General features: G+C 73.2%; 56 protein-coding genes (1 of these 56 only partly in view). 21 read left to right on the top strand and 35 right to left on the bottom strand.

Annotated elements, in window-relative coordinates:
* Positions 1-188: the final stretch of an alpha/beta hydrolase gene (locus tag FHX44_RS11795; protein ID WP_147255754.1), read on the top strand. The gene continues 523 nt to the left of window position 1, outside the view; the window shows 188 of its 711 coding nt (coding positions 524-711); the start codon falls outside the window, past its left edge; its stop codon occupies positions 186-188.
* A 6-nt stretch (positions 189-194) separates the two neighbouring features.
* Here the strand turns inward: FHX44_RS11795 and FHX44_RS11790 are convergent, their stop codons facing one another.
* Together FHX44_RS11790 and FHX44_RS11785 are read right to left on the bottom strand one after the other, a co-directional pair.
* Positions 195-698 (bottom strand): OsmC family protein, encoded by a 504-nt coding sequence (locus FHX44_RS11790; protein ID WP_212612429.1) that lies wholly within the window; start codon positions 696-698, stop codon positions 195-197.
* Complete coding sequence (locus tag FHX44_RS11785) at positions 673-915, bottom strand: hypothetical protein (RefSeq protein ID WP_147255752.1); 243 nt, start codon at positions 913-915, stop codon at positions 673-675. The genes FHX44_RS11790 and FHX44_RS11785 overlap by 26 nt, the downstream gene beginning before the upstream one ends.
* A 142-nt stretch (positions 916-1,057) precedes the next feature.
* Here FHX44_RS11785 and FHX44_RS11780 point away from each other — a divergent pair, with 142 nt between their 5' ends.
* Entirely contained in the window at positions 1,058-1,456 is a 399-nt protein-coding gene (locus FHX44_RS11780; RefSeq protein WP_147255750.1) for a hypothetical protein, read from the top strand.
* A 96-nt stretch (positions 1,457-1,552) separates the two neighbouring features.
* Complete coding sequence (locus FHX44_RS11775) at positions 1,553-2,365, top strand: Bax inhibitor-1/YccA family protein (protein ID WP_147255747.1); 813 nt, start codon at positions 1,553-1,555, stop codon at positions 2,363-2,365.
* A 62-nt stretch (positions 2,366-2,427) separates the two neighbouring features.
* On the opposite strand, the gene FHX44_RS11770 is transcribed toward FHX44_RS11775, so the two are convergent.
* Both FHX44_RS11770 and FHX44_RS11765 read right to left on the bottom strand, forming a co-directional pair.
* Positions 2,428-3,048, bottom strand: coding sequence for an antibiotic biosynthesis monooxygenase (locus FHX44_RS11770; RefSeq protein ID WP_212612428.1), 621 nt, complete (start codon positions 3,046-3,048; stop codon positions 2,428-2,430).
* Positions 3,049-3,146: 98 nt separating this feature from the next.
* The gene (locus tag FHX44_RS11765; RefSeq protein ID WP_147255743.1) at positions 3,147-4,367 is read right to left on the bottom strand and encodes an acetyl-CoA C-acetyltransferase; all 1,221 of its coding nucleotides are present in this window, start codon (positions 4,365-4,367) and stop codon (positions 3,147-3,149) included.
* 110 nt (positions 4,368-4,477) lie between these two features.
* Here FHX44_RS11765 and FHX44_RS11760 point away from each other — a divergent pair, with 110 nt between their 5' ends.
* The 3 genes from FHX44_RS11760 (at position 4,478) to FHX44_RS11750 (ending at position 6,717) form a co-directional block, all read left to right on the top strand.
* Positions 4,478-4,933 (top strand): pyridoxamine 5'-phosphate oxidase family protein, encoded by a 456-nt coding sequence (locus FHX44_RS11760; RefSeq protein ID WP_147255741.1) that lies wholly within the window; start codon positions 4,478-4,480, stop codon positions 4,931-4,933.
* Between the two features lie 81 nt (positions 4,934-5,014).
* Positions 5,015-5,374: a YciI family protein gene (locus FHX44_RS11755; protein WP_246170321.1), complete on the top strand. Its 360-nt coding sequence runs from the start codon at positions 5,015-5,017 to the stop codon at positions 5,372-5,374.
* Between the two features lie 80 nt (positions 5,375-5,454).
* Positions 5,455-6,717, top strand: a complete 1,263-nt coding sequence (locus tag FHX44_RS11750) for an RNA polymerase sigma factor (protein ID WP_147255739.1) — start codon at positions 5,455-5,457, stop codon at positions 6,715-6,717.
* 176 nt (positions 6,718-6,893) lie between these two features.
* On the opposite strand, the gene shbA is transcribed toward FHX44_RS11750, so the two are convergent.
* Positions 6,894-7,523 carry an RNA polymerase sigma factor ShbA gene (shbA, locus tag FHX44_RS11745; protein WP_281287886.1) on the bottom strand — a complete coding sequence of 210 codons (630 nt, stop codon included), beginning with the start codon at positions 7,521-7,523 and terminating at the stop codon, positions 6,894-6,896.
* Between the two features lie 264 nt (positions 7,524-7,787).
* Between shbA and FHX44_RS11740 the strand changes: the two genes are divergently transcribed.
* Positions 7,788-9,152, top strand: a complete 1,365-nt coding sequence (locus FHX44_RS11740; protein WP_147255737.1) for a cystathionine beta-synthase — start codon at positions 7,788-7,790, stop codon at positions 9,150-9,152.
* A 1-nt stretch (position 9,153) separates the two neighbouring features.
* Here the strand turns inward: FHX44_RS11740 and FHX44_RS11735 are convergent, their stop codons facing one another.
* The 3 genes from FHX44_RS11735 to FHX44_RS11725 all read right to left on the bottom strand — a co-directional run bounded on the left by FHX44_RS11735 (position 9,154) and on the right by FHX44_RS11725 (position 12,622).
* Positions 9,154-9,804 carry a response regulator gene (locus FHX44_RS11735; RefSeq protein ID WP_212612427.1) on the bottom strand — a complete coding sequence of 217 codons (651 nt, stop codon included), beginning with the start codon at positions 9,802-9,804 and terminating at the stop codon, positions 9,154-9,156.
* Positions 9,801-11,777: an ATP-binding protein gene (locus FHX44_RS11730; RefSeq protein ID WP_147255735.1), complete on the bottom strand. Its 1,977-nt coding sequence runs from the start codon at positions 11,775-11,777 to the stop codon at positions 9,801-9,803. Before FHX44_RS11730 ends, FHX44_RS11735 begins: the two co-directional genes overlap by 4 nt.
* Before the next feature lie 140 nt (positions 11,778-11,917).
* A complete protein-coding gene (locus tag FHX44_RS11725; protein WP_147255733.1) occupies positions 11,918-12,622 on the bottom strand; it encodes a hypothetical protein in 705 nt (234 codons plus the stop codon).
* Positions 12,623-12,802: 180 nt separating this feature from the next.
* Between FHX44_RS11725 and FHX44_RS11720 the strand changes: the two genes are divergently transcribed.
* The gene (locus FHX44_RS11720) at positions 12,803-13,948 is read left to right on the top strand and encodes a cystathionine gamma-synthase (protein ID WP_147255731.1); all 1,146 of its coding nucleotides are present in this window, start codon (positions 12,803-12,805) and stop codon (positions 13,946-13,948) included.
* Between the two features lie 127 nt (positions 13,949-14,075).
* Here FHX44_RS11720 and FHX44_RS11715 read toward each other — a convergent pair whose 3' ends face one another.
* Positions 14,076-14,306, bottom strand: coding sequence for a hypothetical protein (locus FHX44_RS11715; protein ID WP_147255729.1), 231 nt, complete (start codon positions 14,304-14,306; stop codon positions 14,076-14,078).
* 121 nt (positions 14,307-14,427) lie between these two features.
* Between FHX44_RS11715 and ilvA the strand changes: the two genes are divergently transcribed.
* Positions 14,428-15,663 carry a threonine ammonia-lyase gene (gene ilvA, locus FHX44_RS11710; RefSeq protein WP_246170320.1) on the top strand — a complete coding sequence of 412 codons (1,236 nt, stop codon included), beginning with the start codon at positions 14,428-14,430 and terminating at the stop codon, positions 15,661-15,663.
* A 52-nt stretch (positions 15,664-15,715) separates the two neighbouring features.
* On the opposite strand, the gene greA is transcribed toward ilvA, so the two are convergent.
* Entirely contained in the window at positions 15,716-16,210 is a 495-nt protein-coding gene (greA, locus tag FHX44_RS11705) for a transcription elongation factor GreA (RefSeq protein WP_147255727.1), read from the bottom strand.
* A gap of 526 nt (positions 16,211-16,736) precedes the next feature.
* Here greA and mca point away from each other — a divergent pair.
* The 3 genes from mca to FHX44_RS11690 all read left to right on the top strand — a co-directional run bounded on the left by mca (position 16,737) and on the right by FHX44_RS11690 (position 20,093).
* Positions 16,737-17,651, top strand: a complete 915-nt coding sequence (mca, locus tag FHX44_RS11700) for a mycothiol conjugate amidase Mca (RefSeq protein ID WP_147255724.1) — start codon at positions 16,737-16,739, stop codon at positions 17,649-17,651.
* A gap of 121 nt (positions 17,652-17,772) precedes the next feature.
* A complete protein-coding gene (locus FHX44_RS11695) occupies positions 17,773-18,054 on the top strand; it encodes a hypothetical protein (RefSeq protein ID WP_147255722.1) in 282 nt (93 codons plus the stop codon).
* A 20-nt stretch (positions 18,055-18,074) separates the two neighbouring features.
* Entirely contained in the window at positions 18,075-20,093 is a 2,019-nt protein-coding gene (locus FHX44_RS11690; protein ID WP_147255720.1) for a thioredoxin domain-containing protein, read from the top strand.
* A 401-nt stretch (positions 20,094-20,494) separates the two neighbouring features.
* On the opposite strand, the gene FHX44_RS11685 is transcribed toward FHX44_RS11690, so the two are convergent.
* Entirely contained in the window at positions 20,495-21,403 is a 909-nt protein-coding gene (locus tag FHX44_RS11685) for a LysR family transcriptional regulator (protein WP_147255718.1), read from the bottom strand.
* Positions 21,404-21,486: 83 nt separating this feature from the next.
* Between FHX44_RS11685 and FHX44_RS11680 the strand changes: the two genes are divergently transcribed.
* The gene (locus tag FHX44_RS11680; RefSeq protein ID WP_147255716.1) at positions 21,487-22,314 is read left to right on the top strand and encodes an SDR family NAD(P)-dependent oxidoreductase; all 828 of its coding nucleotides are present in this window, start codon (positions 21,487-21,489) and stop codon (positions 22,312-22,314) included.
* A gap of 126 nt (positions 22,315-22,440) precedes the next feature.
* Here the strand turns inward: FHX44_RS11680 and trxB are convergent, their stop codons facing one another.
* From trxB to FHX44_RS11665, 3 genes are read right to left on the bottom strand one after another with little or no spacing between them, the layout of a single operon-like run.
* Complete coding sequence (gene trxB / locus FHX44_RS11675) at positions 22,441-23,397, bottom strand: thioredoxin-disulfide reductase (RefSeq protein ID WP_147255713.1); 957 nt, start codon at positions 23,395-23,397, stop codon at positions 22,441-22,443.
* An 11-nt stretch (positions 23,398-23,408) separates the two neighbouring features.
* Positions 23,409-24,197: a DUF1684 domain-containing protein gene (locus tag FHX44_RS11670; RefSeq protein WP_147255711.1), complete on the bottom strand. Its 789-nt coding sequence runs from the start codon at positions 24,195-24,197 to the stop codon at positions 23,409-23,411.
* A gap of 57 nt (positions 24,198-24,254) precedes the next feature.
* Entirely contained in the window at positions 24,255-25,661 is a 1,407-nt protein-coding gene (locus FHX44_RS11665; RefSeq protein ID WP_170308878.1) for an MFS transporter, read from the bottom strand.
* Between the two features lie 218 nt (positions 25,662-25,879).
* Here FHX44_RS11665 and FHX44_RS11660 point away from each other — a divergent pair, with 218 nt between their 5' ends.
* Positions 25,880-26,482, top strand: coding sequence for a hypothetical protein (locus tag FHX44_RS11660; RefSeq protein ID WP_147261096.1), 603 nt, complete (start codon positions 25,880-25,882; stop codon positions 26,480-26,482).
* A gap of 33 nt (positions 26,483-26,515) precedes the next feature.
* Here the strand turns inward: FHX44_RS11660 and FHX44_RS11655 are convergent, their stop codons facing one another.
* Positions 26,516-26,950 carry a PPOX class F420-dependent oxidoreductase gene (locus FHX44_RS11655; RefSeq protein WP_147255707.1) on the bottom strand — a complete coding sequence of 145 codons (435 nt, stop codon included), beginning with the start codon at positions 26,948-26,950 and terminating at the stop codon, positions 26,516-26,518.
* A 41-nt stretch (positions 26,951-26,991) separates the two neighbouring features.
* Positions 26,992-27,615 carry a PAQR family membrane homeostasis protein TrhA gene (gene trhA, locus FHX44_RS11650; RefSeq protein ID WP_147261094.1) on the bottom strand — a complete coding sequence of 208 codons (624 nt, stop codon included), beginning with the start codon at positions 27,613-27,615 and terminating at the stop codon, positions 26,992-26,994.
* Positions 27,616-27,775: 160 nt separating this feature from the next.
* On the opposite strand from trhA, the gene FHX44_RS11645 reads away from it, so the two are divergent.
* Positions 27,776-28,546 (top strand): isoprenyl transferase, encoded by a 771-nt coding sequence (locus FHX44_RS11645; RefSeq protein ID WP_170308877.1) that lies wholly within the window; start codon positions 27,776-27,778, stop codon positions 28,544-28,546.
* An 84-nt stretch (positions 28,547-28,630) separates the two neighbouring features.
* On the opposite strand, the gene FHX44_RS11640 is transcribed toward FHX44_RS11645, so the two are convergent.
* The gene (locus FHX44_RS11640; protein WP_147255705.1) at positions 28,631-29,053 is read right to left on the bottom strand and encodes a hypothetical protein; all 423 of its coding nucleotides are present in this window, start codon (positions 29,051-29,053) and stop codon (positions 28,631-28,633) included.
* 840 nt (positions 29,054-29,893) lie between these two features.
* Between FHX44_RS11640 and phoH2 the strand changes: the two genes are divergently transcribed.
* Positions 29,894-31,231: an RNA 5'-3' helicase PhoH2 gene (phoH2, locus tag FHX44_RS11635; RefSeq protein ID WP_212612426.1), complete on the top strand. Its 1,338-nt coding sequence runs from the start codon at positions 29,894-29,896 to the stop codon at positions 31,229-31,231.
* A gap of 97 nt (positions 31,232-31,328) precedes the next feature.
* Here phoH2 and FHX44_RS11630 read toward each other — a convergent pair whose 3' ends face one another.
* Complete coding sequence (locus FHX44_RS11630) at positions 31,329-32,252, bottom strand: TIGR03620 family F420-dependent LLM class oxidoreductase (protein ID WP_147255703.1); 924 nt, start codon at positions 32,250-32,252, stop codon at positions 31,329-31,331.
* 81 nt (positions 32,253-32,333) lie between these two features.
* Here FHX44_RS11630 and FHX44_RS11625 point away from each other — a divergent pair, with 81 nt between their 5' ends.
* Positions 32,334-32,891: a TetR/AcrR family transcriptional regulator gene (locus tag FHX44_RS11625; protein ID WP_170308876.1), complete on the top strand. Its 558-nt coding sequence runs from the start codon at positions 32,334-32,336 to the stop codon at positions 32,889-32,891.
* 54 nt (positions 32,892-32,945) lie between these two features.
* Here the strand turns inward: FHX44_RS11625 and FHX44_RS11620 are convergent, their stop codons facing one another.
* The 5 genes from FHX44_RS11620 to FHX44_RS11600 form a co-directional block, all read right to left on the bottom strand.
* Positions 32,946-33,725 (bottom strand): DUF899 domain-containing protein, encoded by a 780-nt coding sequence (locus FHX44_RS11620; protein ID WP_147255699.1) that lies wholly within the window; start codon positions 33,723-33,725, stop codon positions 32,946-32,948.
* A 127-nt stretch (positions 33,726-33,852) separates the two neighbouring features.
* Positions 33,853-35,292, bottom strand: a complete 1,440-nt coding sequence (locus FHX44_RS11615; RefSeq protein WP_147255697.1) for a GuaB1 family IMP dehydrogenase-related protein — start codon at positions 35,290-35,292, stop codon at positions 33,853-33,855.
* 138 nt (positions 35,293-35,430) lie between these two features.
* Positions 35,431-36,981 carry an ATP-dependent DNA ligase gene (locus FHX44_RS11610; protein ID WP_147255695.1) on the bottom strand — a complete coding sequence of 517 codons (1,551 nt, stop codon included), beginning with the start codon at positions 36,979-36,981 and terminating at the stop codon, positions 35,431-35,433.
* Between the two features lie 136 nt (positions 36,982-37,117).
* Positions 37,118-38,290 (bottom strand): EAL domain-containing protein, encoded by a 1,173-nt coding sequence (locus FHX44_RS11605; RefSeq protein ID WP_147255693.1) that lies wholly within the window; start codon positions 38,288-38,290, stop codon positions 37,118-37,120.
* 126 nt (positions 38,291-38,416) lie between these two features.
* Positions 38,417-39,820: a class II fumarate hydratase gene (locus FHX44_RS11600; RefSeq protein ID WP_147255690.1), complete on the bottom strand. Its 1,404-nt coding sequence runs from the start codon at positions 39,818-39,820 to the stop codon at positions 38,417-38,419.
* Between the two features lie 352 nt (positions 39,821-40,172).
* On the opposite strand from FHX44_RS11600, the gene FHX44_RS11595 reads away from it, so the two are divergent.
* A complete protein-coding gene (locus FHX44_RS11595) occupies positions 40,173-40,943 on the top strand; it encodes a helix-turn-helix transcriptional regulator (protein WP_147255688.1) in 771 nt (256 codons plus the stop codon).
* A gap of 14 nt (positions 40,944-40,957) precedes the next feature.
* Here the strand turns inward: FHX44_RS11595 and glpX are convergent, their stop codons facing one another.
* A complete protein-coding gene (glpX, locus tag FHX44_RS11590; RefSeq protein ID WP_147255686.1) occupies positions 40,958-42,034 on the bottom strand; it encodes a class II fructose-bisphosphatase in 1,077 nt (358 codons plus the stop codon).
* Between the two features lie 183 nt (positions 42,035-42,217).
* On the opposite strand from glpX, the gene FHX44_RS11585 reads away from it, so the two are divergent.
* Positions 42,218-42,814: a DUF4245 domain-containing protein gene (locus FHX44_RS11585; RefSeq protein WP_147255684.1), complete on the top strand. Its 597-nt coding sequence runs from the start codon at positions 42,218-42,220 to the stop codon at positions 42,812-42,814.
* A gap of 17 nt (positions 42,815-42,831) precedes the next feature.
* On the opposite strand, the gene FHX44_RS11580 is transcribed toward FHX44_RS11585, so the two are convergent.
* From FHX44_RS11580 to FHX44_RS11565, 4 genes are all read right to left on the bottom strand, one after another.
* A complete protein-coding gene (locus FHX44_RS11580) occupies positions 42,832-43,836 on the bottom strand; it encodes an FAD-dependent oxidoreductase (RefSeq protein ID WP_147255682.1) in 1,005 nt (334 codons plus the stop codon).
* Position 43,837: 1 nt separating this feature from the next.
* On the bottom strand, positions 43,838-44,257 hold the full coding sequence (locus tag FHX44_RS11575) for a hypothetical protein (RefSeq protein WP_147255680.1): 420 nt from the start codon (positions 44,255-44,257) through the stop codon (positions 43,838-43,840).
* Between the two features lie 33 nt (positions 44,258-44,290).
* Positions 44,291-44,992, bottom strand: a complete 702-nt coding sequence (locus FHX44_RS11570; RefSeq protein WP_246170319.1) for a hypothetical protein — start codon at positions 44,990-44,992, stop codon at positions 44,291-44,293.
* A 70-nt stretch (positions 44,993-45,062) separates the two neighbouring features.
* Positions 45,063-45,965, bottom strand: a complete 903-nt coding sequence (locus FHX44_RS11565) for a TetR/AcrR family transcriptional regulator C-terminal domain-containing protein (RefSeq protein WP_147255678.1) — start codon at positions 45,963-45,965, stop codon at positions 45,063-45,065.
* A 192-nt stretch (positions 45,966-46,157) separates the two neighbouring features.
* Between FHX44_RS11565 and FHX44_RS11560 the strand changes: the two genes are divergently transcribed.
* Positions 46,158-47,381: an FAD-dependent monooxygenase gene (locus FHX44_RS11560; RefSeq protein WP_147255676.1), complete on the top strand. Its 1,224-nt coding sequence runs from the start codon at positions 46,158-46,160 to the stop codon at positions 47,379-47,381.
* Between the two features lie 109 nt (positions 47,382-47,490).
* Here FHX44_RS11560 and FHX44_RS11555 read toward each other — a convergent pair whose 3' ends face one another.
* From FHX44_RS11555 to FHX44_RS11545, 3 genes are read right to left on the bottom strand one after another with little or no spacing between them, the layout of a single operon-like run.
* Entirely contained in the window at positions 47,491-47,709 is a 219-nt protein-coding gene (locus tag FHX44_RS11555; RefSeq protein ID WP_147255674.1) for an exodeoxyribonuclease VII small subunit, read from the bottom strand.
* Complete coding sequence (gene xseA / locus FHX44_RS11550; protein WP_147255673.1) at positions 47,706-48,986, bottom strand: exodeoxyribonuclease VII large subunit; 1,281 nt, start codon at positions 48,984-48,986, stop codon at positions 47,706-47,708. The genes FHX44_RS11555 and xseA overlap by 4 nt, the downstream gene beginning before the upstream one ends.
* A complete protein-coding gene (locus FHX44_RS11545; protein WP_147255671.1) occupies positions 48,983-49,570 on the bottom strand; it encodes a lipid droplet-associated protein in 588 nt (195 codons plus the stop codon). Before FHX44_RS11545 ends, xseA begins: the two co-directional genes overlap by 4 nt.
* A 111-nt stretch (positions 49,571-49,681) precedes the next feature.
* On the opposite strand from FHX44_RS11545, the gene FHX44_RS11540 reads away from it, so the two are divergent.
* A complete protein-coding gene (locus FHX44_RS11540; RefSeq protein ID WP_147255669.1) occupies positions 49,682-50,638 on the top strand; it encodes a 4-hydroxy-3-methylbut-2-enyl diphosphate reductase in 957 nt (318 codons plus the stop codon).
* Positions 50,639-50,647: 9 nt separating this feature from the next.
* Here the strand turns inward: FHX44_RS11540 and FHX44_RS11535 are convergent, their stop codons facing one another.
* The 4 genes from FHX44_RS11535 to FHX44_RS11520 form a co-directional block, all read right to left on the bottom strand.
* Positions 50,648-51,328, bottom strand: a complete 681-nt coding sequence (locus tag FHX44_RS11535; protein ID WP_147255667.1) for a DUF6542 domain-containing protein — start codon at positions 51,326-51,328, stop codon at positions 50,648-50,650.
* Positions 51,325-52,863 carry a DNA recombination protein RmuC gene (locus FHX44_RS11530; RefSeq protein ID WP_147255665.1) on the bottom strand — a complete coding sequence of 513 codons (1,539 nt, stop codon included), beginning with the start codon at positions 52,861-52,863 and terminating at the stop codon, positions 51,325-51,327. The genes FHX44_RS11535 and FHX44_RS11530 overlap by 4 nt, the downstream gene beginning before the upstream one ends.
* Positions 52,864-53,040: 177 nt before the next feature.
* Positions 53,041-53,544, bottom strand: coding sequence for a methylated-DNA--[protein]-cysteine S-methyltransferase (locus tag FHX44_RS11525; RefSeq protein WP_147255663.1), 504 nt, complete (start codon positions 53,542-53,544; stop codon positions 53,041-53,043).
* Positions 53,541-55,037 (bottom strand): AlkA N-terminal domain-containing protein, encoded by a 1,497-nt coding sequence (locus FHX44_RS11520; RefSeq protein ID WP_147255661.1) that lies wholly within the window; start codon positions 55,035-55,037, stop codon positions 53,541-53,543. Before FHX44_RS11520 ends, FHX44_RS11525 begins: the two co-directional genes overlap by 4 nt.
* Between the last annotated feature and the right edge of the window lie 21 nt (positions 55,038-55,058).

The raw sequence follows: 55,058 nt of genomic DNA, 5'->3' as shown, positions 1-55,058 counted from the left end.
GCACGTACGTCGTGTGCGAGCGGGATGCCGCAATCCCCGTCGTGGCGCAGGAGATCATGGCCGACCGCGCGGACCGGGTGCTGCGGATGCCCACCTCGCACTCGCCGTTCCTGTCCCGTCCCGCCCAGCTCGCCGGGATCCTCAGGGCCGAGCTCGTGGGGGCGGGCCGCGTCGCGGCGATCCGCTGAGGCGCGTCAGCCCGCCTCGACGAAGGCGATCAGCGGTTCGATGCGCACCGGGGTGGCGAGGCTGTTGGCGATGAAGCATTCGCGGTGCGCCACTTCGACGAGGTGGCGCACGCGCTCCTCGGTCGGGCCCTCGACGAGTGTGATCCTCGGCCGCAGCACGATCTCGGAGATCCGGATGGGACGCGATGCCTCGGGCATCAGGGCGGTGGCGTCGTCGCGGTAGTCGCGGACGTCGAGCCGGGCCCGCGCGGCGACCGCGAGGAACGACAGCAGCTGACAGGACGCCGCGGCGAGCACGACGAGCTGCTCGGGGTTGAGCCGCGTGGGATCGCCGAGGAACGCCGGGTCGGACGAGAGCGCGAGCTCCGGCTCGGCGGGCGGTGCGCTGCCGCGGTGCGCCCGGTCGTAGGCCGGGTAACCGCCTGCGGTGGAGCCGGACCACGAGCACAGTGCCCGGTAGGTGTGGACGGGCTGCTCCGACATGTCAGCGGGCCGGGGCGCCGGCGTCACGGATGCTCGCGGGGTCGCCTGCCCGGCGCGGTGCCAGCGGGCCGCGTGAGCGTCCCCGCAGCCAGCCCCGGCCATTCTGCAGCACCTTGCTGATCGAGTTAGGGCCCCGGCGGGACTCGATCACGTCGCCGATCCGGCCGAGCAACCAGCCGAGCACCGGGGCTCCGATCGCGAGGATCAACCACCACCGCAACCGCGCGGACAGGAACGCCCACATCGAAGGCCACCTCCAGCAGATTCCCTGCGCCCGACCGTATGCGCCGTGGTCGGACCGTGCACGTGCGAACGACGTTGTGTTCCCCCGTACGACCGGCGGAAACAGCTCCCGGGACGCCTTCGGCGAGGGCTACCATCCCTCGATGGCGGGCGACCGTCCGGTCCTGCTCGGGCTGCTGCTCTACGTCCTCGTCGCGGCCACGCCCTCCGTCCTGTTCTGGGCGGCGCTGCGGCTGCTCCCCGCTGCCGTCACGGCGTGGGCCGAGTGTCGCAGGCGCAAGGACGCACCCGCGGGGCCCGCGCTCGAGTGCGTCGTCGCGAACCTGCGCAGGCTGCGTCGCGAGGTGTGCTGCGGCTGCTACCGCACCCAGGTGCGGCGCATGGCGGTGGAGGCCGCCTACGACGACACGTTGCTGGAGTGCTGCCGGCTCGTCGAGGTCGACGCCCCGCTCGCCTCGGCGGACGCCCACGAGCGGCCGTTCGCGCGGCTCCTCACCGAGGCGGCTCTGGAAAACGCCGGGATCGCGTTGGACCCTCCGTGACCGAATCGCAGTAAAGTCATCTTTACCGAACAGGGAACGCCACAGGCTGTTTCCTCGTTGGACTGGACGCATGACCCGCTTCCGAGGAGGACCCAGGTGCGCACCAGCAGCAACCCGGCGTTCCGCAACCTGCCGACGGGGCAGGGTGGGTACGCCACATTCGACCGCCAGGGCGGCGCGACGGGCGGCGCCGCCGCCTACGCCGACGCCCAGGCCTCGCAGGTCGAGTACGGGCGGGCCGGGGTCGGCGAGCGCCCGCTCACGATGGACGACGTCGTCACGAAGACGGCAATCACCGGCGGTGTCGCGCTCGCAACGGGTGTGCTCACCGCGCTCAGCGGGATGTACTGGCTCGTGCTCCCGGCGTTCATCGTCGGGTTCGTCGTCTCGCTGATCGTCATCTTCAAGCAGAGCACCAACCCCGGCCTCGTGCTCACGTACTCGGCCGCCATGGGTGTCGCACTGGGCGGGATCACCGGCGTCTTCGAGAGCATCCCGAACTTCGAGGGCATCGGCTTCCAGGCCGTCGTCGGCACGGCGGGCGTGTTCGTCGGGATGCTGGTCGTCTACAAGACCGGCGCCGTGCGGGTCACACCGAGGTTCACCAAGTGGCTGATCGGCGCGATGTTCGGCGTCGTCATCCTGATGGTCGTCAACCTGGTGGCCAGCTTCTTCACCACCGGCGGCCTCGGGCTGCGCGACGGCTCGCCGCTAGCGATCCTGTTCAGCATCGTCTGCATCGGGGTGGCCTCGTTCAGCCTGCTGCTCGACTTCGACATGGCCGACCGGGCCGTCCGCGACGGTGCCCCGGCGAGGTTCAGCTGGTACATCGCCTTCGGCCTGATGACCACGCTGGTCTGGCTGTACATCGAGATCCTGCGGCTGCTGAGCTACCTGCGCCAGGAATGATCTGCTCCTGAACGAACGAGCGGCGCCCGTTCCCCCTGCGGGGCGGGCGCCGCTTCGTGTTCTCAGGCCATCTCGGGCACGCGCAGGTGGGCGAGCGCGAGCTCGAACTCGCCGACCTCCACGATCTCGACCCCGGCTTCCCGGGCGCCGCGCTCCCGCAGCTCGTCGGCCTTGGCGCGGCCACGGTCCATCGCCTCACGGCTGTCGAAGGTCACCGACGACACGGCGTAGCCCTCACGGCGGTCCACCATGAGGCTCGCGCTGCAGAAACCCTCGAACTCCTGCGTGGCGGGCAGGACGCCCATCTTGTAGACGTCGATGCCGCGGTCGACCTGGTCGGGCGCCATCCGCACCCAGGTGGCGCGGACGCAGGCGCCCGGGGCGGAGGTGTGGTCGCGGTGCATGACCGCGATCTCCCACTCGTCGACCTGGGGCCGGCCGCCGAGCACCTCGGACGCGCGTTCGCGCATCGGGCGCACCTCCTCGGCCGTGGCGTCCATCGCCTCCTTCGACTGCCACGCCGTGGTGACGATGCAGCGCCCCGTCAGGCGATCGACGAGCATGGACATCCCGACGCAGCCGTCCATGTCCAGCACCACCGGCATGATCTCGTCGCGGATGAGCGCGATGCCCGACTCGAGCGACTCCGGATGTGCGCGGACCGTGGTGGAGCGTGCGTACACGACCCACCACCCCCTTCGGGGTCGGGGCAGCGCCCCGGCGGCGCCGCCGGCGCCCCACACCATCCTCCCGCCGCAGGGGCCGGGCAAGACCGCAGGTGTCAGCTCAGCCGTTCGAGGACCATCGCCATCCCCTGGCCGCCGCCGACGCACATCGTCTCCAGGCCGATGGTCTTGTCGTGGGTGCGCAGGCCGTTGAGCAGGGTGGTGGTGATGCGGGCACCGGTCATCCCGAACGGGTGGCCGAGCGCGATGGCGCCCCCGTTGACGTTCAGCTTCTCCTGGTCGATTCCGAGGTCGCGGGCCGAGGGCAGGACCTGGGCCGCGAACGCCTCGTTGATCTCGACGAGGTCGATGTCGTCGATCGTCATGCCGGCGCGCGCGAGCGCTTGCTTCGAGGCCTCGACCGGCCCGAGGCCCATGATCTCGGGGGAGAGTGCGGAGACCCCGGTGGACACCACGCGGGCGAGCGGGGTGATGCCCAGCTCGGCGGCCTTGGTGTCGGACATGATCACCAGGGCGGCTGCGCCGTCGTTGAGCGGGCAGCAGTTACCCGCGGTGACGCGGCCGTCGGGCCGGAACACCGGCTTGAGCTGGGCGACGGCCTCGAAGGTGACGCCGGCGCGCGGCCCGTCGTCCTTCTCGACCACGGTGCCGTCGGGCAGCGTGACCGGGCTGATCTCGCGGGCGAAGAACCCGTTCGCGATGGACTTCTCGGCGAGGTTCTGCGACCTGACGCCGAAGTGGTCCATGTCCTCGCGGGTGACGCCCTTGAGCCGGGCGAGGTTCTCCGCGGTCTGGCCCATGGCGATGTAGATGTCGGGCAGGTGCTCGTCCTCGCGCGGGTCGTTCCACGAGTCGGCGCCGTTCTCGGCGATGTGCCGGGTGCGGTCCTCGGCGTCGGCGAAGACGGGGTTGTGGGTGTCGGGATGCGAGTCGGAGGAGCCCTTCACGAAGCGCGACACCGTCTCCACACCCGCGGAGATGAACACGTCGCCCTCGCCTGCCCTGATGGCGTGCATGGCCATGCGCGTGGTCTGCAGCGAGGAGGAGCAGTAGCGGGTGATCGTGGTGCCGGGCAGCGTGTCGTGGCCGAGCAGCACGGCCACCACGCGCGCCATGTTGAAGCCCTGCTCGCCACCGGGCAGGCCGCAGCCGAGCATGAGGTCGTCGATGTCGGCCGGGTCGAGCTGGGGGACCTGGGCCAGCGCGGCGCGCACCATCTGCGCGGTCAGGTCGTCGGGGCGGATCGTGGTGAGCGATCCCTTGTGTGCACGGCCGATCGGGGACCGGGCCGCCGCGACGATCACGGCTTCGGGCATCGTCGTTCCTCCTCGCACGGTGACTACGCGGAGCGTACGCGCCGGTAACCGGCTGCGGGACGGGTCGAACCTGACAGTCGCTGGCAGCTTTGTGCGGCATCCTCGTCGGCATGACCGCCTGGAAGGACGTCGAGGAAGCCGTGCCCGAGTTCGCCGAGCGGGTGCGGAAGATCTTCGACGCGCACAAGCACAAGACGATCGCCACGCTCCGGGCCAACGGCGCGCCCCGCATATCGGGGATCGAGGCGGAGTTCGCCGACGGGGAGCTGACCTTCGGCTCGATGACCGGCGCCCGCAAGGGCGCCGACCTGCACCGCGATCCGCGGTTCGCGTTGCACAGCCCGTCGGTGGACCCGCCGGAGGGCAACCCGGCCGGCTGGGCGGGTGACGCGAAGATCGCCGGGCGCGCCGTACCCGCCGGTGCCGTGGAGGGCGACGCCGAGGGCGAGCTGTTCCGCGCCGACATCGAGGAGGTCGTCCTCACCGGGCTGAACGCGGAGGCGACGATGCTGGTGATCGAGACCTGGACACCGGGCAAGGGGCTGTGGCGCGTCGAGCGGAAGTAGGGGCTGTCGATTCCGGGCCCGCCCGATCGTCGTCATGCTGGTGGCAGTCCAGCCATCACGCGAGGGACGAGGAGCCGAGAAGTGAAGTACATGTTGCTGATCTACGGTTCGCAGGACGTGGCGCCGCAGACGCCGGAGGCCGTCCAGAAGGTGATGGACGAGTACTGGGCCTACGAGAAGGCCGTGGCCGACGCGGGTGTGCGGATCGCGAGCGACGCGCTGCAGGGCGTCGAGACCGCCACCACGGTCGAGGTGCGCGACGACGGCGAGCGGGTGGTGACCGACGGCCCGTTCGCCGAGACGCGCGAGATCCTGGGCGGCTACTACCTGCTCGACGTCCCGGATCTCGACGCCGCGCTCGACTGGGCAGCCCGCTGCCCGGGCGCGCAGCACGGGAGCCGGATCGAGGTGCGGCCGGTGATGGAGTTCGAGCAGCCGTGAGTGAGAATGTGTTCGAGAAGCGCGGAGCGGGCCGCCCAGGTCAGCCGGGCCCTGCTGGGTCACCGGCGTTTGCGGCCAACATGCGTGCTTCTCAAACACATTCCGAGGGAGCGGCCGGCTCCGTGGAGGCCGTGTTCCGGGAGGAACGGGGCCGGCTGCTCGCCACGCTCGTCGGCCAGTTCGGCGACCTCGACCTCGCCGAGGAGGTCGCGTCGGACGCGGTCGCGGCCGCGCTCGAGCGCTGGCCGGTGGACGGCGTTCCCGGCAGGCCGGGCGCCTGGCTGCTCACCACGGCGCGGCGCAAGGCGGTGGACCGGCTGCGTCGCGACAAGGCCTACGCGGCGCGGATCGCGGTGCTGCAGGCCGAGGCGGACCGCAGTGGCTCGGCCGCGGCGCCGGCCGAGGACGAGGACGTGCCCGACGAGCGGCTGCGCTTGTTCTTCACCTGCTGCCACCCGGCGCTCCCGCTGGACGCGCAGGTGGCGCTCACGTTGCGCTGCCTCGCCGGGCTCTCGACCCCGGAGGTCGCGCGCGCGTTCCTGGTGCCGGCGGCCACGATGGCGCAGCGGATCGTGCGGGCCAAGCGCAAGATCAAGGGCGCGCGGATCCCGTTCCGGGTGCCGGAGGCCGACGAGCTGCCCGTGCGGATGCCGGGTGTGCTCCGCGTCATCTATGCGATCTTCACCGAGGGCTATGCCGCCAGCGCGGGGCCCGAGCTGGTGCGAGGGGACCTCGCCGATGAGGCGATCCGGCTGGCGCGGATCCTGCACCGGCTGCTCCCGCGAGAGCGGGAGGTGGCCGGGCTGCTGGCGCTGATGCTGCTCGTCGACGCCCGGCGGCAGGCGCGCACCGGCCCGGACGGGCAGCTGGTGCTGCTCGACGAGCAGGACCGCTCGCGATGGAACCGCGCGTTCATCGAGGAGGGACGGGGCCTCGTGGTGACGGCGCTGCAGGGCGGTCCGCCGGGCCCGTACGCGCTGCAGGCGGCGATCGCCGCGGTGCACGACGAGGCGGCCGACGTCACCACAACCGACTGGCCGCAGGTCGTGGCGCTCTACGACGTGCTCGCGGACGTCGCGCCGTCCCCGGTGGTGGCGCTGAACCGGGCCGTCGCCGTGGCGATGCGGGACGGGCCTGCGGCGGGGTTGGTGCTCCTGGACGCGCTCTCCGCCGACGAGCGGTTGCGCGGCTACCACCTGCTGCCCGCCGCCCAGGCCGACCTGCTGCGGCGGCTCGGCTGCCGTGATGAGGCTGCCGCGGCGTACCAGCAGGCACTGGCACTCGTGGGCAACGCCCCGGAACGGGCGTACCTGGCGCGCCGCCTCGAGGAGGTGACGGGCTAGCGTCCCGAACCGAAAGTCCACCACACAACTCGACGGCGCAGCTCCCCGCTGAGCACACCGGCGAACCGCCCGAGTACGCCCGGTACCCCGGTACGAGGCCGGCCCGCCGGCGCATTCAGCGGAAACCTGGATCCGCCGATTTTCGCACCGGACTTCCGGCTCGGGACACCAGGCCGTCAGGCGGTGCGCCGCTCCACCAGTTCCCGCAGCTTCGCCAGGGCCCGGTGCTGGGTGACCCGCACGGCGCCGGACGTCGAACCGACCGCCGTGGCGGTCTCCACCGCGGTCATCCCGAGCGCCACGCGCAGCACCAGGATCTCCCGGTGGTGCTCGGGGAGCTGGTCGAGCAGCGCGCGCAGCTCGGCCACGACGCCGCCGTGCAGGGCGGCCTGCTCGGGGCCGTGATCGAGGTCCGGCTCCTCCGGGACGAACTCGGTGGCCACCGACCGGTCCCGCCCCGCCGCCCGGTAGGCGTCCACCACCTTGTTGCTGGCGATCCCGTAGACGAACGCCATCACGCGCTTCTCGGGACGCCACCGACCCAGGGCCCCGACCACGGCGACCAGCGTGTCCTGGGCGATGTCCTCCGCCGACTGCGAACCGAGCATCCCGATGCCGATGCGGGCGCGGCAGTACTGCACGACCATCGGGCGGATCCGGGTGAGCAGGTGCTCGAGCGCCCGCTGGTCGCCGCCGGAGGCGAGCCCGGCGAGGTTGTTCAGCTCGGCGTCGCGACGGGCCGACCGGGCAAGGTCGGCCCGGTCGGCTTCCTCGGCACCGATCACCTCGTCCCCGGTGGCTGACACCGGCGCCCCTCCTGCAGCTCGCGGAACGGTTGGATCGGGTGCGCGACGGGCGGGCCGCGCCGGATCTGCGGATGTCTCCTTTGTCCGGTCGACACGCCCTCGACCGGGTTAGGCTCCGACGGCGAACAGTAGTCCGTACGCGGCCGTTCGCGCTGCCGTTCGGCGGCCGGACACGGCGTCCGGAGGGGATCGAGCGCATCAGCCCGCGTCGCGGGGCGTCGGTGGGCCGCTCACCGATTCGGCGCGGGGTGCGACGATTGGCCCATGCGTTACGTCGAGCACGTCGCCGATCTGGTCGGGAACACCCCTCTCGTCCGGCTCGGCGCGGTGGCCGAGGGCATCGCGGCACCCGTGCTGGCCAAGGTCGAGTACTTCAACCCGGGCGGCAGCGTGAAGGACCGCATCGCGCTGCGGATGGTCGAGGCGGCCGAGGCGTCCGGGGAGCTGCGGCCCGGCGGCACGATCGTCGAACCGACCTCGGGCAACACCGGGGTGGGGCTGGCCATGATCGCGCAGCGCAAGGGCTACAAGTGCGTCTTCGTCTGCCCGGACAAGGTGAGCGAGGACAAGCGAAACGTGCTGCGCGCCTACGGCGCCGACGTCGTCGTCTGCCCGACGGCCGTGGACCCGGACCACCCCGACTCCTACTACAAGGTCTCCGACCGGCTCGTCGGCGAGATCGACGGCGCGTGGAAGCCCAACCAGTACGCCAACGAGCACAACCCGGAGTCGCACTACCTCGGCACCGGCCCGGAGCTGTGGGAGCAGACCGACGGCCGCATCACGCACTTCGTGGCGGGCATCGGTACCGGCGGCACCATCAGCGGCACCGGCCGCTACCTCAAGGAGGTGTCCGGCGGGCGCGTCCAGGTGATCGGTGCCGACCCGGAGGGATCGGTGTACAGCGGCGGCACCGGGCGGCCGTACCTGGTGGAGGGCGTGGGCGAGGACTTCTGGCCCAGCACCTATGACAAGGGCATCTGCGACCGGATCGTGGCCGTCTCCGACGCCGACTCGTTCGAGATGACGCGCCGCCTCGCGCGCGAGGAGGCCCTGCTGGTGGGCGGATCGTGCGGGATGGCGACGGTCGCGGCGTTGCGGGTGGCGCGCGAGTTGCCCGCCGACGCGGTGGTCGTCGTCCTGCTGCCCGACGGCGGCCGTGGCTACCTGGGCAAGGTCTTCAACGACAAGTGGATGGCGAGCTACGGCTTCCTCCCGCCCACCGAGGGCGCGACCGTCGGCGACGTGCTGCGGCGCAAGGACGGCACGATCCCCGACCTCGTGCACGTCCACCCGAACGAGACCGTGGCCGACGCCGTGCAGTACCTGCGGGAGTTCCACGTCTCGCAGATGCCGGTGGTGCGGGCCGAGCCGCCGGTGATGGCCGCCGAGGTGGCCGGGGCCGTGGTGGAGCGGGACCTGCTCGATGCGCTCTTCACCGGCCGGGCGCAGCTGTCGGACCGGCTGGAGAAGCACATGTCGGCGCCGTTGCCGACGATCGGGGCCGGTGAGGCCCTCGACACGGCGATGAGCGCGTTCGCCGACGCGGATGCGGCACTCGTACTGGTGGACGGCAAGCCGGCGGGTGTCGTCACCCGGTCGGACGTGCTGGCGTTCCTCGGGAGCTGAGTCAGCGACCGCCACCGAGGCCTGCCTCCCGCGCACGCACGATCGCCTGGGAGCGGTCGGCCACCCGCAGCTTGGCGAGGATGGCCGACAGGTGGTTGCGCACGGTCTTGTCCGAGAGCGAGAGCCGCCGGGCCACGGCGAGGTTGTCGAGGCCGCGCGCCACGAGGTCGAGCACCTCGCGCTCCCGCTCGGTGAGCTCGGGGAACGGGGTGGCGGCACTGCGCGCACCGGTGACGAAACCGAGCATGCGCTCCGCGACGCCGGCTGCCACGTGCAGCTCGCCGTGCGCGACCGCGCGCACCGCGCGCTCCACCTCGGTGGGCGACGCGCTCTTGAGCAGGTAGCCGCGGGCGCCCGCGCGCATCGCGGCGAACACCGAGTCGTCGTCCTCGAGCATCGTGACCACGAGGACGCGCAGCTGCGGGCGCTCGCGCAGCACCGCGCGGGTGGCGTCGATGCCGGACGTGCCGGCCAGGTCCAGATCCATGATCACGACGTCGGCGGGCGTCCGGCGGGCGAGCTCCACGGCCTCCGGCGCGTCGGCGGCCTCGCCCGCCACAACGAAACCGGGGATCGACGCCAGCAGCGCGCGCATGCCGAGCCGGAACGTCGGGTGGTCGTCCACCACGAGGATGCGCACGGGCTCTGTCACCCGGCACCCCCGAGCACCGCGGCCTCCCGGTGAGCAGGCACCGTCACCTCCACCACCGTTCCGCCCTCGGGTCCGGGTCCGATCCGCGCCACGCCGCCCAGGTCGGCGGCCCGCTCGCGGACGGCGCGCAGCCCGACGCCCGGACGGCCATCCGGGTCGATGCCCACGCCGTCATCGGTCACCTGCAGGCGCACGCCGTCGCCCGCCTGCTCGAGCCGGACCACGCAGCGCGCGGCCCGGGCGTGGCGGTGGGCGTTCGTGACCGCCTCGGCGGCCACGCTGTAGAGGCCCACCGCCGCCGGCGCGGGCAGCGCCGCCGCGGCGGCCGGGTCCACCTCCGCGCGTACCGCGAGGTCGGCCGAGTCGAACCGCGCCGCCATGTCCTCCAGCGCGCTGGCGAGACCGCGCTCCTCCAGCAGCGGCGGCAGGAAGGCCCGCGCCAGGCTGCGCACGTTCTGCACCCCGCGCTCCACCTCGCCGGCCAGTCCGTCGAGCAGCCGGCCCGCGGTGTCCGCGTCGCCCGCCGCGAGCAGGTTCCGGGCGCCCTGCAGGCCCAGCGTCACCCCGGTCAGCACCGGGCCGAGGTGGTCGTGCACCTCGCGGCGCAGGAGCCGGCGCTCCTCGGCGCGGGCGGCGAGCGTACGCGCGCGGGCGGCCTCCAGCTCCGCGGTGAGCAGCGCCAGCCGCACGACGGCGGCGACGACGCCGGCCAGCGGCTGCAGGTCCCGCTCGGTGCGCGCGTCGAGGCGCTCGCCGGGCGCGCCCCAGACCGCCAGCTCGCCGACGTGCTCCCCGGCCGCCGCCAGCCCGACGGTGAGCGGTGGGCCCCCCACCGCGCCCACCGCCGCCAGCTGCCTGCCGTCGTCGAGCCGCACCTCGGCGCCCTCCCCGCGCAGCGCCTCGACCACCGGCTCCAGCACGCTGTGCACCAGCTCCGCGGGCGCCGCGGCGCTGCCCAGCCGCAGCCCGATCCGCTCGGCGCCGGCGCCGGGCGCCGCGGACGGGCCGCGCACGAGCAGGTCGACCCGGCGCTGCAGCCACGCCCGCGCCGGCACGGCGAGCCCCGCCAGCACGGCCGCGGCCAGCACCCCGCCCGCTCCGGTGCCGACCGGCAGCACGGCGGTGGCGACGAACACGATCAGCAGGTAGGCGACCACCGAGCCCGCGGTCAGCAGCCCCCACACCAGGGTGCGGCTCACCACGAGGTCGATGCCCCACAGCTGCTGGCGCAGCACCACGACGAGGATCGCGGCGGGGAAGAACGCCTGCGCCGCGAGCTGGACCGCAGGCACGATCCCGGGGTCGACCAGCGCCATCGCCAGCGGGAGCGGCAGCGCCAGCGGCACGAACGACAGGGCCATCAGCCCCGAGCCCAGCGTGAGCCAGCCCAGGCCCCGGCGGGTGGCGGGGGTGCCGCGCAGCCAGCGACGGGCTGCGTCGGCGGTCGCCAGCGCGCCGAGCACCACGATCGTGCCCATCTGCACGGGCAGCGAGCCCGCCACCGCGGCGATCCCCGTCGCCGCCTCGGCGTCCGGCACGAGCACCCGCGCCGCCGTGATCGCGACGCACGCGGCGGTGCCCGTCCACACCCCCGCCCGCGCCGGGCGGGACAACGCCCCGTCGCGCACCAGCCACGGCACCACGACGATCAGCCCGGCCGTGCCCGGCACCCACGCCACGGACGTCAGTGACGCCACCGCGTCCGCCCCGGGCAGCGGGAGGCCCTGCACCGTGGCCCGGGAGTACCCGGCGGCGAATGCGGCGATCCCGTCGCCGACCGCGGCGAGCGCCACCCACCACGCCACGGCCACCGCGCGACGGGCGAGCAGGACCCACGCCAGCAGGCCGTACACCACCGCCACCACGACGTCCACCACGAAGAACAGCGCCTCGCCGCCCTCGTAGAGCTCCGCCCACGGGAGCGAGAGGACGGCGAGCGCGGCGAGCAGCCACGAGGTGGCGGCCACGACCACGGCGGCGACAGGGCTGTGTCTGACAGCATGCGCTCGCGGGCCGTCCGAGGCTCCGTCGTGCTCCTCCGGTGCTCGGTCGCTCGTCCCCCGCTCCCTGCGTGCCTCCCCCGCACGACGGCGCCGGCCCGCTCGCTCTGCCGTCATGCCCCCATCGTCGCAGCCCGGGCACCACGGGCCGTGAGGTAGGCCACGCCGGCGAGCACCAGCCAGATCGCCCCGACCATGCCGGCGAGGTACTGCAGCGGCGCCATCGCGAGACCGCCCACCAGGACGGTGAATACGATGCTCACCACGCCGAGCCAGCGCGGGGCGGCACCGTGGCGCAGCGATCCGAAGGCCACCGCCGCGACCGTCAGCGCGAGCCCACCCCACACCCAGGGCAGCGTGTCCATCGTGCGCACCAGGGACGCCGTGATGTCGGGATCGCTCTCCTCGGCGTGCAGCAGTGCGAAGAACACCTCCGTGGTCGGGCCGGAGCCCACGAAGCACAGTGCCGCGACCAGCAGCGTGCCCGCGCCGGCGACGTCGGGCACCAGGCTGCCCGCCGGGCACTGGGCGGCCAGCGCCCGGCGCAGCCCGGCCCCGAACACCACCACGGCGAACGCCGCCACCACGAACAGCCCCAGCACCAGGGCGAGCCTCCCCGGCCCGTGCTGCACGTAGCCGTTCACGAGCACCGCCGCGTCGACGTTCGCCGCGGGGTCGTCCGGCGCGAAGCGGCTCTCCACCTCCATCGCGGCGAATCCCGCCACCCCGGCCAGCACGCCCGCTGCCGCCCACCCGCGCCCGGGGCGCCGGGCGCGTCCGCGGTCGGCCCGGACCGCCTCGATCGGTTCGGTCTGCATGTCGACTCCTGCCTCGCTGCCGGGCCCGTCGCCCGGCGGTCGAGGAGGAACCTCGTGCGCCCGGTGTCCCGGGGACCAGGGAGCGGGGTCCCGTTCACCCGGGCGGTTCGGCGGGGCGGGTCACACGCGTCGACGCCGGCCCGGGAGCTCCCGCCGTCGGCGCGCGCGTAGCGTTGCGTCATGCGCGGCTTCTCGACCAACGCGATCCACGCCGGCCAGGACCCGGACCCCACCACGGGCGACGTGATCACCCCGATCCACGTGTCGTCGACGTTCGCCCAGGACGGCGTCGGCGGCCTGCGGTCCGGCTACGAGTACTCGCGCAGCGCCAACCCCACCCGCACCGCCCTGCAGGAGTGCCTCGCGGCGCTGGAGGGCGGCCGGCACGCCGTCGCGTTCGGCTCCGGGATGGGTGCCTCCGACGTGCTGCTGCGGGTGCTGCTCAAGCCGGGTGACCACGTCGTCATCCCGCACGACGCGTACGGCGGTACGTTCCGGCTGGTCGACAAGGTGCTGACGCTCTGGGGCGTGGAGTACACGCCGGTCGACCTCGGCGACATCGCCGCGCTGCGTGCTGCCCTGCGGCCCACGACCCGTGCCGTGTGGTGCGAGACGCCCACGAACCCGCTGCTCGGGATCGCCGACATCGCAGCGGTCGCCGACGTGGCGCGGACCGCGGGCGCGCGGCTCGTCGTCGACAACACGTTCGCCTCGCCGTACCTGCAGCAGCCGCTCGCCCTCGGCGCCGACGTGGTGCTGCACTCCACCACCAAGTACATCGGCGGGCACTCCGACGTGGTCGGCGGGGCCCTCGTCACCAGCGACGACGAGCTCGCCGAGGCAGTCCGCTTCACCCAGAACGCCGTGGGCTCGGTGCCGGGGCCGTTCGACGCGTGGCTCACGCTCCGGGGCGCCAAGACCCTCGCGGTGCGGATGGAGCGGCACAGCGACAACGCCGAGCGGATCGTCGAGCTGCTGGCCGCCCACCCGGCCGTCACCCGGGTGTTCTACCCCGGCTTCGCCGAGCACCCCGGCCACGAGGTGGCCGCCAAGCAGATGCGTCGCTTCGGCGGGATGGTGTCGTTCACCGTGGCGGGCGGCCGGGAGGCGGCGCTGCGGGTGTGCGCGGCCACCGAGATCTTCACGCTCGCCGAGTCGCTCGGCGGCGTCGAGTCGCTCATCGAGCACCCGGGGGCCATGACGCACGCCTCCGTGGCCGGCTCGGCGCTCGAGGTGCCGGACGACCTCGTGCGCCTCTCCGTGGGCATCGAGGACGTCGAGGACCTGGCCGAGGACCTCAGGCAGGCGTTGACGGCCGCGGGCTGAGACCAGCCCCTCCGGTGGCCTCGTGATCGGCAGGTCGGTGCGAGAACGGCCGGATTCCGCCGCGTTCGCGCCGAACCGCTGATCACGGCCGTTCCGCGCGGAACGCGCCCGGTATCCGGCGGTGGTGCTAGCCCTTCTCGGGGGCCTCGCCTGCGGCGGGCAGCGGTGCGGGCACCGGGGCCGGCTCGGGCACCACGATGTCGCCGGGCGCGATGCAGCCGCCCACCAGCTGGTAGCCGCCGGCCACCAGCTCGTAGCGCCCGGGGTCGTCGCATCCCGCGCTCTTGACCGTGACCACCGCGATCGCGGTGAGCACCGCGGCCACGAGCAGCGGAGCGATCGCCCGCAGCCGTGTCATCCCGACCTCCCCCGATAGCGGTGGCCCGCGCGGCTCACCGCCATCTCACCTCCCGAGGTTACCGGGAGGTTCGTCGCGGTGCCGCGACGGTGGTCGCGGCGGCCGGTGCGAGGATGCCCGCATGGCCGCCGTCGACACACCCGTGCCCCCGGTCGGGGTGGACGACGTCCGGGCGGCGCGTGAGCTGCTCGCAGGAGTGGTGTCGGCCACGCCGATGGCCGGATCGCGCGCGCTGTCCGAGCTGTGCGGCGGGCCGGTGTGGCTGAAGTGCGAGAACCTCCAGCGCACCGGCTCGTTCAAGATCCGCGGTGCGTACACCCGGATCGCCCGGCTGGACCCGGCGGAGCGGGCCCGCGGGGTGGTGGCCGCCAGCGCCGGCAACCACGCGCAGGGCGTGGCGCTCGCCGCGCAGATGCTCGGCATCCGGGCCACCGTCTTCATGCCAGAGCGGGCCGCCATCCCGAAGGTCGGCGCCACCCGTGGCTACGGCGCGGAGGTGCACCTGGTCGGCGAGACGATCGACGGCAGCATCGCGGCCGCCACCGAGTTCGCCGAGCGCACGGGTGCGGTGTTCGTGCACCCCTTCGACCACCGGGACGTGATCGCCGGACAGGGCACCGTGGGGCTCGAGATCCTGGAGCAGGTGCCGGACGTGCGCACGGTGCTCGTCTGCACCGGGGGCGGCGGGCTGGTCGGCGGGATCGCCGCGGCCGTCAAGGGGCAGCGGCCCGACATCACCGTCGTGGGCGTGCAGGCCGAAGGCGCCGCCGCGTGGCCGCCCTCGCTCGCCGCCGGCGAGCCGGTCCCACTCGCCGGGATGCGCACCGTGGCCGACGGCATCGCCGTCGGCCGGCCGGGCGATGTGACGTTCCCGCAGGTCGCCGCGCTCGTCGACGAGATCGTGACGGTGGGGGAGGACGCGCTCTCCCGGGCCCTGCTGCACTGCCTCGAACGGGCGAAGCTACTGGTGGAACCGGCGGGAGCGGCGGCCGTGGCGGCGCTGCTCGAACACCCGCAGGAGTTCGCGACGCCCGCAGTGGCCGTGCTCTCCGGTGGGAACGTCGATCCGCTGGTGCTCCTGCACGTGATCGAGCACGGCATGGCGGCCGCGGCCCGCTACCTGTCGCTCCGGGTGCGCGTGGGCGACCGGCCCGGCGCCTTGGCCGAGCTGCTCGCGCTCGTGGGGTCGCTCGGGGCCAACGTCCTCGACGTGTCGCACTCGCGGATCTCCGGCACCCTCCCGCTCGGCGACGTGGAGGTGGCGCTCTCGATGGAGACCCGCGGCCCCGAGCACTGCGCCGCGCTGGTGGACGCCCTGCGCGCCGCCGGCCACGCCGTGTCGGATGTGGGCCTCTGAACGCCGCCGGCCCGCGGGCGGAACGCATCCACCCACGGGCCGGTGTGTGTGATCAGGCGCGGAACGGCTCGGCCGAGACCAGCGTGACGTCCATGCTGCCGCCGTTGGGCAGCTGGTAGCTGCGCGTGTCGCCGGGGTGGGCGCCCAGGAGCGCGGCGCCGAGCGGGCTGTTCGGGGACACGACCTCCAGGTCGGCCCGGCTGCCCTCCTCGCGGGAACCGAGCAGCACCGTCTCGGTCTCGTCGTCGCCGTCGTAGCGGATCTTCAGCACCATGCCCGGTGCCGCGGTGTCGGAGTCGGTGGGCGCGATGCCCACCTTGGCGGTGCGCAGCAGCTCCTGCAGCTGGCGGATGCGGGCCTCCTGCTGGCCCTGCTCCTCGCGCGCGGCGTGGTAGCCGCCGTTCTCCTTGAGGTCGCCTTCCTCGCGGCGGGCGTTGATCTCGGCAGCGATGACGGGGCGGTTCGCGATCAGCTCGTCGAGTTCCTGCTTGAGCCGGTCGTAGGCATCCTGGGTCAGCCAGGTCGCCTGGGTGTCCGTCACGGTCATCACTCCTCCAGCCTGTCCAGGGTCCATGCAGCCACGGACCACATCGCCCGCAGCCGCGACCGCCCTGAGGGCGGCCCGGTTTCGAGGGCGGCAAAGCCCCGAGTAAGGAAAAACACGACCCGCCTGCGGGCCGTGTGATGTCCACGGTAACACGGAGCCTGCCGCTCGTCGCAGCCTTTCGACGAACGGTCGGGGGTCCGCCGAAGTTCCCGGTGGCGACATCGATGCTGGTCAGGCCGCTACTCGTGCATCTGCGCATACGGCGCGCTGCACCATTCGGCGGCAGAGCGGCCGCTCATCGTAGCGATCTGGCGGGGTGGATGCGAGCGTTGCGACGGTCGGGTCGCGCCCTTCCGCAGGTGAGAGCGCTCGAACACGCAGGGTGACCACCGGGCAAGGGGAAGGAGCGGGCGTCGGGCTGCGTTGCACGAACTGTCGGGCGTGTCTGCAACCATCGACATCCCGATCTCCCGTGCCATCGGCCCACCCACCCGGGGCCCGAGTTGGAAGGAACGCGGCCGTTCCCATGTCCTCGATCCACCCGAGCAGTGCCGGCCCGCTGCGGCTCATGACGGTGCACGCGCACCCCGACGACGAGTCCAGCAAGGGCGCGGCCACCACGGCGCGCTACGTCGCCGAAGGCCACGAGGTCATGGTGGTCACATGCACCGGGGGCGAGGCAGGCAGCATCCTCAACCCGGCCATGGACCGCCCCGAGGTCATGGAGAACATGGCCGAGATCCGCCGGGCCGAGATGTCCCGCGCCGCCGAGATCCTCGGTGTGGAGCACCGGTGGCTCGGCTTCGTCGACTCCGGGCTGCCCGAGGGCGACCCCAAGCCACCGCTGCCCGATGGATGTTTCGCGACGCAGCCACTCGATGTCGCCACCGAGCGCCTGGTGCGGGTCGTCCGCGAGTTCCGGCCGCACGTGCTCGTCACCTACGACGAGAACGGGGGCTACCCGCACCCCGACCACATCCGCTGCCACGAGATCTCCGTGGCCGCCTTCGAGGCCGCGGGCGACCCCGACCGCTTCCCCGACTCGGGCGCGCCGTGGCAGCCGCTCAAGCTGTACTACTCCCACGGGTTCTCCAAGAAGCGGATGGTGGCATTCCACGAGGCGCTGCTGTCCCGTGGCCTGGAGTCGCCCTACGAGGAGTGGCTCGCGAACTGGCCCGCCGACCGGGCCGACCCCGCCGATCGGGTCACCACCCGGGTGCGCTGTGCCGACTGGTTCGAGACCCGCGACAAGGCGCTGCTCGCCCACGAGACGCAGATCGACCCCACGAGCCGGTGGTTCTCCGTGCCGCTGGAGATCCAGCGCGAGATCTGGCCCACCGAGGACTACGAGCTCGTCCGCAGCCTGGTCGACACGCCCACCCCTGAGGACGACCTGTTCGCGGGGCTCCGCTCGCCTGTGGCGGTGCGGCAGGCGGTGTGAGAATGAGTTCGAGAAGCGCGGAGCGGGCCGCCCAGGGCTGCCGGGACGTGCTCGATCGTTGGCTCGGCGGCCCACATGGGCGCTTCTCGAACACATTCTTCGGGCGCGTACCGTTTGCCGGATGAGTCCGCTGCTGGTCGAGGCCGTTCCAGCCGTGATGGCCGAGGTCGCCGTGCCGGTGCAGAACCCCGCCCCGCCGCCCGGGAAGGGTGAGGAGTTCGGCAAGGCGTCACCCGTTGCGCTCGTCGTCATCCTCATGCTGGCGCTGGCCACGATCCTGCTCATCCGGGGCATGAGCAAGCGCATCCGCCGCCTGCCGGCGAGCTTCGAGCCCGCCGAGGAGGAGTCGAAGGGCGACAAGCAGAAGGCTGACGGCGAACCGGCGAACGGCAGCACCACCTGAGAGTCCGGGACACTGGGTCCATGCCGAACCGCCTGGCCTCGGCCACCAGCCCGTACCTGCTCCAGCACGCCGGCAACCCCATCGACTGGTGGGAGTGGTCCGACGAGGCCTTCGCCGAGGCCGCGCGCCGGGATGTGCCGGTGCTGCTCTCGGTGGGGTACGCCGCGTGCCACTGGTGCCACGTGATGGCGCACGAGTCGTTCGAGGACCCGGCCACGGCCGAGCAGGTCAACAGCGACTTCGTGGCGATCAAGGTGGACCGCGAGGAACGACCCGACATCGACGCGGTCTACATGGCCGCCACGCAGGCCATGACCGGTCAGGGCGGCTGGCCGATGACGTGCTTCCTCACCCCGGCCGGGGAGCCGTTCCACTGCGGCACCTACTACCCGCCCACCCCGAGGGGCGGGATGCCGGGATTCCGCCAGCTCCTCGACGCCGTCACCACCGCATGGCGGGAGGACGGTGCCCGCGTGCGCGGAGCGGCCGGCGAGATCGCGGCACGGCTCTCCGACAGCGCCGCCGCCGTGCTGCCCTCCGCGGGGATCGACACCGACCTGCTGGAACGTGCCGCGGCCGCCCTCGAGGCGCAGTTCGACCCGCGGGCAGGCGGGTTCGGTGGCGCGCCGAAGTTCCCGCCGTCGATGGCGCTGGAGTTCCTGCTGCGTCGCCACGAGCGCGTGGGCGGCGACGAGGTGCCGGGGGCCGTCTCGGTGACGTGCGAGCGGATGGCCCGCGGCGGGATGTACGACCAGCTGGCCGGCGGGTTCGCCCGCTACAGCGTGGACGCAGGCTGGGTGGTGCCGCACTTCGAGAAGATGCTCTACGACAACGCCCTGCTGCTGCGGGTCTACGCGCACCTGGCGCGGGTCTCGTCGGACCCGCTCGCCCGGCGGATCACCGAGGAGACCGCGGCCTTCCTGCTGCGTGACCTGCGCACCGCCGAGGGTGGCCTCGCCTCCGCCCTCGACGCCGACACCGAGGGCGTCGAGGGACTCACCTACGCCTGGACTCCCCAGCAGTTGCGGGACGTGCTCGGCGACGAGGACGGCAAGTGGGCGGCCGACCTGCTCACCGTCACCGAGACCGGGACCTTCGAGCACGGCTCGTCCACCCTGCAGTTGCTCGCCGACCCCGATGACCCGGCCCGTTGGGAGCGGGTGCGCGGCGCACTGCTGGCCGCCAGGGCGCAGCGGCCGCAGCCCGCCCGTGACGACAAGGTCGTCACGTCCTGGAACGGGATGGCGATCCTCGCGCTCGCCGAGGCGGGGGCGGCCCTCGGTCGTCCCGAATGGGTGGCCGCCGCGGCGGAGACCGCCGACCTGCTGCTGCGGTTGCACGTGGTGGACGGGCGGCTGCGGCGCTCGTCGCGGGGCGGGAAGGTGGGCACAGCGGCCGGGGTGCTGGAGGACCACGGCTGCCTCGCCGACGGGCTGCTCGCGCTGCACCAGGCCACCGGCGAGCCGCGCTGGCTCGCCGCCGCAACGGACCTGCTCGACACGGCGCTCGCGCACTTCGCCGATCCGGATCAGCCGGGCTCGTTCTTCGACACCGCCGACGACGCCGAGGCGCTGCTGCACCGGCCGCGCGACGTCACCGACAACGCCTCGCCGTGCGGCGCGTCGTCCCTCGCGTCGGCGTTGCTCACGGCATCGGTGCTGGTGGCGGAGCCGGACCGGTACCGATCCGCCGCCGAGGCCGCCCTGCGTTCTGCGGGCTTCCTCGCGGAGAAGCACCCGCGCTTCGCCGGCCACTGGCTCACGGCGGCCGAGGCGATGGTGCGAGGCCCGCTCCAGGTCGCGGTCGTCGGGGCGGAGGGCGACCCGGGCCGGGAGCAGCTGCTCGCCCACGCCCGCCGGCTGGCCGCGGGTGGCACGGTCGTCGTGCCCGGACCGCCCGACGCCCCGGGCGTCCCCCTCCTCGCCGACCGTCCCCTCGTCGACGGCGCGGCCGCGGCCTACGTCTGCCGCGGGTTCGTCTGCGACCGGCCCGCCGCCACGGTGGAGGAGCTCACCGCGAGCCTCCTCCTGCGCCCCTGACTCACCTGGATGAGTAGGCCCGGATTGGTCAGTCGTAGGCGGTCAAGGTGACGAGCCGGCCGCATTGCGTATGGTGCGATCGCGCCGGGTCGTTCGAGCAGGGGCGGCCGGTCCGAACTCCAGCGTTCCGCGGAACGCTCGACGCGGTCTCGGGGACGGGATTGCGTGAGCGCGCCGTTCCCGGCTCGGGCCGAACTGCGTCGGCGTGGCTGTGGTTGATCCCACCCCGGCCGCCCGCGCCACGCACGAGGTCGCCGGGAACGGGGTGACTGCGCCCGAGACACGGCGGGTGTCGATCGCAGCGGCCGCCCGAGGCGACCATGCCAGCCCACGAGAGAACACGAGAGATCACGAGAGAAGCGGAACGCCGGTCGGGGCGCCAGGACGACTACGACACACGACTACGACACCATTCGCGCCGCCTCCGTGCGAACGGCCTGGAGCATCGCTCGTGCAGCCGTTGATGGTGAGTCTGCGGTCACGATCTCGAGCGACCCGCGCGAGCTCATCGCCGGGTCGTGGACGGGCAGCCATCGCAGGTCGCGCGGGACGGAGTCCGCGGCGAGCCCCGGAACCCGGGTGATTCCCAGACCGGCGGCGACCAGCCCGAACCGCGCGGGCCAGTTGCGCACCGCGTGGCCGACCCGAGGCCGGTCGAGCCCCGGCCACGGCCCGAACTGCGGCTCGCCCACCGGGCCGGTCCCCACGATCCAGGTCTCGTCGGCCAGGTCGGCGACGGTGACCACCTCCCGGTCCGTCAGCCGGTGGCCGATCGCCACGGCGATCCCGGGGCCACGCGGGATCACCACCGTCTCGTGGCGGAGCCCGGCCAGATCCCGCTCCGGCACCGCCTCGCCCGCCGCCACCACCGCGACCTCGATCCGCCCGGCCCGCAGGCGTCGCAGCTGGACCGGGCTCGCTGCCTCCTGCAGCTCCACCTGGAGATCGGGATGGCGCTGCCCGAGCAGGGCGATCGCACGGGGCAGCAGGACCGCTGCGGCGGCGGGGAAGCCCGAGATCACCAGGCGACCGGCCAGCCGGTCGCGCACCCCGGAGACCTCCTCCAGCGTCCCGTCGACCTCGCCGAGGATCCGTGCCGCGCGCCGGGCCATGACCTCTCCCGCCGCCGTGGGCCGCACGCCCCGGGCGAGGCGCTCGAACAGGGCGGTGCCTGCTGCCGACTCCATGGCCCCGACCTGCCGGGACACCGCGGACTGCGTGTAGCCCAGTGAGAGCGCCGCGGCGCTGAACGAGCCCTGCCGCGCGACCTCGTGAACGACGCGGAGCCCGACGAGCGTCATCTCGGCCATGGCCCGATGATATGCGGTCTACTCATGGGAATCGTGCGAAACAGTCGCTTGTCGCACACCTCCCGCGGCGGGAGCCTGAGTGCATGGCAACGAACGAGAAGGTCTGGTTCATCACCGGCGCATCCCGCGGCTTCGGCCGCATCTGGACCGAAGCGGCACTCCGGCGCGGGGATCTGGTCGCCGCTTCCGCGCGCGATCCTCGTTCCCTCGACGACCTCTCCGCGATCCACGGCGACGCACTGCTGCCGCTCCGCCTCGACGTCACGGACCGCAACGCGGTGTTCGAAGCGGTCCGCCGGGCCGCCGACGGGTTCGGCCGGCTGGACGTGGTGGTGAACAACGCGGGCTACGGGCACTTCGGCGCGGTCGAGGAGCTCACCGAGGCCGACATCCGCGCCCAGATGGAGACGAACTTCTTCGGCGCGCTCTGGGTGCTGCAGGCCGCTCTCCCGATCATGCGCGAGCAGGGCCGCGGGCACCTGGTCAACGTCACCAGCGAGGGCGGGGTCCGGGCCTACCCCGGCATCGGCGCCTACCACGCGTCGAAGTGGGCGTTGGAGGGGCTGAGCGAGTCCCTCGTGAAGGAGGTGCGCGACCTCGGGATCCGGGTGACCAACGTCGAGCCCGGCCCGTACGGCACGGGCTGGCTGGAGGTCGGTTCCCGGCACAGCACACCCATCGCCGCCTACGACCGGCTCCGGCCCGACGCGGCTGCCTTCGAGGTCGGCGATCCCGCGGCGACGGCCTCGGCGCTGTTCGCCGTCGTCGACGCCGACGAGCCGCCGCTGCGGGTCTTCTTCGGCAGGTCCTTCGAGCCGGTGCGCGAGGAGCACATGGCGCGGATCGCCGAATGGGAGCGCTGGCAGGATGTCGCCCTCTCGGCGTTCGGGACCACCACCGCGGCTCGCTGAGCGGGAACCGGTGGGGGTGGCCGCGGGCCTCCTGCGTCCCGGACAGGCTGCTGACCCGCACGAGGGTGCGGGTCAGCAGCCTTCTGGATCAGGAACCGGCGGCGAGGAGGCGCTCGATCTCCTCGGTCAGTGCGCCCGTGGGGCGGGCGCCGACGAGCAACCCGCTGATGTGCCGCGTTCGGCGTCCAGGGCAGCGGCCGCACCGGTACCGGCGGCGGTGATCGCCTGGCGGTAGCGGTGGTCGACCAGGTCCCCCGCGGCGAAGACGCCCGGGCGGCTGGTGGCGGTCGTGGGGTGCGAGACGCGCACGTAGCCGTTCTCGTCGATGTCGACCTGCCCCTGGAAGAGCTCCGAGCGCGGCTCGTGGCCGATCGCGATGAACAGGCCCGACACGTCGAGCCGTCGCGTCTCGCCCGTCGCGGTGTCACGCAGGGTGAGTCCGTCGACCGCGTGCTGGCCGAGGATCTCGGCGACCTCGGCGTTCCACACGATCTCCAGCTTGGGGTCGGCGAAGGCCCGCTCCTGCATGATCTTCGACGCGCGGAGCTCGTCGCGACGGTGCAGCAGGTAGACCTTCCTGCCGAAGCGGGTCAGGAACGTGGCCTCTTCGATGGCGGAGTCGCCGCCACCGACCACGGCGATGGCCTTCTCCCGGAAGAAGAAGCCGTCGCAGGTCGCGCACCACGAGACGCCACGGCCGGACAGCTCGTCCTCGCGGGGGAGGCCGAGCTTCTTGTACCGCGAGCCCGTGGCCAGTATGACGGTGCGGGCGGTGTAGGTCCGGGTGTCGGTCCGGACGGTCTTCACGTCACCGTCGAGGTCGACGCCGACGACGTCGTCCGTCACGAGTTCGGCGCCGAACCGCGCGGCCTGGTCGCGCATGTCCGCCATGAGCGCTGGTCCCATGACGCCGTCGGGAAATCCGGGGAAGTTCTCGACCTCGGTGGTGTTGACGAGCGCTCCGCCTGCGGTGACCGAGCCCTCGAAGACCAGCGGCCGGAGGGCGGCGCGGGCGGCGTAGATGGCGGCTGAGTACCCCGACGGTCCGGAGCCGATGATGATCACGTCACGTGGTTCTGACATGGGGAGCCTCCCTACTTCGCGGGCGTCTTCTCGCCCGCCTCGATCCGGAACGGGTAGCGGTTCCCCGCAGGCGGGGTGGGGCAGATCGGGAAGAAGCCGCCGAAGGCGCACGGGAGGTTGACGGCCCGGTTGAAGTCGAGCGTGACGGTGCCGTCGGCGGCCGGGGCCGGGATGTCGAGGGCCCGACCGGCCGGGTACGTGGTGTCGCCGCTGGTGCCGTCGGCGAAGACGGTGGTGTGCCGTCCGGCGGAGGCGATGACCTGCAGCTCGTACGGGGTGCCGTCGTGCTCGAAGTGCACCACACCGGGCGAGAGGTGGTCGTGTTCTCGCCAGCCCACGGTGGCCAGGGCGAGCGGCTGGTCGGAGTCGAACGCCTCGAACCGGCCGGTGATGATCCAGTCCGGGTTCGGCTCGAACGTCGGCACGCCGTCGAACGCCTTCCGCGCCGGAGCGCTCGGGTCGTAGGTGATGATGTGGTAGCCCTCGCGGTAGCTGATCCCGATCTGGAGATCGCCCGCGGTGACCCGCTGGTCATCCGGCCCGTCGGCCAGGTTGAACGTACGGACCTCGGTGAACTCGGTCCCGTCGAACGCCATGGTGGTGCCGTCGGGGTCGATCATCACCTGGTCGCCGTCCTGCCACCACAGGCCGGGCGTCCCACCGAATCGGCGTGGGGTGTCGTCGAGCCAGTTCACGGCCACGGCGGACAGCCAGTTGTGGGGCTGTGCGAGCCACTGCTCCCAGCCGGCCCGCCACGCGTCCCAGTCGGCGCGATAGGTCTCGGTCACGGGGGTTGTCATTTGCGTACTCCTTTTCTCGGACGTGCGAGGTCGGACGAGGTTCTGACGAGGGGGTGCTCAGCGGGCAGCGGTCGGCCGTGCCCAGACCGCGAACAGCAGCAGGGCCAGCAGGGGGAAGGCGGTGGCGACGGTGAGCGCGGTGGAGATGTCCGTCGCCGTGCCGGATCCGCCTGCGGTGCCCGCGAACACGGTCGACAGGACCGCGAGCCCCGCGGCTCCGCCCAGCTGTTGCATGGCCTGGTTCAGGCTGGAGGCGGCCCCGACGTGCTCGCGCGGGGCGTTGTGCATGATCACCGCGGTGAGCGGGGCGACAGTGAGGCCTGCGCCCAGACCCAGCAGCAGGAACGGGCCGAGCAGCCCGTCGAGGTAGCCACTGGCGGGCGTGAGGCGGGACATCCACACCAGGCCGGTCAGGAGGCCGATCATCCCGGCGGACCCGACCACGCGTTCCCCGTAGCGGGTCACCAGCCGGCTGACCGTGAAGTTGGTGGTCAGCATGCCGGCCGTGAACGGCAGCACGGACAGGCCGGTCTGCAGCGGGCTGAATCCCAGGACGCCCTGGGTGTAGAGGGCGGCGAAGTAGAGGAACCCGAACTGCCCGGCCGGGATCAGCATCATCGCCAGCAGTGGAGCGGCGCTGGACATGCTCGTGAAGAACGTCAGCGGGACCACCGGCGCCCCGTGGCGCCGCTCGGCCAGCACCAAGGCCAGCAGGCCCGCTCCGGCCAGCACGAACGAGGCGATCACCGACGTACTCGCCCAGCCCTGGTCGGCGGCGGCGGTCAGACCGTGGACCAACGCCAGCATCCCGATCGTGGAGGCCGCTGCGCCACCGACGTCGAGACGCCCCGGGTGGCGGTCCGCCTCCGGGACCAGCGCCCGGACGCCGAAGAACACCAACGCTCCGATCGGGACGTTGACGAACATCACCCACTCCCACCCGAGGCCGGATGTGAGCGCACCGCCCAGGGTCAGCCCCAGACCGGCACCGAGCCCGATCGACAGGACGAACAGCGACATCGCCCGCGCCCTCTGCACGCCCGGCTGCGTGATCGCCATCAGCAGCACCAGCGTGCTGGGGGCCGCGAGCGCCGCGCCGACGCCCTGCAGGACACGTGCCGCGATCAGCGTTCCCGGTGTGGCGGCCAGTCCGCCGAGAGCGGACGCAGCGACGAAGACGGAGACCCCGATCAGCAGCGCCCGTCGGGGGCCGATGATGGATCCCACCCGGCCGCTCAGCAGGACCAACCCGCCGAAGGCCAGCGCGTAGGACGTCACGACCCACGACAGGCCCGCCGAGGAGAAGCCGAGCTCGTCCTGGATCACGGGCAGGGCGACGTTCACCACGCTGTTGTCGATCACCAGCGTCACCTGCATCAAGGTGAGCACCAGCACCGGTGCGTACCTCAGTCGTGGCGGGTCGAGCGCAGATCGGTCGGTCGAGCGGGCGGGCGGGGGCACCATGTCGATCTCACTCCTCGCGGCACCGGACGTCTGCCGGGCTCGTGGAGCCTCAAACCGATCGTTGCCGCATCGCATCCACTCCTTGCCGAAACGGCAAAAGGCCACCGGGTCGGCCGTGTGCCTCGCCGTTCGCCGCCCGAGAACGCCACTGCGTGAGCGTCGTTGCGGTGTAATCTCGTAAGCATCAGTCGCTGGAGGTTGTGATGATGAGCGGACGGATGCATCGCGGGTGGCCCGGCGGGCGGGGACGCGGGCCGGGACGGGGCGGTTGGCAGCAGGCCGATCTGCCCGGCGCGGAGGACGCGGCGGCGTGGCTGCAGGGCAGGCTGCCCGACGGATGGTTCACGGGCGCGCCGGAGGTCACGGTCGACCGGGAGGAGATCCTCATCGTCGGGGAGCTCCCGCCGGTTGAGGGCGAGTTCCCGGACACCGAGGCCGGCCGGGCCGACCGCGCGGCGGCCGTGGCGGGGCGGATCTCCCGGTTCCGCGAGACCACGCGGGAGGAGCGCATCGAGATCGCGCGCCAGGCGGAGCACCGCTACCAGCGGAAGGTTGCGTGGGGAGCGCGGATCGGCGACACCGTCGAGCTGTTCACGGTGGCTTCGGTACCGGTGATGACACGGCTGCGCCAGCCTGAGCGGATCGTGCTCGACACGCTCGTCGACTCCGGCGTCGCACGCTCCCGGTCCGACGCGCTGGCCTGGGCCGTCAAGCTGGTCGGCCAGCACGCGGACGAGTGGCTCGCCGAGCTGAGGGAGGCGATGGCACGCGTGGATGAGCTGCGTGCGAAGGGCCCCACCGGCGGCGACAAGACCGCCTGAATCAGCGCTGTCTGTTCGCTCCGCAAGCTCCGCTCAGCGGATCCTCTGCCCGTACACGCGCTCCACGTGCAGGGCGAGGAGCACCCGCTTGTCGGCCACCATCACGGCGCGGTACTCGTCCCAGTCGGGGTGCTCGCCCGCGGCGGACCGGTAGTAGCCGACGAGCGCCTCCACCTCGGGGCCGTGCGGGTCGGTGCCCGGGCCGATCAGCTCGGCGGTGCCGTCGGCCGTGGCCCACGCCCAACCGTCCGGCGTGGTCACCTCGAGCGCGGCGCGCGGGTCGCGGCGGAGGTTGGTCGTCTTGGCCCGGCCTTCGACGATCGACACGTAGATGATCCCCTTGTCCCGGTCGTAGAACGGGGTGACGGGGGAGAGCTGGGGACGACCGTCTGCGCGGAGGGTGGCGAGCACGCCGATGCGGCTCTCGGCGAGCAGCGCGTGCGGGTCGAAATCGGTGGCGGTGGTCATACCCCGGCCAACTCCGGCCGAGCGAGGCACATTCCGCCGGGTCAGAACAGGATGAGCCAGATGGCCACGTGGTGGCAGATCGCGGCGACCACGGTGGCGGCGTGGAAGAACTCGTGGTACCCGAACGTGGCGGGCCACGGGTTGGGCCGGCGCGTGGCGTAGAAGACCGCCCCGACCGTGTAGAGCAGGCCGCCGACCAGTATCAACACCAACGCCGCCACGCCGCCGCCGACGAGCAACGCGGGGATGACGAACACGGCCACCCAGCCGAGGGCGATGTAGATCGGAACGCCGATCCACGCAGGTGCGTGCGGCCATGCCGTCTTCAGCACGACCCCGGCGAGCGCTCCCACCCACACCACGGTGAGCACGGTGCGGGCCGTGGGCGGATCCATGGCGAGCACGGCGACCGGGGTGTAGGTGCCTGCGATGAACAGGAAGATCATCGAATGGTCGAGCCTGCGCATCACGGCGCGGCTGCGCGGCGTGGGCCAGGTGCGCCGGTGGTAGAGCGCGCTCACCCCGAACAGGCCGAGGGTGGTGATGGCGTACACCGTGGTGGCGAGCGCGGCGCCGAGTCCGACCAGTGCCGCCGACACGGCGATCATGGTGGCCCCCGCCGCGATCGAGACGGTGAACGACCAGAAGTGCAGCCAGCCACGCATCCGCGGCTTGACCAGCGGCCCGCCGGGCGGAGGCGAATCCAGGCTTCCGGTGGTCACCCCGCCGAGGTTACGGCAGCGTCGGCGGCCCGGAGGTGTCCTGTGCGTGAACGCACCCGCTCGTCTGCAGGTGGCGAACCGCCCCGGCGTACGCTGTTCGGCCGTGGGCGTCCGCGACCTGCTGTACTCGGTGTACGAGCGCAAGCTGAGCCGAGAGCTGGCCGGTTCGGCCGCCCGGCCCCGGCACGTGGCGGTGATGCTCGACGGCAATCGCCGCTGGGCGCGTGACGCGGGGTTCGTCGACGTCAACGACGGGCACCGGGTGGGTGCGGCGAAGATCGCCGACCTGCTCGCGTGGTGCGAGGAGGCAGGCGTCGAGGTCGTGACGCTGTGGCTGCTGTCCACCGACAACCTCAAGCGCCCGTCCGAGGAGCTCGAACCGCTCCTGGAGATCATCACCGACGTCGTCGACGAGCTCTCCGGTCCCGCGGCCCGCTGGCGGCTGCGCGTGGTGGGTGCCCTCGAACTGCTGCCGGGCGACATGGCCGACAAGCTCTCGACCGCGGCGGCGCGCACCCAGGGACGGCCCGGGCTCGAGCTCAACGTCGCGGTCGGGTACGGCGGCAGGCAGGAGATCGCCGACGCGGTGCGCAAGCTGCTGCTGCAGCACGCGGAGTCGGGCACCTCGATCGAGGAGCTCGCGGAGGTGCTGGACGTCGATCACATCGCCGCGCACCTCTACACGTCGGGCCAGCCCGATCCGGACCTGGTCATCCGCACATCGGGGGAGCAGCGGCTGTCCGGATTCCTGCTCTGGCAGTCGGCACACTCCGAGTTCTGGTTCTGCGAGGCCTACTGGCCCGAGTTCCGCCGGGTCGACTTCCTGCGCGCGCTTCGCGACTACGCGGCGCGGCATCGCCGGTTCGGTTCCTAGTGCGGGGCACTGGTCAGCGGTAGCGAAAACGAAAACGGCGCCGGACCCGAAGGTCCGGCGCCGCTGTCGCGAGAGATCCGAAGATCAGTCGTCGATCTCGGCGCTGTCGCCCGACTCGGCGGCAGCGGTGCAGGAGTCGTCGATCGTGTTGTCGCCGTCGGACTCGGCTTCCGTGTCGGCGTTGCCCAGCAGGCCGAGGCCGAGCGCACCGGTCAGGTCGGCGAGCACGGAGGTGTCGTTCAGCGGCACCTGGACACCCAGGACGTTCACCGGGACCTGGTTGTCGCAGACGTTGACCGGGACGGCGATGTTGTTGCCGGCCACGTTGATCAGGCCCTCGTTCGAGCCGTCGATGCTGTTGACGTCCTCGACCTTGGTCTTGCCGTGGTGACCGTGCCCGTTCCCGTGACCGTCGTGGTCATCCTTGTCGCCAGCGAAGGCGAGCGGGCTCACCGCGAGCAGACCGGCAGCGGCCGCAGCCACGACAATTCCAGCCTTCTTCAGCACAGTTCATCTCCTGTTGAGTGTCCGGAGTCGACCGGAGCCGATCCCATTCAGAGCCAGCGTTTATGACCGGGGAGCCCTCGCTGACTGCAGAAAAAGCTAGCGGGCCGCCGAGGGTCAGAACAAATCACCTACCACTATCGGATGAGCCGAGTACTCTGCGTTTGGTTACGCCCTCTTTCGAGGGCTGCTGGTTGCCGGCCACGGGCGCGGATTCGTGCTTGATCGACACGCACTGTAGTGGTTAATCACCCGGATGAGCGCGTATCCTTTTCGAATGCAACGGTCCGTGTTCGGCGCCCTTCCGGTGCCATTCGTGAGGCCTTGCGTGTTACTCGCGGTGCGGATGCGGGGCCACCGTCCGTTCGACGCGACGGCCGGGCCCGGGGCGCGAGCGCGAGGTGCGCGGCGTGGTCTCGCGGGGCGGGGCCGAACGGGTCAGGGCGCCCACACGCGCCACGACGGGCGGTGTCTGTGGAGCGATGAGCGGTAGTCCGTTCTGTTAATTCTCGGTTCGCTGACGAAGGACAACGCATAGTTGCTGTTGACCGCACCCGGGTGACCGCCGGTAGCGTTCACGGTGGCGGTCCGTACCCGATGCGGATCGTTGGGGAGGCCCTGGTCGTGGTGGCTGTTGCACCAGAGGGGGCCGGCACCCGGCCCTCATGGGCGTGGTCGGCGGCGAGCTCCACGTCGTCGGAAGCGTCCGAGCCAGGGCCGACCGGCCCACCGGTGACGTGGACGCGGTGCCGCGTCCACCAGGGAGCACTCGTCGGCCGCTCGTCCGGGCCCGGCACCACGGGCACGGGTGGCGGTCACGGCGAGAGCTAGCGAGGAGCCTCCGTGACCGACCGTCGTACTGCCCCCGCTTCGCCCACCACCCGCTGCTACGTGCTCGACACCTCGGTGCTGCTGTCCGACCCGTGGTCACTGACCCGGTTCGACGAGCACGAGGTCGTCCTGCCGCTCGTGGTGATCTCCGAACTCGAGGGCAAGCGGCACCACCCGGAACTGGGGTGGTTCGCCCGCACGGCGTTGCGCATGCTCGACGAGCTGCGCATCGAACACGGCCGCCTGGACGCGCCGGTGCCGATCGGCACCGCAGGCGGGACCCTGCACGTCGAGCTCAACCACAGCGACCCGGAGGTGCTCCCGGCAGGTTTTCGCACCGACGCCAACGACAGCCGCATCCTGGCCTGCGCGCTGAACCTCGCCGCCGAGCGCAAGCTCGACGGGCGCGGCGAGGTGGTTCTGGTCAGCAAGGACATGCCGCTACGGGTCAAGGCCGCCGCCGTCGGGTTGCAGGCCGACGAGTACCACGCCCTCGACGTGGTGCCCTCGGGGTGGACCGGCATGGCGGACCTCGAGGTCGCCAGCGAGGACGTGGACGCGCTCTTCCGTGACGGGGTGATCGACCACGACGCCGCCCGCGATCTGCCCGCCAACACCGGGCTGCGGCTCATCGGCGGCGCGTCGGCCGCCCTCGGCCGCATCACGGCGGACAAGCGTGTGCGGCTCGTGCGCGGTGATCGGGAGGCGTTCGGGCTGCACGGGCGCTCCGCGGAGCAGCGGGTGGCGCTCGACCTGCTCCTCGACCCCGAGGTCGGCATCATCTCGTTGGGCGGCCGGGCGGGCACCGGCAAGTCGGCACTCGCGCTGTGTGCCGGCCTGGAGGCGGTGATGGAGCGCCAGCAGCACCGCAAGGTCGTGGTGTTCCGGCCGCTCTACGCCGTCGGCGGGCAGGATCTCGGGTACCTGCCCGGCAGCGAGAGCGAGAAGATGGCCCCCTGGGCGCAGGCCGTCTTCGACACCCTCGGGGCGCTGGTCAGCCAGAACGTGCTCGAGGAGGTCATCGCTCGCGGCATGCTCGAGGTGCTCCCGCTCACCCACATCCGCGGCCGGTCGCTGCACGACGCCTTCGTGATCGTCGACGAGGCGCAGTCGCTGGAGCGCAACGTGCTCCTGACTGTGCTCTCGCGGCTCGGCACCGCGTCCCGCGTGGTGCTCACGCACGACGTGGCGCAGCGCGACAACCTGCGCGTCGGCCGCCACGACGGCATCGCCGCGGTGATCGAGGCGCTGAAGGGCCACCCGCTCTTCGCCCACGTCACGCTCACCCGCAGCGAGCGCAGCCCCATCGCGGCGCTGGTGACCGAGATGCTCGAAGGCCCGGCCGCCTAGCGGCGCGGGGATTGCAGCATGGCCACCTTCACGCCACCACGTTGTGTGCCATGCGTGTCTAGTGGCTGGCCGCCCTCGCGAAGCGGGCGGGCAGCCACTAGTGGCGCAACAGCGGCCGTGCTGCAACTGGGGCCAGGAGGCGCCACTGGTCGAGCGGGACCGTCCCGACCGTGGCCGGGAGAGCCTGCAGGCACACGTGGTCGGCGCCGGCGGCGAGGTGGGCCGCCACCCGCTCGGACACCGCTTCCTCGCCCACGGCCACGAGTGCGTCCACGAGCCGGTCACTGCCGCCGTTCGCGAAGTCGGCGTCGGTGAAGCCGAGTCGCTGCCAGCTCATCCGGTAGGGATCGGAGGGGAGGTAGGCGGCCACGTGGGCGCGGGCGCGTTCCCGTGCCTCCGCGGCCGGCAGGCCGACGACCACGGCCTGCTCGACGGCCAGCGTGCGGTCGGGCCCGAGCAGTGCCCGTGCCCGGGCCGTGTGCTCGGGCGTCACGAGATAGGTCAGCGCGCCCGCGGAACGATCGCGGGCCAGTTCCAGCGCTTTCGGTCCGAGCGCCGCCAGCACACGGGGGACGGGGGCCGCGGTGAAGCCGGACACGCCGGCCAGCTCCAGGACGGGGTCGGGTGCGTCGAGCTGGTCGAGGTAGCGGCGCATCTGGGCGAGCGGCCGCTCGAAGCGCAGACCCAGCACGCCTTCGACGCCCCTGGCGTGCGACGTGCCGAGCCCGAGGACGAACCGGCCGGGATGGCTCTCGAGGAGCGTCCTCGTCATCCCCTGGACGCTGCGCGAGTGTCGGCTCCAGATCACCGCGATGCCGGTGCCGACCACGAGTGAGCGGGTCGCGCCCAGGAGGACGGTCGCGTCGAGGAACGGGTCGCGGACGAGGGCGTCGCTGAGCCAGAGGGTCCCGTAGCCGAGCGCCTCGATCTCCGCGGCCGCCTCGCCGACAGCGGCGACGGGTTGCAGGTCGAGGCCGCCGATCCAGATCCCGACGCGGCCGAGCTCCGGCAGATGATGCATGTCCAAGGTGGAGTTCCCCCTAGAATCGGAGTGTCGCTCCGGATGATATGGAGTGGTACTCCGCTTTGTCGAGGAGGATGCGTGGGACAAGCGGTGCGGGCCGATGCCCGCCGGAACCGGGCGCGGTTGGTCGATGCGGCCCGTGACCTGTTTGCCGAGGCCGGGATCGAGGCGGCCGGGATGAACGACGTCGCCCGTCGCGCCGGTGTCGGGCCCGGCACGCTGTGGCGGCACTTCCCGAACAAGGAGGCGCTGGTCGCGGAGGTCGTGGGCGGGAGCCTCGACGAGCTGGCCGGGCTGGCCGACGAGCTGCGCGCAGCCGCGCCGCCCGATGCCCTCCACACGTGGGCGATGGCGCTGCTCGGGCACGTCGCCCGCTACCGGGGCCTCGCCACGAGCCTCGCCACCGCCTCGGGCGACCTGCTCGCCGGGCGGTGCACCGCCACCGAGCGGGCGTTCGAGAGGCTGGTCGAGCACGTACGCGAGAAAGAGCAGTTGCGCGATGGCGTCACCGCCACCGACATCACCCGGCTCGCCACGGCCGTCGCGTGGGCGGCCGAGGCCGCGGGCGAACCCGGGTCCGCCGAGCGCATGCTCGACATCGTCTTCGACGGCCTTCGCGGCGGACAGCGTCGGTGAACCGGGTCGGCGGTGGTGGGGCAGCGAGGGTCCGGTGCCGTCGACGAAGACCCGTCAGTGGTGGTGGTCGTTCCGGCCGAGGGTCTCCACGGGGGTCGCGCCGGGACGGGTCCACTGCGGGACGGGCCGGCCGGTCGGGCCGAAGGTGGCGTTCCCGTCGGCGTCCGAGCGCCAGTACCAGCAGGCGTCGCGGCCCTCGGGCCCGCCCTCACGGTTGTCCTCCCACGCCTCGCCGCGGCCGTAGGGCGTCATGTCGAGCAGACCCATGGACCCCTCGACCGGCTCGATGCCCCGCCCGGTCGTGGAGTAGGTGAGGAACACGCGGTCGCCGGCGCGCAGGAAGCAGGTGATGTACCCCATTTCTCCGCCGACCGGCGCGTCCACGTCGCGCACCGAGTACCAGGGCTGGCTGTAGCCCATGAACTCGACGAAGGCGGCCACCTCGTCCCACCGGCCCGTCGTCAGGATGGCGAACGAGACGCCGCGGGCGTTCAGGTAGACGGCGTCCTTCACCTGCCAGGCCGTCAGGGTGCAGCCCTCGCACTGCCCCTGGTGCGGCGCGCCGTCGTACCACATGTGCTTGTAGACCACGAGCTCGTCGCGGCCCTGGAACAGGTCCAGGAACGGGACCGGCCCGTCGGGGCCGACGACCTCGACCGTCCCGTCGAGCTCCACCATCGGCAGCCGACGACGGGCCGCTGCGATGGCGTCGCCCGCGCGCGTGTGGGCCTTCTCGCGGACCAGGAGCTCGTCACGGGCCGCCTGCCAGGTGGCCAGGTCGACGACGGGCGGCCGACTGCGCAGGGCGGTGGTCGGGTCGGGCGTGGTCGTCATGGGTCCTCCGCGGTGTCTCGGGCCGGCCGGCGTCGCACGACGGCCTACGACAACAGACCTGCGACCCGGCCGGAACTCATCGCCTGGATCCGGACATCGATCGCCGCGGCGGCGATGAGGAGGCTCCTCAGAGACCGTGCGGGGTGCCCTCGGTGAAGCCGGCGGTCGTCTGGACCCCCACGGCCGCACGCTCGTGCAGCTCGTCGAGGGTCCGTGCGCCGGTGTAGGTGCACGCCGAGCGGACGCCGGAGCAGATCTCGTCGAGCACGTCCTCCACGCCGGGCCGGACCGGGTCGAGCAGCTGGCGGGAGCTGGAGATGCCCTCTTCGAACAGGGCCTTTCGGGCGCGGTCGAACGCGCTCTCGTCCCGGGTGCGGGCGCTCACGGCGCGCTTGGAGGCCATACCGAACGACTCCTTGTACGGCCGCCCGCTCTCGTCGCGCTGGAGGTCACCGGGCGACTCGAAGGTACCGGCCAGCCACGAACCGATCATCACCGCGGAGGCGCCGGCCGCCAGGGCCAACGCGACGTCGCGCGGGTGGCGCACGCCGCCGTCCGCCCAGATCCGCACACCCAGGTCCCGGCCGGCGGCCGCGCACTCCAGCACGGCGGAGAACTGCGGTCGCCCGACGCCGGTCATCATCCGCGTGGTGCACATCGCGCCCGGCCCCACGCCGACCTTGACGATGTCGGCGCCCGCGGACGCCAGGTCGCGAACGCCCTGGGCCGTGACCACGTTGCCCGCAGCCACCGGAACGGCCGAGCCGGCGTCGGAGACCGCCTTCCGGACGGCACGCAGCGCGTCGAGCATCCTGTCCTGGTGGCCGTGCGCGGTGTCGACCACGAGCACGTCGACTCCCGCGTCCAGCAGCGCCTTCGCCTTCACCCCCACGTCGCCGTTGATCCCCACCGCGGCCGCGGTGCGCAGCCGGCCCGCGGCGTCGAGCGTGGGGCGGTAGAGCTCCGCCCGCAGCGCCCCGAGCGCGGTGAGCAGGCCCGCGAGCCGGCCGTCGGAGTCCAGCCCGAGCGCGACGCGGCGGGACCCCAGCGCCTCGAACACCTCGCGAGGGCGCGTGTCGAGCGGAAGCACGAGCGGATCGGGGTCGAGCACGTCGCGGAGCCGGGTGAAGCGGTCGACGCCGGTGCACGCCGCCTCGTCGACGGTGCCGACCGGCCGGCCGCCCTCGTCCACCACGACGACCGCGCCGTGCGCCCGCTTCGGGAGCAGGTTGAGCGCGTCGGCGACGGCGTCCTCCGGCGTGAGCACCAACGGCGTGTCCCACACCGGATGCCGGGACTTGATCCACCCGACGATCTCGGCCACCGCCTCCGGCGCCACGTCCTGCGGCAGGACGGTGAGCCCGCCGCGGCGGGCCAGCGTCTCGGCCATCCGGCGCCCGGCCACAGCCGTCATGTTCGCGGCGATGACCGGCACCGTGGCCCCGCAGCCGTCGGCGGTGGTGAGGTCGACGTCGAACCGGGACGCCACCGACGACCGGCCCGGGACGAGGAAGACGTCGTCGTAGGTGAGGTCGTGGTTGGGCTCTTGCCCGTCGAGGAAGCGCACGAGACGACGAGTCTACGCGCGTGCCGCCCAGTCCGTGACCTCGTCCTGTGACCGGGGGAGCGGCCGGACCTCCCGCACCCACTCGCACCTCACCCACGGCCACACTCTCGGAGGACACGGCGACCGGCGGCAACGCGGTCACTCGCGCAGCAGCGCCCGCACCGCGTCGATCGTGTCGGCCTCGGCCGGGGTCTTGTCGGGGCGGTACCGCAGCACCCGGGCGAACCGGAGCGCGACGCCGCCCGGGTAGCGCGGGCTGCGCTGCACGCCGTCGAGCTCGATCTCGACGACCAGCTCGGGGCGCAGCAGCACCTCGTGGCTGTGCTTACCCGCCCCGCTGGCTCCGCCGGCTTCCGTCCCACGGGGTTCCTCCCGCGCGAGCCCCGGGAAGGTCGCGGTCTGCCACGCGAGAAGCTCGTCGGTCATGCCCTTGAACGTCTTGCCGACCATGATCGGCTCGCCGCCGTCGGGGTCGCGGGCGCCGAGGTGGATGTTCGACAGCGAGCCCGTGCGGCGGCCGTAGCCCCACTCGGCGCCGAGCACGACGAGGTCGAGGGTGTGGACCGGCTTGACCTTCTGCCACGCCCGGCCGCGCCTGCCGGCCGCGTACGGAGCATCCAGGGACTTGACCATGACGCCCTCGTGGCCGGCTTCGAGCGCGCGTTCGAGCAGCTCGGCGGCCTCCTCGGGGGAGGGCCGCACCGCCCCGGGCATGCGGTGGGCGGCCGTGGCACGCTCCAGCGCGTCGAGCCGGACGCGCAGCGGCTCGTCGAGCAGGTCGGCGCCGTCGAGGTGGAGGCAGTCGAAGAAGAACGGCTGCAGCAGCAGCTCGCCCGCTGCCGCCCCGAAGCGGCTCATCGTCTCCTGGAACGGGCGCGGCCTGCCGTCGTCGCGCAGCGCGAGCGTCTCGCCGTCGAGCACGACCGAGTGGCAGGGCAGGGAACGCACCAGCTCGACCAGCTCGGGGACGCTCGACGTGATCTCCCGCAGCGTGCGCGTCCAGACCCGCACCTCGTCGCCCTGGCGGTGGACCTGGATGCGGGCACCGTCCAGCTTGAACTCGACGCTCACCTCCGGCGCGAGCTCGGCCAGCGCGGTGTCGAGGCTGTCGGCGGGGGAGGCCAGCATCGGCCGGACCGGCCTGCCGACCTGCAGCGCGACGGCTTCGAGGCCCGCGACGCCCTCCGTCAACGCGAGCCGGGCCGTGGCCGGTAGCAGCCCGGAGAGCATGAACGCCCTCCGCGCGACCGCGGCCGGGACCTCTGCGGCCGCGGCGATGGCCTCCAGCATCACGCCTTCGAGGGCACCCTGGCGCAGCTCGCCGGTGAGCAGCCGGCGCAGGAAGGCCTGCTCCTGAGCGGTGGCGGCGCCGAACAGCTCGCCGAGCAGCGCGGCGCGGCGGGCCGTGGAGCCGCTGCCGGTGGTGGCCGCCAGCTCGTCGAGGGCATGTTCGACCGCGAGGACCTCCAGCGTGGGCCGCTCGGCGGGACGGGCGTCGATGCCCGCGAGCGTGCGCCAGCCGGTGCCCAGCCGGTTCTGCCGGGGCTCGCCGGCCAGCCACGCGGTGGCGGGCTCGATCTCCTCGTCCGCGGCGGAGCGGAGCAGGGCGGCCAGCGCGGCCGTCTTCGCCGTGCGGGCGCGGGTGGCCCCGACCGCGGCGGAGGTGGCGACGACGTCGGCGAGCAGCACGCACCCATCCTGACAGCGGCCACCGACAGCCGACGGGATCGGACCGCGATCGAGGTGCGGGAACGTCGGACTCGCCGCGTCGTGACGCCGGACTCGCCGTGTCCGACGCCGGACTCGCGCGGATCCGGGGGACGCGTCAGGCGGCGGGGGTCGCGGTCGTCGCCTCCTGCAGGAGGTCGGTGACGCGGACGATGCCGGTGCACACCCCCGCGTCGTCGAGCAGGACGATGTCGTCGTAGCTGCGCTCGCGCTCGCCCGCCAGGCAGAACTGCAGCGCGGTGCGGACGTCGGTGCGGGCCGGGAGGGTGCGCGGCGGCTCGGCGAGCGCCCGCGCGGGGCGGTTGGCGTAGAGCGCACGCCCGAACGGCCCGGAGATCGCGAGCATGAAGCGGTTGCGGTCGAGGAACCCGGTCGGGCGTCCGGAGGGGTCGAGCAGGACGACGCTGCCGGCCTGGGGGTGGTCGGCCAGCGCCTGCCGGACGCTCTCGGCCGGCACGTCATCCCACAGGGTGACCGCGGCCTGGCCGAGGCCCGCCACCGGCGTGGGCGGGGCCTCCGTCCGCTGTGCGGGGACGACGGCGCGCCTGCGGGGCATGAGGTCGGCCGGCAGGAGGATGCCCTCGGTGGACGGGCGCCTGCGCGGCTCCGCGAGCAGCGAACCCTGGGCCCAGGTGATCCCGAGGTCACGCACCGCGGCGAGCTGCTCCGGAGTGGCCACGCCGGTGGCGGCGAGCCGCACGCCGACCGCGCGGCACACCTCGACGACGGCCTGCGCCACGGTGCGCGCGAGCGGCTGGTACGGCAGCCGGGCGACCAGGTCGCGCTCGAGCTTGACGAGGTCGGGCGCCAGTTCGGCGACGAGTTCGAGGCCGAAGCCGCGGGCGGGACCGTCCAGGCCGATCCCGAAGCCGGCCGCCCGCAGCTCGGCCACGCCCTCGGCGAGCGCGTCCGCGGGCGCGGCCGACAGCGCCGGGTTGATCTCCAGCAGGATCGGGGGCGCGGGGTGGCTGCCGTCCCGGGACAGGAGCGAGCCGCGCAGCTGCCCGATCCGGCGGCGCGCGGCCACCACGGTGTCGGCGAGCACGTCGACGTGCAGCGGAACGGTGGCGTCGTAGTCCGTGCCGTGCAGCACGGAGGCGATGGCGATCCCCGAGTCGAATTCGGCGAGCTGGCGCGTGCCCCACACGGAGTTGCGCGCGACGTACTCGACCTGGTCCCGCGCCTGGCAGCGCAGCACCTCGAGCCCGACGGGCCGGCCGTTGACGAGGTTCAGCAGCGGCTCGAACGCGAAACGGCCGTGGTCGCTCATCGTGCACTCCTTCCACTCGCGCCGGGCGATGCAATCACGCACGGGTGCAAGAGGTGATGAACGATGAGTGAAACTTCACGGCTCGTAGTCGGGTTCACCCCCGTTCGGAGCAACCGAGGCGCCTGATCAGCGTTTGCCGCCGCGCGCCATCGCCAGGACGTCGAGGGCGGCGTCGAGCTGCTCGATCGTGAGCTTGCCGTCGTCGACGTGCCCGCGCTCCATCACGACCTCGCGGATCGTCTTGCGCTCCTTGAGCGACTGCTTCGCGATCGAGGCCGCCTCCTCGTAGCCGAGGTAGCGGTTGAGCGGCGTGACGATCGACGGTGAGGACTCGGCGAGCTCACGCGTGCGCTCCAGGTCGGGCTCCACACCGTCGACGACCTTGTCGGCGAGCACCCGCGCGGCGGCGGCGAGGAGCCGGGCCGACTCGAGCAGGTTGCGGGCCATCACCGGCATCATCACGTTGAGCTCGAGGTTGCCCTGCGACCCGGAGAACGCGACGGTGGCGTCGTTGCCGATCACCTGGGCGGCCACCATCATCGTGGCCTCGCAGATCACGGGGTTGACCTTCCCCGGCATGATCGAGCTGCCCGGCTGCAGGTCGGGCAGGCGCAGCTCGGCGAGGCCGGTGCGCGGGCCCGAGCCCAACCAGCGGATGTCGTTGGCCACCTTGAACAGGGAGACGGCCACGGTCCGCAGTGCGCCGGACGCCTCGACCAGGCCGTCGCGCGCGCCCTGCGCCTCGATGTGGTCCTCGGCCTCGGTGAGCTCCTGCAGGCCGGTGGCGGTGCGCAGCTCCTCGACCACCCGTGCGGCGAACCCCTCGGGGGCGTTCAGCCCGGTGCCGACCGCGGTGCCGCCGATCGGGAGCTGGGCCAGCCGCGGCAGCACGTCGCGGACCCGCGCCGCGCCGTACTCCATCTGCGTGGCCCAGCCGCCCGCCTCCTGGCCGAGCGTGATCGGCACGGCGTCCATGAGGTGCGTGCGCCCGGCCTTGACGACGTCCGCCCAGTCCTCCGCGCGGCGGCGCAGGGCGGCGGCGAGGTGTTCCAGCGCGGGGACGACGTCGTTCAGCAGCGCCTCCGTGGCGGCCACGTGGATCGTGGTCGGGAAGACGTCGTTGGACGACTGCGAGGCGTTGACGTGGTCGTTCGGGTGCACGTCGACGCCGGAACGGGCGGCGATCGAGGCGATCACCTCGTTGGCGTTCATGTTGGAGCTGGTGCCGGAGCCGGTCTGGAACACGTCGACGGGGAAGTGCTCGTCGTGCATGCCGGCGGCGACCTCGTCCGCGGCGGCGGCGATCGCGTCCGCGAGCTCGGCGGGGAGGACCCCGATCTGCTTGTTGACCCGTGCGGCAGCGCCCTTGACGAGCCCGAGTGCGCGGATCTGGGCGCGTTCCAGCCCGCGCCCGGAGATCGGGAAGTTCTCGACGGCGCGTTGGGTCTGCGCGCGCCAGAGTGCGTCGACGGGCACCTTGACCTCGCCCATCGTGTCGTGCTCGATCCGGAACCGGTCGTCGGTGGACATGCGGCCAGTCTTCTCCCACAGGCGGGCTGCGTGCATCAAGGGGTGGCGGCGCCCACCCCGCCGGAATACGCAGTTGTGCGTATCCCGCTGCGGGGCCGCAGGCGCCACCATCGGCGGGTGCCGTTCTCCCGCTTCCGCCTCCACGAGCGGCCGCGCCCGAGGGGCGGGAGCGGGTTCCACGAGCCCGGGAAGAACGAGCGTGCCGGGCCGGCGGCCCACCCGGCCGCGCGGTGCTGCGGGAAGACGGCGCCGCGGTGCTGGTGTCCGCTGACCGTGGGAACCGGGCCTCCGCGCGGGTGAGGGTTGCCGTGGCGCGCTAACGCCGCCGCGTCCCCCTGGCGAGGCCATCGCCATGGACCGCACCCGCGAGCGGAGCTGGCTGGGCCTGGTGGGCGATCTGCTGTCCGCTCCGCTCACCGAGCTGCCCGACGAACGGATCGCCGCGCAGTTGCACGCGAGCTTCGGGCTCCTCGCCGCGGCCTACAACTACCGTGAGCCGGGGCGCGGCGCCGTGCAGCGGGTGTGGCCGCGCGGCGAGCAGTTCTGCGGGCACCGCGCCGAGGTCGACCACTGGGGCGCGTGCTGCGTCCCGGCGTGCCACCCGATCCTGCGCTACTACCTCGCGACCGGCGACTGGCGGGCGATCCAGGTGGCCGACGTGCCGGCGCGGTTCGCGGACGAGGCGGCGCAGGCGAGCTGGCGGGAGGTGGCCGTCTCGTGGGGAGTGCCGTCGCAGCTGGCGCTGCCCCTGCACGTCGGCCAGCACAGCCACCGCGCGTTCGTCCTGGGGCGCGCCGACCCCTTCACCCCGGACGAGGTGCAGCTGGCGCTGACCGTGCAGCACCTGCTCCGCGGGCTCGACCGCCAGGTCGTTGCCGCCCGGACGGGCTTCGGCGGGGGCGCTCGTGACGTGGCCACCAGCATGCACCTCACGCCGCGCGAGCTCGCCGTGCTCGGGGAGCTCGCCGACGGCCTCACCGCCGCCGCGATCGGCCGCAAGCTGCTGATCACCGAACGCACGGTGCACAAGCACCTCGAACGGCTCTACACCAAGCTGGGCGTCGGTGACCGGCTGGCTGCGGTGCTGCAGGCACAGCGCCTGGGCCTCCTCCCGGTCCGATAGGGGTCGGACCGGGTTCACGGCAGGGGCGGCGGCGTGTGCTCCCCGGCCTCCAGCTGCTCGGCCGACAGGTCGAAGTTCACAGAGGAGTACTCACGGAGCTTCGTGAGCCGGTGGTAGCCCTCGATCATGCGCACGGTGCCGGACTTCGAACGCATGACGATCGACTGCGTGGTGCAGCCGCCCGCCCAGTAGCGCACGCCCTGCAGCAGGTCGCCGTCGGTCACGCCGGTGGCGCAGAAGAAGACGTTGTCGCTGCGGACGAGCTCGTCGGTGGTGAGGACCTGGTCGAGGTCGTGGCCCGCGGCGACGGCCTTCGCCCGCTCCTCGTCGTCGCGCGGCCAGAGCCGCCCCTGGATGGCGCCGCCCATGCACTTGAGGGCGGCCGCACTGATGATCCCCTCCGGGGTGCCGCCGATGCCGATGAGCAGGTCGATGCCGGTGTTGGGGCGGGCCGCGGAGATCGAGCCCGCGACGTCGCCGTCGGAGATGAACTGGATGCGCGCCCCGGTGCTGCGGATCTCCTTCACGAGTGACGCGTGCCGCGGGCGGTCCAGCACGCAGACCGTGACGTCGCTGACCTCGAGGTGCTTGGCACGGGCGACGCGGCGGATGTTCTCCCCGATGGGCGCGGTGATGTCGATGACGTCGGCCGCCTCGGGGCCGACGGCGAGCTTCTCCATGTAGAACACGGCCGAGGGGTCGAACATCGCGCCGCGCTCGGCCACCGCGAGCACGGCCACCGCGCCGGGCATGCCCTTCGACATCAGGGTGGTGCCGTCGATCGGGTCGACGGCCACGTCGCATTCGGGGCCGGTGCCGTCGCCGACGTGTTCGCCGTTGTACAGCATGGGCGCCTCGTCCTTCTCGCCCTCGCCGATCACCACGACGCCCCGCATGGACACGGTGCCGATGAGCTGGCGCATCGCGTCGACGGCCGCGCCGTCGCCACCGTTCTTGTCGCCGCGTCCCACCCAGCGGCCCGCCGCCATCGCCGCCGCCTCGGTGACGCGGACGAGCTCCATCGCGAGGTTGCGGTCCGGTGCCTCGCGTCGGCTCTCGCGTGGGGTCGCCACGCCCTCGGATGTGGTCATCTCGCCCTCCTTCTCCCGCGGCGACGGTGGCGCGGGCCTTGTGGAGTTCGATCCTCGCAGATGCCGCGACGGTCCGAGGTCGTGTCGATCCGCACTGAGACCATCAGCACGACAAGACCACCAGCACGACAAGACCACCAGCACGACGAGACCATCGGCACGACGTGATGCACGATTGAGGTCGTGAGCTCCCAACCCGGCCCGCCGGCGAAGCCGCCGCGTTCGGCACTGAAGCTGCGCGACATGTTCGGCGCCCTCGCCGTGCTCGCGCTGGTCGTGCTCGTCGCGGGCGGGCTGTCGCGCTCGTGCACGTTCGCGCCCACCGGCCCGACGGTCGACTCGTCGCGGCTCCCGGTCGTCGACGTTCCCGCCGAGCTGACGCGGCTCGCCGTGGACTCCACGTTCCCGCTGCGCGTCCCGGCGGTGCCGGACGGCTGGCGGGCCAACGCGGTGGACCGGACGTCCCTGCCCGAGGGCGGCCGCGTCGTGAGCGCCGGATTCCTCACGCCGGAAGGGCGGTACCTGCGCCTGCAGCAAGGTGATGCCAGCGAGGAGGCGATGCTGCGCGCCGAGGCGGGCGGCGCGGCCGCGCAGGCGCAGGGCCCCGTCGACGTCGACGGGCAGCAGTGGGTGGCCTACGCCGGGCAGCGCGGCGAACCGATCTGGATCACCGATGTCGACGGGGTGCGGGTGCTGGTGACCGGCAGCGGGAGCGAGGCGGACTTCCGGGTGCTCGCCGCGGCGGCGGTGCGCGGCGAGGTCATCGCGCCGCGCCGCTGATCAGACCGCGCCGCTGATCAGACCGCCTCGCACGCGGCCGCGAGGGTCGCGCCGAGCACCGGGGCGAATTTGAACAGGTTCTCCCCGTGCACCGCGACCACCCGGTCGGCGCGCTGGACCCGGAACCCGTCGCCGAGGCCCGGGATCGGCGTGCAGTAGACCGTCTCGATGATCCGCGGTTCCACGGTGAGGTGCTCGCGCGCGTACTCCAGCACCGCTTCCCGCGAGGCCGCGGTGGCCGCGTCCCGCCCGACCTCCCACCTCGTGACGGCCGGGTCGAGGTGGCCGCCGACGGCCCACCGGCCGGGCCCGCTCGCGTGCTGGTAGGTGCCCAGCCCGGTCGCGGGGAGGTCGATCCAGCTCCGCCACGGAACTGCGGGATCGACCGGGAACGTGAACCGGGCGTGGTGCTCGATCTCGTCCGGGACCGCGATCCCGACCCGCGCGGCGAGCGCCGGGGTGCCGGCCCCCGCGGCCAGGAGGACGGCGTCGAACCGGGCCGGCCCGCTCCGGGTCCACACGTGACCGTCGGCGTCGACGGCGTCGACCGGTTCGTGTCGAAGAGCTCGCTCCGTGAGGCCGGTGAGGTACTCCCGGACCGCGTCGACGTCGACGACCCCGCCGGACGGGTCGAGCAACGCCTCGGTCGGAGCCAGGCGGGCGGGCAGCCGGAGCCCGTCGGGGTCCGGCTGCATCTCGAACAGCGCGCCCGCCGCCTCCATGGCCGCCGCCCACGCCGGGACGTCCGCACCGCTGATCACGCATCCGGAGGGGACGATCATGGGGCGGCCGGCCCGCTCCGCCCACCGGTCGAACCCGACACGGGCGTCGGCGGCCCGCGCCACCAGCTCCGGCTCGCGGTGCGCGAACCGGAAGATCCGGGACGACCCCACGGACCGCTCCGCCATCGGCTCGTCCGCCCGCTCGTAGCAGACCACCTGGGCTCCGCGCTCCAGCAGCGCGGCGGTGGCGGACAGGCCCACCACCCCGGCACCGACCACCGCCACCCGCATCCGCGCCATCTCAGAGGTACTCCGCGTCCGTGCGGTCCTGCGGCGCAGGCGGCGGGAACGGCATGAACCGGAAGCGGATGCCGCTCGCGCTCGCGGTGAAGGCGTCGGTGTCGGGCACCGCGGGGTCCTCCTTCTCGACGGTGATGATCCCCATGGCGCTGATCGTGTCGAGCCGGGCGAGCAGCCCGGCGAGCGCCATGGACGAACCTTCGGGCGGGAACGCGGTCTGGGCCAGCGTGCGGTGCAACGCCGTGACGGTCCAGCTCTCGCGGTAGCCGCTGCCGACCGAGGTGGCGAGCACGACGTCGAGCAGCCAGTGCGACGGCGTGTCCCGGAGGCCTGCGGTCGAGTGCGCCTCGATGCCGATGACCTGGTCGGCGCGCACCAGCCCGTCGGAGTGGGTCTGCACCCACACGCTCGTCAAGGTCACCGCGCTCACTCCCGCTCGCTCCGGACCGGTACGTCACGGACGAGTCTCGCCGATTGCGGCCGCGGTGTCCCCGTACTGCATCCGTCCGGCGGCCCTCGGTGCCCGCAGGGCACGCCGTCGCACGACGGCCGCCGCCACCACCGACAGCAGCGACAGCACGGGTGTCGGGAACCCCACCACGGTTCCGACGGCGATGTCGACGAGCGGGGCGAGCACCGCCGCGGCGAAGAGCGCGGCCGGCGCTGTCGGGAGCCGGACCGGGCGGCCGGTGTCGCGGTGGCGGGCCCAGCGCGTCCGCGGCCACGGCTTGGTGACCGACAGCCACGCCTGGAAGCCGAGCGCGCCCGCCATCGCGGCCGTTCCGGCGACGAGAGCGGGTTCGGCGTGGACGGTCGCGGCGGTCTCGCCGAGCGCGTCGGAGAGCAGGAAGATCCCGGCGTAGAGCTGGCCGAGCGTGAGGGCGAACTTGGTGAGCACCCACCGCTGGTGGATCAGCCCCCACGCCGTGCCGAGGGAGAGCACCAGGCCGGTGGACGCCGACGCGTTGGCCAGCGGTGCCAGCAGGACGGTGTCGAGGAAATGGGCCATCGCCGTCGCGCTCGCCGCGTGGGCCGGGTCCGAGACGGAGAGGGCGAGCAGCGCGAGCAGGGTCAGAGCCAGCGCCATCCAGCCGAGGGACGTCACGACGTGCAGCCACACCGTCAGCTGCCGCCACGTTCGATCGTTTCCGGGCACGTCCGAAATGTGCCCGGGCCGGCCGGAGATGTGATCGGGAACGACCCCGATCCCACCCCTGGTTGTCGGGTCAGGGCAGCACACCCCGGAGGCCGTCGAGCAGGCAGCGCAGGCCGAGCTCGAACAGGGCGTCCAGGTCGAGGTCGAAGTCGAGCACACTGATCCGCCGGACGTGCGGGAAGTCCCCTCCCGCGGCCAGTGACGTGAGGGTGCCGGCGTGCGCGTCCATCCACTCGTCGGCGGTCAGGCCGCTCTCGGCCTCGGCCTGGGCCTCCGACTCGAGGTTCACCGCCATGCCCCGCACGTAGCTGAACACCATGATGTGGATGTTGAAGGCCCGGTCGGGGTCCAGGCCGAGCCCGTCGAGGGCGGCGAGCACCCACTCGGTGTAGCGGAGCGCGCTCGGCACGAGCTGAGGGCGGGTGAGCGACATCGCGGGGGCGAGCCAGGGATGGCGGCGGAAGACGGCCCACTCCAGCCGCGCGGCGATCTCCAGCGCCTCGCGCCAGTGCGGCGAGGCCTGCGCAGGCAGCGGCTCCTCGCCGAAGGCCCGGTCGATCATGAGCGTGACGAGCTCGTCCTTGCTCGCGACGTGCTGGTAGAGCGTCATCGTGGGGATGCCGAGATCGGCCGCGATCCGGCGCATCGACAGCGTCGCGGGGCCCTCCGCGTCGGCGATGGTGATCGCGGCACGGACGATGTCGTCACGCGCCGGGCTCGGGCCCGCCCCGCGGCGCCGGGCGGGGCGCGCGCTGGACGGACGGACGGCGACGACCGTGCCGACGCCGCGCACCGACCGCAGCACGCCCTCGTCCTGCAGGAGGGACAGCGCCCTGGTGGCGGTGGCCATCGCAACGCCCCAGCGGCGGGTGAGCTCCCGGGTGGACGGGACGCGGTCACCGGGGGCGAACTCGCCCGCCGCGATGCGCGAGCGGAGGTCGGCGGCGATGCGCGCGGAGGTGGTCTCGGTCACGTTCCGTCTCCCGGAAGAAGGGTGCACTAGTGCGGCTGGGCGCTGGGCGGCGCTTGTCGCGCGGGATGCGCCGATGTTAGTGCACTAGTGCTCTCGCCGGATAGCCGCAGGTAAGCAGGGCTAACGTAGTTGCTGCCCGGTGTCCGTACGACGTACGGTCCTTCGCGTAGAAGAACCGAAGGGAGTCGTACGGTGCACGAGAAGAGTGTCCTGATCTCCGGTGGCGGTATCGCAGGCCCGGCCCTCGCCCACTGGCTGGCGCGCTCCGGCTACCGGCCCACGGTCGTGGAGCGGTCGCCCGCTCCACGTCCCGGCGGCCAGACGGTCGACCTGCGCGGCGCCGGTCGCACCGTCGTCGAGCGCATGGGCCTGCTGCCCGCCGTCCGCGCGGTCACGGTCGAGGAGCGAGGCATCGCCTACGTCGACACGAACGGTCGGTCGCTCGGGCAGATGTCCGCGGAGGCCTTCGGCGGTGAGGGCGTCGTCGCGGAGATCGAGGTGATGCGTGGCGACCTCGCCCAGGTCCTCCTCGATGCCGCCCGGGACGGTGTCGAGTACGTCTACGACGACGCCGTCACCGCGATCGAGCAGGACGAGGACGGTGTCCTCGTGCGGTTCCAGCGCTCGGCCGAGCGCCGGTTCGGGCTCGTGGTCGGCGCCGACGGGCTGCACTCCGGGGTGCGGGCGCTGGCGTTCGGGCCGGAGGAGGGGTTCGTCCGCCCGCTGGGGTGCGTCACGGCGTTCTTCACGGTGCCGGACCGGTACGGGCTCGACGGGTGGATGCGGATGTACAACGCGCCCGCCACCATGCTCGCGCTGCGCCCGGATCGGGTGTCCGGCCGTGTCAAGGCGCTGATGGGGTTCCGCACGCCGCCGACGGGCGTCCACCGGCGCGACGCCGCCGCGCAACGCGCGCTGCTCACCCGGACGTTCGCAGGTACCGGGTGGGTGGCCGACCAGGTGATCGCCGACCTGCAGGACAGCAGCGACCTGGTCGTCGAGGAGCTCGGTCAGACGCGCATGGAGTCGTGGTCGTCGGGCCGGGTCGTCCTGCTCGGCGACGCCGCATGGTGCCCGTCGCCGCTGTCCGGCCTCGGCACGAGCACCGCGCTCGTGGGTGCGTACGTGCTGGCCGGCGAGCTGGCGCGGGCCGCAGGTGACCACCGCACCGCCTTCGCCGCCTACGAGGCCGTGATGCGCCCCTACATCGCCCAGGCGCAGGAGCTGCCGCCCGGCGGCGTGAACGGCTTCGTGCCGAGGACGCGCCTGGAGATCGCGCTCCGGACGCAGGCGGTCCGCTGGATGAACCGCTGGCCGCTGCGGAACCTCATGGCGGCCCAGTTCGGCAAGTCGGACGCGATCGAGCTCCCCGACTACGCGGTTTCCCCTCCGACGAGCGGCGCGTTCGTCGGATAGGTACCGACACGCTGCATGTCTGAGGGCTGCGCGCGGCGAAGCGAGCGCGGAGCCCTCAGTGGCACGACAGCGCCGCTCGTCGGAAAGGGGCGGGGCTCAGTCGGACGCTTCAGTCCGAAGCGTCGGCCTCGTCCAGCACCTTCTGCACCCGTTCCCGGGCGCCGGCCAGCTGCTCCTCGCAGCGGCGGGCCAGCGCCTCACCGCGCTCCCACAGGGCCACGGACTCGTCGAGACCGAGGCCGCCTGCCTCGAGGGCGCGGACCACCTCGGCGAGCTCGTCGCGGGCCTGCTCGTAGCCCAGCCCGTCGACGCCGGGGCGTTCGTTCATGTCGTGCTCGCCTTCGTCTTCTTCGCTCGTGTGCCGTTCCGCTTCGCGGCGGTGTCGCCGACCGTCGCGGCCACGGCCCCGTCGGCCACCCGGATCCGCAGGCGGTCACCCGGCCCGACCTCGTCGACCGAGCGCAGCACCGGCGGCGGGCCGGCACCGTCCTCGGTCACCCGCTGCACCACCGCGTAGCCCCGGGCGAGGGTGGCGGCCGGACCGAGGGTGGCCAGCCGGGCGCGGACGTGCTCGAGGTCGTCGGCGCGCCGCTCCAGCCCGCGCTCGACGCACGTGCGTGCGGCCTCCCGCAGCCGCTCGACCTCCACCGCGCGGGCATCGACGGCGCGCAGCGGCTCGGCCAGCACCGGGCGGCCGCGCAGCGCGGAGAGCAGGCGCTCCTCGCGGTCCACCCAGCCGGCCAGTGCCCGGCGGGCCCGGTCGCGCAGCCCGGCGATCCGCGCGGTCTCCTCCCCGATGTCCGGCACGAGCCGCCGGCCGGCCTCGGTGGGGGTGGAGCAGCGCACGTCGGCCACGTGATCGACGAGCGGGGTGTCCGGCTCGTGCCCGATCGCCGAGACCACCGGCGTGCGGCAGCCGGCGACGGCCCGGCAGAGCGTCTCGTCGGAGAACGGCAGCAGGTCCTCGACGCTGCCGCCGCCGCGCGCCATCACGATGACGTCCACGTCCGGGTCGCGGTCGAGCACGCCGAGCGCGTCGACGATCTGCGGCACCGCGAGGGCGCCCTGCACGGCGACCGACTCGATCCGGAACCGGACCGCGGGCCAGCGGGCCTGCGCGTTCGTCACGACATCGTGCTCCGCGGCCGACGCGCGGCCCGTGATCAGGCCGATGCAGCGCGGCAGGAACGGCGGGCGGCGCTTGCGGGCGGGGTCGAACAGCCCCTCGGCGGCCAGCAGCCTGCGCAACCGCTCGATGCGCGCGAGCAGCTCCCCGATGCCGACGGCGCGGATGTCGTCGACGCGCAGGGAGAGCGTGCCGCGGCCGAGGAAGAACGAGGGCTTGCCGTGCACGACGACCCGGTTGCCCTCCGCCACCGCGGGACCACCGTCGCGCACCAGCCCGATCGGGGCGGTGAGCTGCAGCGACACGTCGGCCGCCGGGTCGCGCAGCACCAGGAACGCGGTACCGGTCCCGGCTCGCGCCGTGACCTGGGCGAGCTGGCCCTCCACCCAGACCGCACCGAGCCGGTCGACCCACTCGGCGATCTTGCGGGCAACCGTGCGTACCGGCCACGGCTGCTCCGGCGAGGTCGGTCCGGTCACCCTTCCGTGACCGTCGTGAGCCGGTTGGAGAGCATCGTGACGAACGGGGCGCGGTTGTCGTGCGTGGTCTCCCACTCGAGCAGGGCACGCAGGTCGTCGGCGGTGAGGTGGCGCAGCCGCCCGCGCAGCTGCGGGATCGTGAGGTCCTGGTAGCCGGGGAGCGCGTTCGGCCCGGTCGCCGCGGGCTCGGCGGGCTCGGTGTGCTGCAGGGTGTCGCCTTCCGCTGCGGCCGCGGTGGCCGCAGCGGCCGTCTCGACCGCCGTGTCGGCGGGCGGGTTCGGCTGCCGGTACGGCCGCAGCTCGGTGACCGCGCTCGCCCCGTTGCCGGAGGCGGACGTGTCCTCCTCGTCGTCGAACGTGGCCCAGCTGGGCCGTTCCTCGACGGGCCGGAGCGTGCCCAGTGCCTGATCGCCCTTGATCGCCAGCTCCGTGACCTTCTGCTGCACGCGCATGGACGCCTGCAGGGCCTGGCTGACGGCGGTGACGGGCAGCTCGACCACGAGGCGCGGCAGCTCCCTGGCCTGTTCCACGGCGGACGCGACGAGGCCGGCGGCGACACGGACCGGCAGCGGCAGCGGGCTCATACCCACAGTCTCCCCCGCAGTACCGCCCTCACAACCCTGGGGCCCGTCGAAGAAAGTGCGGTTCGTCCCTAGTGGCGGCGTGCGCGCGACAACGGTCCGTAGGCTGGGGGCATGTCGGGTGCTACGAAGCGCGTCCTGCTGGCCGCGCCGCGCGGGTACTGCGCGGGCGTCGACCGGGCCGTCGAGGCCGTCGAGCAGGCGCTCGAGCAGCACGGCCCGCCGGTCTACGTGCGCAAGCAGATCGTGCACAACGTGCACGTCGTCGAGACCCTCACCGAGCGCGGCGCGATCTTCGTCGACGAGACCGACGAGGTGCCGGAGGGCGCGCTCGTCGTGTTCTCCGCCCACGGTGTCTCGCCCGCGGTGCGGGACCAGGCGAAGGAGCGGGGGCTGCGCACCATCGACGCCACCTGCCCGCTCGTCACCAAGGTGCACGGCGAGGCGAAGCGGTTCGCCCGCGAGGACTACGACATCCTGCTGGTCGGCCACCACGGGCACGAGGAGGTCGAGGGCACGTCCGGTGAGGCTCCCGAGCACATCCAGCTCGTGGAGACCGCGGCCGACGTCGCGAGCGTCGAGGTCCGCGACCCGGAGAAGGTCGTGTGGCTCTCGCAGACCACCCTGTCGGTCGACGAGACGATGGAGACGGTGCGGGCGCTGCGCGAGCGGTTCCCCGGGCTGCAGAACCCGCCGAGCGACGACATCTGCTACGCCACCCAGAACCGCCAGGTGGCGGTCAAGGCGATGGCGCCGCAGTGCGACCTCGTCCTGGTCGTGGGCTCCAAGAACTCCTCGAACTCGGTGCGGCTCGTCGAGGTGGCGCTCACCGCGGGCGCCGGGGCGGCGCACCTCATCGACTACGCCCGCGAGATCGACGACGCGTGGCTCGAGGGCGTCGACACGGTCGGGCTCACGAGCGGCGCGTCGGTGCCCGAGGTGCTCGTGCGCGGTGTCCTCGACCACCTCGCCGAGCGTGGCTGGGAGTCGGTCGAGGAGGTCAGCACCGCCGAGGAGACCCTCAGGTTCTCGCTGCCCCGCGAGCTGCGGCCCGCTCGCTCGGCCCGTTAGCCGGCGCAGTCAGGCGGTGATCGGCCGCTGCAGCACGATCCGCACGAGGCCGAGCACCAGTACGGTCCCGGTGGCCCACGCCATCACCGGGAACGCGTTGACCAGCGGCGCTCCGATCACGAGGAGCTGCTCGGCCACCCCCTGACCGGGACGTGGTGAACCGGACATCAGCACCACCACCGGCACCGTGGCGGCCACGAGCAACGGCGGCTGCACCATCGGCCCGAACAGGCCCTTGCGGCGCACCCAGACCACGGCGAGCACGCAGCCGGTGATGTGGCAGATCGTGAACACGGTGCCGAGGTTGCCGCTGCGCGTCAGGTCGACGAGAACGCCGATCGCGGTGAGCGCGACGGCGATGCCGACCGCGGCGATGGGAGGCAGACCCAGCACGCTGGGCAGCAGCGAGCGCTCGGCCATCGGCCACTGTCCGCCCGCGCCCCGCTCCGGGCGCTCGGGGAGGACCGGCTCGCTCGCCGGCTTCGCGGGCTTGGCCGCCGAGCTGCGCGCCGTCGCGGGCGCGCCCCCGGCCTTCCCGCCGGCCCGCGCCGATCTCGGCGGCCGGCCCGGTTCCGCCGCGGTGCGGGTGCTCTTGCCCGACGCGCCGGACCGCTGACGAGGGGTGCCGCCGCGTGCGGGGTCGGTGGACGGGCGGCGCCGAGGGGTGCGCTCGCCGGCCGGGTCGGTCATCCGGTCACGGTAGCTCGCGACTCACCGCGTCCGTCGCCGCCAGGGCGTTCACCCGGCCGGTCCACGCGGTTCAGCTCGTGCAACGCGATCAGTGAGTCGGCGGCCGACGCAACCAGCTCGGGAGCGGCGACCGTCCGCGGGGCGCGCTCGACCTGCGCGAGCTCGTCGATGTCACCGTCGGCCGCTCCCAGGTCGGTGAGCTTGCGCGCCGTCACGAGCACGCGAGCCTCCAGCGACGACACCGTCTGGTTGTAGCTCGCCACCGCCGAGTCGAGGCTGCGGCCGAGCTTGGCGACGTGCGTGCCCATCGTGGCGAGCCTGCTGTGCAGCTCCTTGCCCAGCTGGTGCACCTGCGCCGCGTTGCGCGCGAGCGCCTCCTGCCGCCACGTGTACGCGACGGTGCGCAGCAGCGCGATGAGCGTGGTCGGGGTGGCGATCACGACGTTGTTCGAGAACGAGTGCTCCAGCAGTGCCGGGTCGGACTGCAGGGCGGCCTCGAGGAACGGGTCACCCGGCACGAACAACACCACGAACTCCGGCGACGGCTGGAACGCCGCCCAGTAGCTCTTCGCGCTCAACGCGTCGACGTGCTGGCGCAGCTGGCGGGCGTGGGCGCTGAGGCGTTCGCGGTGGACCGCCGGGTCACGCGACTCCACGGCCTCCAGGTACGCGGCGAACGGCACCTTCGCGTCCACCACGATCTGCTTGCCGCCCGCGAGGTGCACCACGAGGTCGGGGCGCACACCGCCGTCCTCGCCCTGCGCGACGACCTGGGTGGAGAAGTCGCAGTGCTCGACCATCCCGGCGAGCTGCACGATCCGCTCCAGCTGCAGCTCGCCCCACCGCCCGCGCACCTGCGGCGCCCGCAACGCGTTGACCAGCTGCTTCGTCTCGTCCTGCAGGCGCTCCGAGCTTGAGCGCATCGCGCTGACCTGCTCGCGCAGACCGGCGTAGGCCGACTCCCGCTCCTTCTCGACGGTGCGCAGCTGCCCCTCCACCCGCTGCAGGGCTGCGGCCACCGGGTCCAGCAGCTTGCCGATCGCCTGCGCACGGGCCGTCGCGTCGCCGTCGGCCTTCGCGGTGAGCGCGGCCGTCGCCTCCTTGATCCGGCCCTCCGCCAACGCGACGAACTGCTCGTTGTTGCGGGCCAACGCGTCGGCCGACAGCGCCCGGAAAGCCTGCTTCAGCTCGGCGTCGCGGCGGGTGAGCAGGGCCTCCCGCTGGGCGCTCGCGTCCCGCTCGCTGCGCAGCGCGGCCGTGGCGGCCGCCGCCTCCGCCTCGGCCTGCCGGAGCCGCTCGACCGTGAGTTCGTGCGTGGCCGTCAGCTCGTCGAGCCGGTGTACGAGGCCGGCCCGCTCGGCCCGGAGGCCGGCGGCGTCGGCGCGGAGCATCGCCGTGGCGTCTGCGGTGGCCCGCGCCGCTTCGGCCGCGGAGAGCCGGGACCGGGCCGTCAGGAGGAACCACACGGCCCCCGCGCCCAGCACTGCGCCCAGGATCAGGCCGATGAGCAGCACGGATACGGTCGCGGTGTCCATCCGACCAGCGTCAGGGACGGGGCCGCCGATCCGTGGAAGGCACGCGGAGGCGGCGCCCGTTGATCGCCGAACGGTCGAACGAACGGTCGAGCGGGCGGCTGCCGGGAAGTTCAGGAAAGCCACATTCAGGGCCGTGGAGGCCCGGAACGTGGCTTTCCTGAACTATCGGGGCGGGCCTCAGGCGGAAGGGGTCTCGTGGGCCAGGAGCGCCCGCTTGACGTCCACACCCCAGCGGAAGCCGCCCAGCGTGCCGTCCGTCCGGAGCACGCGGTGGCACGGGACGAACAGGGCCGCCGAGTTGCGGGCGCACGCGGCCGCCGCCGCGCGCACGGCCAGGGGACGGCCGGACTTGGCGGCATACTCGGTGTAGGTCACCGGCGCGCCGGCCGGCACCGTGCGCAGCACCTCCCACGCGTGCTCGAGGAACTCGCCCGACCGCTGTCGGACGGGCACGTCGTCGATCGCGGAGAGGTCGCCGTCGTGGTACCGCACGATCGCGTCGGCCACGGGGCCGAGGTCGCCCTCGACGAGCTCGGCCGGTCGCAGCGTGGGGTGGATCTGGGGCAGGAGCTCGTCGAGCGATGCCGTCCAGCCCGAGGCCAGCACGGCCCCGTCGGCGTCGACGACGGCGGTGAAGGGGCCGATCTTCGTGTCGATCGTGGACCAGGTGGCGGTGCTCATGACGTCCTTCCGTTCGAGGTGGTGACGGGCATCGCCCGCCAGAGGTGGGTGGCGGCGTAGGAGCGCCACGGCGCCCAGCCGGTGGCCCTGGCCGTCAGACCGGCGAGGTCGGACGGGAGGCCGAGCGCGGCGGCGCCGCGGCGCACGCCGAGGTCGGTGGCGAGCAGCTCGTCGGGGTCGCCGAGCAGTCGCATCGCGAGGTAGCCGGCCGTCCACGGCCCGACGCCGGGCAGCGCGCAGAGCGTGGCCCGCAGCTCGGTGGGGTCGCAGCCGGGGTCGAGCACGAGCGAGCCGTCGGCGACGGCGGTGGCGAGCCCGAGCACGGTCGCGATCCGCTTCTGCGGTCCGGTGAGCACCTCGGCGGCGCGCTCCGCGATCGCCTCCGGGGTGGGGAACAGCAGGTCGGGACCGTCACCGGCCAGGCCGGGCGGGAGGCGCTCGCCGAGCGCGGCGGCGAGCCTGCTCGCCGCCGTACGGGCGGCGGCCACGGAGACCTGCTGGCCCAGCACCGCGCGCAGCGCCGTCTCGACGCCGTCGACCGTGCCGGGGAGCCGGATCCCCGGCACCGCCGCAACGGACCTCCCGAGGTCCGGGTCGGCGCCGAGCACGGCGTCGACGGCCACCGGGTCGGCGTCGAGGTCGAGCAGCCTGCGCATCCGCGCGACCGCTGGGCCGAGGTCGCGCGGATCCGCCAGGCGCAGCGTGGCGACGACGTGCCCGTTGCGCGGCGCCGGCGTGAGGTCCAGCGCCACCGTCGCCGCACCGTGCGGCAACCGCAGCGTGCGGCGGTACGTGCCGTCCTCCATCGACTCGACCCCGTCGAGCGCTCGGGCCGCGAAGAACGTGAGCAGCCCGTCGGCGTCGAACGGACGGCGGTAGGGCAGGCGCAGCACCAGCGTGCCGGCGACGGCGGGCACCGCACTGCCGCGGCGACCCGCCTCCGCGCGCAGGGTCGTGGGCGGTACGCCGTAGACCTCGCGGACCGTGTCGTTGAACTGCCGCACGCTCGCGAAGCCGGCCGCGAACGCGATGTCGGCCATCCCGAGCGGTGTGGTCTCGACGAGCAGCCGGGCCGTGTGGGCCCGGTGGGCCCGCGCGAGGGCCAGCGGGCCGGCCCCGAGCTCCGCGGTGAGCACCCGGTTCAGGTGCCGCTCCGAGTAGCCGAGCCGGGCCGCGAGCCCGGGCACACCCTGCCGCTCGACGACGCCGTCGGCGATCAGGCGCATCGCCCTCGCGGCGAGGTCGGCGCGCAGGTTCCAGTCGGGCGAGCCCGGCACCGCATCGGGCTGGCAGCGCCGGCACGCGCGGTAGCCGCGCTGCTGGGCCGCGCCCGCCGTGGGCAGGAACTCGACGTTGTGCCGCTTCGGCGTGACCGCGGGGCACGACGGCCGGCAGTAGATGCCGGTGGTGCGCACCGCCGTGATGAAGTGCCCGTCGAAGCGGGCGTCACGCGAGGCGACGGCGCGGTAGCAACGATCCTGGTCGAGCAGCACGAGAGTGACTCTGCCACCTGC

This window comes from Pseudonocardia hierapolitana (assembly GCF_007994075.1).
Lineage (GTDB): Bacteria > Actinomycetota > Actinomycetes > Mycobacteriales > Pseudonocardiaceae > Pseudonocardia > Pseudonocardia hierapolitana.
This window is presented reverse-complemented; position numbering and strand designations above follow the sequence as displayed.

Coding starts and splice junctions, on each gene's coding strand:
- FHX44_RS11785 (WP_147255752.1), bottom strand. CDS start 915: ATGTGGGCGTTCCTGTCCGCGCGGTTGCGGTGGTGGTTGATCCTCGCG.
- FHX44_RS11780 (WP_147255750.1), top strand. CDS start 1,058: ATGGCGGGCGACCGTCCGGTCCTGCTCGGGCTGCTGCTCTACGTCCTC.
- FHX44_RS11765 (WP_147255743.1), bottom strand. CDS start 4,367: ATGCCCGAAGCCGTGATCGTCGCGGCGGCCCGGTCCCCGATCGGCCGT.
- FHX44_RS11760 (WP_147255741.1), top strand. CDS start 4,478: ATGACCGCCTGGAAGGACGTCGAGGAAGCCGTGCCCGAGTTCGCCGAG.
- FHX44_RS11750 (WP_147255739.1), top strand. CDS start 5,455: ATGCGTGCTTCTCAAACACATTCCGAGGGAGCGGCCGGCTCCGTGGAG.
- FHX44_RS11740 (WP_147255737.1), top strand. CDS start 7,788: ATGCGTTACGTCGAGCACGTCGCCGATCTGGTCGGGAACACCCCTCTC.
- FHX44_RS11725 (WP_147255733.1), bottom strand. CDS start 12,622: ATGCAGACCGAACCGATCGAGGCGGTCCGGGCCGACCGCGGACGCGCC.
- FHX44_RS11720 (WP_147255731.1), top strand. CDS start 12,803: ATGCGCGGCTTCTCGACCAACGCGATCCACGCCGGCCAGGACCCGGAC.
- FHX44_RS11715 (WP_147255729.1), bottom strand. CDS start 14,306: ATGACACGGCTGCGGGCGATCGCTCCGCTGCTCGTGGCCGCGGTGCTC.
- ilvA (WP_246170320.1), top strand. CDS start 14,428: ATGGCCGCCGTCGACACACCCGTGCCCCCGGTCGGGGTGGACGACGTC.
- greA (WP_147255727.1), bottom strand. CDS start 16,210: ATGACCGTGACGGACACCCAGGCGACCTGGCTGACCCAGGATGCCTAC.
- mca (WP_147255724.1), top strand. CDS start 16,737: ATGTCCTCGATCCACCCGAGCAGTGCCGGCCCGCTGCGGCTCATGACG.
- FHX44_RS11695 (WP_147255722.1), top strand. CDS start 17,773: ATGAGTCCGCTGCTGGTCGAGGCCGTTCCAGCCGTGATGGCCGAGGTC.
- FHX44_RS11690 (WP_147255720.1), top strand. CDS start 18,075: ATGCCGAACCGCCTGGCCTCGGCCACCAGCCCGTACCTGCTCCAGCAC.
- FHX44_RS11685 (WP_147255718.1), bottom strand. CDS start 21,403: ATGGCCGAGATGACGCTCGTCGGGCTCCGCGTCGTTCACGAGGTCGCG.
- FHX44_RS11680 (WP_147255716.1), top strand. CDS start 21,487: ATGGCAACGAACGAGAAGGTCTGGTTCATCACCGGCGCATCCCGCGGC.
- trxB (WP_147255713.1), bottom strand. CDS start 23,397: ATGTCAGAACCACGTGACGTGATCATCATCGGCTCCGGACCGTCGGGG.
- FHX44_RS11670 (WP_147255711.1), bottom strand. CDS start 24,197: ATGACAACCCCCGTGACCGAGACCTATCGCGCCGACTGGGACGCGTGG.
- FHX44_RS11665 (WP_170308878.1), bottom strand. CDS start 25,661: ATGGTGCCCCCGCCCGCCCGCTCGACCGACCGATCTGCGCTCGACCCG.
- FHX44_RS11660 (WP_147261096.1), top strand. CDS start 25,880: ATGCATCGCGGGTGGCCCGGCGGGCGGGGACGCGGGCCGGGACGGGGC.
- FHX44_RS11655 (WP_147255707.1), bottom strand. CDS start 26,950: ATGACCACCGCCACCGATTTCGACCCGCACGCGCTGCTCGCCGAGAGC.
- trhA (WP_147261094.1), bottom strand. CDS start 27,615: ATGCGTGGCTGGCTGCACTTCTGGTCGTTCACCGTCTCGATCGCGGCG.
- FHX44_RS11630 (WP_147255703.1), bottom strand. CDS start 32,252: ATGCATCATCTGCCGGAGCTCGGCCGCGTCGGGATCTGGATCGGCGGC.
- FHX44_RS11620 (WP_147255699.1), bottom strand. CDS start 33,725: ATGACGACCACGCCCGACCCGACCACCGCCCTGCGCAGTCGGCCGCCC.
- FHX44_RS11605 (WP_147255693.1), bottom strand. CDS start 38,290: ATGAGCGACCACGGCCGTTTCGCGTTCGAGCCGCTGCTGAACCTCGTC.
- FHX44_RS11600 (WP_147255690.1), bottom strand. CDS start 39,820: ATGTCCACCGACGACCGGTTCCGGATCGAGCACGACACGATGGGCGAG.
- FHX44_RS11595 (WP_147255688.1), top strand. CDS start 40,173: ATGGACCGCACCCGCGAGCGGAGCTGGCTGGGCCTGGTGGGCGATCTG.
- glpX (WP_147255686.1), bottom strand. CDS start 42,034: ATGACCACATCCGAGGGCGTGGCGACCCCACGCGAGAGCCGACGCGAG.
- FHX44_RS11580 (WP_147255682.1), bottom strand. CDS start 43,836: ATGGCGCGGATGCGGGTGGCGGTGGTCGGTGCCGGGGTGGTGGGCCTG.
- FHX44_RS11555 (WP_147255674.1), bottom strand. CDS start 47,709: ATGAACGAACGCCCCGGCGTCGACGGGCTGGGCTACGAGCAGGCCCGC.
- FHX44_RS11545 (WP_147255671.1), bottom strand. CDS start 49,570: ATGAGCCCGCTGCCGCTGCCGGTCCGTGTCGCCGCCGGCCTCGTCGCG.
- FHX44_RS11540 (WP_147255669.1), top strand. CDS start 49,682: ATGTCGGGTGCTACGAAGCGCGTCCTGCTGGCCGCGCCGCGCGGGTAC.
- FHX44_RS11535 (WP_147255667.1), bottom strand. CDS start 51,328: ATGACCGACCCGGCCGGCGAGCGCACCCCTCGGCGCCGCCCGTCCACC.
- FHX44_RS11530 (WP_147255665.1), bottom strand. CDS start 52,863: ATGGACACCGCGACCGTATCCGTGCTGCTCATCGGCCTGATCCTGGGC.
- FHX44_RS11525 (WP_147255663.1), bottom strand. CDS start 53,544: ATGAGCACCGCCACCTGGTCCACGATCGACACGAAGATCGGCCCCTTC.